Here is a 53,607-nt window from a genome sequence, read left to right on the forward strand (position 1 = left end):
CAAGAACATCGCGCTTCGTTGGAATGGGCGGCTGTTTAAGCAGACTGGAAATCTGGGCTTTCGGGTCGGTGTGCTGCATGGCGCGGTCCTTCCCAAGAAAGGGACCACACCTGATTTATCAGTCAATGGGCCAACCCCCCACTGGAGGCTTTGGGAGTTTGGGACTGTAAAAATGCAGGGCTCTCCTTTTATGCGTAAAGCCCTTGCCGACAATATCAGCGCAGCGACTGACACATTCGTAACCGAGTACGAGAAATCCATCGACCGCGCCCTGAAGCGTGCAGCCAAAAAGGCATCGCAATGAAGTATCCGCCAATCTTTCAAGTTGCTGCTGCTGACCCTGGCGTTACGGCGCTGCTGGGCACCAACCCGACGCGGCTCTATTTGTTCGGCATGGCGCCTGACACGCCTGCGGGAACGTATTGCGTATGGCAGGTGGTCAACGGCTCGCCGGAAAGCTTCTTGGCTGGGCGTCCTGATGCAGAGGCCTACGGCCTTCAGGTGGATGTTTACGGAGCCACCGCCGCCGCAGCTCGGGCCGCTGGGCACGCCATTGAATATGCGGTCGAACTGAGCGCAACGATTACCAGCTACAACGGTGAAACCAAGGACGCGGAGACAGGCCTGTATCGATACAGCTTCGACGTGGACTGGATTGTCCGCCGATAACCAAGCCCCAAACCCAAGCCCGCCATGAGCGGGTATTTTTTTGTCCGCAGGAGACACCTATGTCCATTCTCACCCAGGGCACGCAGGTCTTTGCCCTCGTTCCACCACTGTCCGGCACCGGCCCCTACACCGTCATGGAGGTGGAGTGTGCCACCAGCTTTGACCCAGGCGGTGCGCCGGCTGACCAGATTGAAGATACGTGCCTGAGCGCCAAGGAGCGTAGCTACAAGAAGGGCTTGCGCACCCCTGGCCAGGCTTCCCTGGGCTTGAATGCTGATCCCAACAACGCCAGCCATATTCGCCTGCATCAGCTTTCCGAGGCTGACGGCGATACCAGTATCAAGTGGGCGGTGGGCTGGTCTGATGGTACGGCGCTGCCAACGCTTGAAACTGACGGCGATGATTTCGAGCTGCCGGCCACGCGGACCTGGTTCGTGTTTGAAGGTTACGTGTCGGACTTCCCGTTCTCGTTCGCTGCAAACACCGTCGTGACCACCACTGCAACCATTCAGCGTTCGGGCGGTTCCGCCTGGATCAAGAAAACCACATAAGGGCGAAACATGAACCTGACTGAACTGAAAGCTGCCGGCGGTCTCGTCGGCGGCGCCATGGTAAAAAAAGCGGTTGTCTGGAAACACGAGGACACCAAGGGCAAACCCGTCACTGACAAGTTCTCAATTTTCGTAATGCCGCAATCATTCGGCATGATCGAAAAGCTCTTCTCTGCCAGCGATTCAGAGCAGAGCCGCAACGCTAAGTACATCTCAACTTGCGTAACGCTGGGCGAAAACGGCGAAGAGGCCATTTCTTACGAAGATGCTTACCGCCTAAACCCTGGCCTGGGCTGGGCAATTCTTGCCGCAGTGCATGAGGTCAACAGCACCGGGGCTGATCGCTCAAAAAACTAACGGCCGCCGATGAGTTCTGGCATGAGCTGGTGCTGAACGGAGTCGGCGGCAGAACAGTGGCGGAAGCAAAAACCAGCATCAGCTACGCCGAGGCCATGGCCTGGGCTGCGTACAGGAACAAACATGGTTCCTTCAATTTGGCGGCTCGATCCGAGCAGATGAGTGCGGTCATTGCGCTGCAGGTCAATCGGCTGGGTGGCGGCACCGCAGAGTTGATTGACTTCATGCCTCACCAAGAAAAAGCAGGGGTATCGCTCGAGACGGCCATGGCCGAATGGGCATGACCTGCGCATCCACAGGAAATAGCCCATGGCTACTCGTTCACTCGGCACGCTGACGCTGGACCTGATTGCGCGCATCGGTGGTTTCGAGCAAGGCATGGACAAGGCCGGCCGCGTCACCGAAAAACGCATGAAGGAAATGGAGGCCCGCGCCGAGGCCGCCGGCAAGAAGATCGGCGGCGCACTGGCAACCGTGGTGACTGCCACCTTGGGTGTGGGTACCGCCTCGCTGGTGATGCTGAAGAACACGGCGGCGGCGACCACTGAGACGGATCGGTGGGCCAAATCCCTGGGTATCGGCACCACTGTGCTGCAGCAGTGGCAATATGCTGCCGAGCGCGCCGGGCTCAGCGGCGACAAGATGGCCGATATCTTCAAGGATATCGGTGACAAGATCGGCGACGCCGTGATCACCGGTGGCGGGGAGGCCATTGAAGGACTCAACAAGCTCGGTTTATCTGCTGAAGAGCTGGCCCGCATGTCCCCGGACAAGCAGCTGCTCGCCATTGCTGACGGCCTGGGTAAGGTCGCAACGCAGTCCGAGAAAATCAACATTCTCGAAAGCCTCGGCAACGATCTTTCGCGAATGCTGCCCCTGCTCGATAAAGGGGGCGAGAGTCTGCGTAAGTACCTGGCCCAGGCTAAGGACTTCGGGATCGCAATGGATCCTGCCCAGATCGCTAACCTGGTGCGCGCAAACGAAATCATCCAAGACCTGCAGTTTCAGGTCGAAGGATTGCGCAATGAGTTTGTTTCCGGGCTCGCGAACGTCGATATGGGGCCGCTGCAAAACTCGCTCGACGGGTTGCGCGATATCGTCAAGGACCCAGCCTTTCAGCAGGGCATGGCAGACTTAGCAGCGCTGGTGGTGAAACTAACCGGTGCGGCGGCGAGCGGTTTGGCGCAGCTGCCGAATGACTTGCGCGCAATGGCCAATGACCTGAAGCAGGTCACTGCTTTCTTCTCTACTGACAGAAAGACCCGGCACCTCGCTGGTGTTTCTGATGAGGAAAAGACCAACCGTTCGCTGGACGCTTACAACAAGTCCCAGGGCGCGCTGAACAAATTCACCACCAACCCAACGCTGTTCATTGGTGATCTTTTCGGGCAGGACCTCGGGGCCGCCAAGAAAGCATCGGATGAGCGTCTGGCTAGCTACAAGGCTTATAGCGATCTACGTGGATGGGGCGACCAAAAGCTGGTCGAGGGAAACAAGCAGGTTGAGCAGCAAGAGCAAAAAGTTGCCGAGGCGTTCAAGGGAACCACGGCGGCATCGCTGAAGCTGCTCGACTCATACGATCGCTTGAACAAGTTGCAGCAGGATCGTGCCGCGCTTGTCGCGGCAATGGCTAAGGATCCCGATAATGCAGACCGCTACAGGAGAGCGATCGAGGCGATCGATAAGCAGGTAGCTCAACTCAACGGCACCACCAAAGCCGCCACGGAGGCCCAGAGCAAACTCAAGGCCCAGCTTAAAGAGGCCGCCACGGCTTTTGATCAGCTCCGTCAGACCTATGACCCGGTAAACGCCGCGGCGCACGAATTCAGCAAGCAGACCGGGCAGATCGCGCTGCTGGAGAAAAACGGAAAAATCTCCAAAGAGCAGTACGGCAAAGCCACCGCATGGTTAGCGAGCCAGTTCAACGAAGCAGTTAACGCCGCCACCGGGCTTTCCCAGGCGATGCAGTTCCAGGCTGACCTGGAGCGGCAGTTGAACAATCAGCGCGAGCAGTATGCGGCACAGGCTGCGGCCGTCGGCATGGGCAGCAAGGAGTCCGATCGCTATCTCGAGCGCCTGGAGCTTGAGCGTCAGACGAACGATAAGGTTCTTTCCCTTCGGACCGAGCTTGCAACTGCTACAACTGACACTCAGCGCAAAGCCCTTCAAGACCAGATTGACCTGACAAATGCGTACCTGCCGAAGCAAGTGGCTGCGATGCAGGAGGGATGGGCGCAGATGGACTCTGCGCAGAGCGACTGGTCGAACGGCGCGAAGAGCGCCTGGCAGGACTATTTGGATAGCGCCAAAGACGTCGCCGGCCAAACAAAAAGCATGTTCAGCAACGCTTTCAGCTCCATGGAAGATTCGCTGGTGAACTTTGCTATCACCGGTAAGGCGTCGTTTGCTGACTTCACCAAATCCATTCTGGCCGATATGGCCCGCATTGCCACAAGGCAGGCAAGTTCCGCGTTGTTGAGCAGCTTGGTGGGCGCCGGCATCAACTACTTTGCCGGCGGTGGTGGCGGTAACGGGCTAGCAGCAGGATCTGCTGGTGCTACGTCGTCCAATCTGGGTGCGTCCGCTGGTGGTTACTCCGGCAGCTACTTTCCGCAAGCCAAGGGTGGGGCCTGGTCGGGCGGTGTGCAGATGTTCGCAAACGGCGGAGCATTCACTAACTCTATCGCCACGGGCCCAACACTGGCACCTATGGCGCTGTTTGGCGAGGCTGGACCAGAGGCAATCATGCCGCTGACCAGAACATCGAGCGGTGCTCTTGGTGTTAGGGCTGTTGGTGGGGGCTCTGGCGCTATGGGCGCTCCTGCCCAGATAAGCGTGACTGTGACTGTTGCAAGTGATGGGACTACCAGCGCTACAGCGGACGACCCCGCTTATCAGCAGTTCGGGAAGGATCTCGGTGATTTTGTTGACCAGCGTTATCGACAGCTGATTCGCAAGGATCTGGGGCAGGGCGGCAGCATCAATAGAGCAATCAAGGGGTGACCAGCTATGGCGCTTGAAAGGTTCACCTGGTGCCCGAGGACTGACCCGCAGGGCCAGGCAAAATTCCGGGTCCGCACCAAAGGCTTTGGCGATGGTTACGCGCAATCGGTAAGCGATGGCATCAACAACAAATCGCAGTCCTGGCCGCTCACGTTTCTCGGTGATGGCGTTCGCACGAAGCAGATAATGGACTTCATCGATGCCCATAAGGGTGCCAGAGGGTTTTTGTGGACGCCGCCGCTTGGCGAACTGGGGCTGTACAAGTGTGATGGATATCAGCTCACACCCCACGGCGCGGAAAACTACACGCTCACCGCAACCTTCGAACAAAACTTCCAACCCTAAAGGTTATATATGGCACTGATCGCGGACATCCAAAAACTGGAGCCCGGCGGCGAGATTCGCCTGTTCGAAATCGACGGGACTGAATACGGCGCCGACTATCTGCGCTTTCACGGGCACGCCATACCGCACACGCCGGATGAGCTTCTGGCTTATGAGGGGTCGGAAGAGGAGCTCCCGGCCAAGTCGATCTGGTGGCAGGGGGCCGAGTACGCCGCCTGGCCTGTACAGATTGAAGGTATCGGCTCAAACAGCGATGGATCGGCTACCAGGCCAACGTTCGCCGCCGGCAACATCAACGGTCGCGTCACCGCGTTGTGCCTGGCCTTCGAGGACATGCTCAAGTTCAAGCTGACGATTCGCGAGACCCTGGCCCAGTACCTGGACCCGGTGAACTTTCCAGAAGGTAACCCAACTGCCGACCCTACCCAGGAGGCGCTGGAGATATGGTACATCGACCAAAAAACCAGCGAGGACGGGGAAGCCGTGGTCTGGGAGCTGTCCTCCCCGGGCGAGATCGATAACCACGGGCTGCCCGGGCGCCAGATGACGACGCTGTGCCACTGGGCCATGACCAACGGTTACCGCGGGCCGGACTGCGGCTATACCGGCGCGGCGATGTTCGATGACGAAGACAAACCGACGGATGACCCGGCCGAGGATCGGTGCAAGGGCTGCATTTCTTCCTGCAAGTTGCGCTTCGGCGAGAACAACGAGCTCAGCTTCGGTGGATTCCCCGCCGTCAGCTTGATTTCGAGGAGCTGAACATGCGTAAGCACATCATCGCGGCGATTCAGGCGCATGCTGCAGCGGAGTATCCACGCGAGTGCTGCGGCCTATTGCTTGCCGTGGGCCGCGCGCAGAAATACTTCCCGTGCAAGAACATCGCCACTGAGCCGAACGAAGAGTTCAGGCTTGATCCAGAGGACTATGCCGCAGCGGAAGATCTGGGCGAAGTTATCGGTATCGTGCACTCCCATCCGGACGCTACAAGCAGGCCGTCATCGCACGACCTGGCCATGTGCGAGGCCACTGCCTTGCCCTGGCACATCCTGTCGTGGCCAGAAGGGGACTTGAGGTCGATCACGCCGACCGGAAACACGCCGCTGCTCAAGCGCCCGTTCGTGCACGGCGCCTGGGACTGTTGGCAGGTCTGTGCTGACTGGTATCAGCGCGAGTGGGGGCTCGAGTTCGAGGCCTTCCAGCGCGTGGATGGTTGGTGGGAGCGTGCGGAGAACGCCAGCCTGTACGAGCAACACTATGAGGCTGCCGGCTTCGTTAGCGTAGACAGTCCTCAGCGCGGTGACATGATCGTTATGCAGGTTGGCCGTACGGTGCACCCGAACCACGCAGGCATATACCTCGGTACCGATCCGGCACTACCTGGTGAGGATTCCGCTACCTTCGGCCCCGGCCCGTTCCTGCTGCACCACCTATACGGCAGGCCATCCGAGATCATCATCTACGGCGGCCCGTGGCACGACCGGACACGCCTGATTCTTCGCCACCGTGACGCACGGTGATACAGTCGCCACTTTCAGGACGAGGAATGATCATGCGGATTTTGATAGCGGCGATGGCGGTGGCGATGCTGGTGGGGTGTTCATCTGTATCCTCTCTTGAGGATGCAAAGCCAGAGTTTTCTGCCTCAACATCTAAGACGCCAGCCAGATATGCGAAGTGCCTGATGCCAAAATGGCAAGAAATCAATGCGGCCACAACCTCAACCGAAACTGAGAGCGGCTATCGATTGTTGCTGAGTTTGGATTTTGTCGGTGCGGCAGCGCTAGCCAATATAGACCAGGACGGACCCGGATCTCGCGTGAGAGTCTATAAATCGAGCGCGATAATGGGGAGCGGGAAGTGGGCGGAAACTGCCAGATCCTGCCTGTAATAGATGCTACAAATACCGCCTACGGGCGGTTTTTTTGCCTGGAGAAATATAATGTCAGATTCCGCAATCAAATATCAGCCTATAACCACGGTTCGGCTATATGGCGCATTAAGGCGTTTCGGTCGTGAATTTAGGCTGTCTGTTAGGACCCCGGCGGAGGCTGTAAAAGCGCTCTGTGTTCAAATTCAAGGATTCGAGAGATTTATCTCAAACGCCAAAAGCCGAGGGCTCGAATTTGCGGTTTTTCGCGGATCAAAGAATCTTCAGGAAAAAGAGCTTGGCTTTGTTGGCGATGGAGATATTCGAATCGCGCCAATTGTGACAGGGAACAAGCGAGCGGGGATTATTCAGACAGTGGTCGGAGCAGTGTTGATCGCAGCAGGTTATTTGCTGTCCGCACCAACCGGTGGAGCGAGTTTAGCTCTTGTAGCCCCTGGCATTGCCTTGGTCGCTGGTGGCGTGATCCAGATGCTCAGCCCCCAGGCCGGTGGGCTTAAGACCAGCGCCGCACCGGAGAACACGCCCGGCTACGCATTCGGCAGCGCGAAGAACACCACTGCGTCGGGCAACCCGGTACCTCTCTGCTACGGCAAGCGGCGGGTGGGCGGTGCGATCATCAGCGCCGCTATCTACGCCGAAGACCAGATGTAACCGACATTCGCAGCAACGCAGCCGCCCACGAGGCGGTTTTTTATTGCTTGGAGAAAAAGATGGGCGACGACAGCAAGATCGACATCCACGGCGCAAAGGGCGGCGAAGAGAAGCCAAAAACGCCGACAGAAGCCCCAGACAGTCTGCGCTCGGTTGCCGTCGCCAAAATGCTGATCGCCGTGGGCGAGGGTGAATTCGAAGGGACGCCAACGGCCAGGGATATCTACCTCGATAACACTCCGCTGCAAGACCCACAGGGGAACATGAATTTCCCGAACGTGAAGTGGGAGTGGCGCACCGGGGCCGTGGACCAGACTTATATCCAGGGGATCCCATCGGTCGAGAACGAGACCACCATCAGCACTGAGCTGCGCAGCGGCACCCCATGGGTTAGGGCGATCAACAACACCCAGCTTTCCGCTGTGCGCGTACGCTTCGCCTGGCCGGCGCTCCAGTCCGTGGACGCCGGGGGCAACATCAATGGTTACCGGATTGAGTACAAGGTAGAGCTGGCCACCGACGGCGGCGCCTACCAGCAAGTGCTGAGCGAAGCTGTCGATGGCAAGATCACCAGCGTGTACGAGCGTACCCGGCGTATCGATCTGCCCAAGGCCACTACTGGCTGGTTGATGCGTATCACCAGGATTACGGTCAACCAGAACAACAACAAAATCTCCGACACCATGCAGATCGCCGGTTTCACTGAAGTGATCGACGCGAAGATCCGCTACCCAAACACGGCGCTGCTCTACATCGAGTTTTCCGCCGAGCAGTTCCGTAGCATCCCGGCCGTGACGGTCGAGACCAAGCTGAAAAAAATGCAGGTGCCGAGCAACTACGACCCTGTGTCGCGCTCGTACAGTGGCGTTTGGGACGGCACCTTCAAGCAGGCCTGGACCGACAACCCTGTCTGGATGACCTACGACATCACCACCGCCGATCGTTTCGGCCTGGGCCGTCGCATCAAGCCGTGGATGGTGGACAAGTGGGAGCTGTACCGAATCGCGCAATACTGCGACCAGCTTGTGCCGGACGGGAAGGGTGGCCAGGAGCCGCGCTTCATCTGCAACTTGAACCTGCAGAGCAAAGCTGATGCCTGGTCACTGCTGCGCGATATCTCGGCGATCTACCGAGGCATGACGTACTGGGCCCAGGGCCAGGTGTTCACTCTCTCGGATATGCCGCGCGCAACGGACTTCGACTTTGCCTACACCCGGGCAAACGTTATCGACGGCAAGTTCACCTATTCCAGCGCATCGGAGCGGACCCGCTACACCCGTGCACTGGTCAGCTACGACAACCCGCTGAACAACTACGACACTGACGTCACCGCCGTGACCGATCAGAAGCTGCAGCGGCGCTACGGCGACAATCCGCTGGAGATCAGCGCCATCGGTTGCACCCGCGAATCCGAGGCCCAGCGCCGCGGCAAGTGGGCGCTGCTGACCAACTCCAAGGATCGGGCCGTAACCTTCAAGGTTGGTTTGGATGGCCGTATCCCGCTGCCTGGCTACGTGATCCCGATTGCTGACGAACTGCTGGCCGGTCGGCCAGTGGGTGGGCGCATCTCGGCGGTGAACGGCAAGGTCATTATGTTGGACCGCGACACCCAGGCCAAGCCCGGTGACCGACTGATTCTCAACCTGCCAGACGGCAAGTGCGAGGGGCGCACGGTGCAACTGGTCAGCGGCCGGCAGGTAACCGTCACGGTGGCTTACTCGGTGACGCCTGAACCTGAACTGGTGTGGGCGCTCGATGCTGACGACTTGGCCATCCCGCTGTATCGGGTGGTGAGCGTGGCCCGGCCAGAGCCTGGGGTATTCGAGATATCGGCGGTTCAGTACGACCCGAGCAAGTTTGCGCACATCGATACCGGCGCCCGCCTGGAAGAGCGGCCGATCAGCGTTATCCCGATCACCGTGGTACCGGCGCCGGCCAGCATCACGCTGACCTCGAGCTATGCCATCAGCCAGGGCATTGCCATCAGCACCATGAACATTTCGTGGCCCGCTGTTGCGGGCGCCGTCGCTTATGACGTGGAGTGGCGCAAGGACAGCGGCAACTGGATCAAGGTGCAGCGTACGGGATCGACGAGCGTAGATGTCACCGGCATCTACTCGGGCGCCTACCTGGCCCGGGTGCGTGCGGTGAGTGCGTTTGAAATCTCTTCGATCTGGAAAAACTCGAGCCTGACCAACCTGGAAGGGAAGGTCGGCCTGCCGCCGGCGGTGTCGTCCCTCACCACTAAAGGCGAACTGTTCGGGATCAGCATCAAGTGGGGCTTCCCTGCTGGCGCCGAGGATACCCAGCGGACCGAGCTGTGGTATGGACCAGCGAACAACCTGGAGGCGGCGACGAAGCTGGCCGACCTTGCATACCCGCAGGCCGACTACCGTATGCAGTCGCTTCTGTCAGGGGCAACTCTGTTCTTCTGGGCGCGCCTGGTGGATCGCACCGGGAACATTGGCCCGTTCTATCCGACCGTAAACGGAGTGATGGGCCAGTCTGTTTCGGATGCTTGGCCGCTCCTTGAGCAGGTCAAGGGGCAGATTGATGAATCATCGCTGGCTCCAGCCCTCAATGGACGCATCAATCTGATCGACGGCGATGGGCCTGGGTCTGTGAACGCTCGAAATGAGCAGCTTAGAAAGGATCTAGAGGCGCAAATCAAGCCATATGTTGATGCGCTGTTGTGGGATGCAGCAAAGGCTTACGCCAAGGGTGACATCGTTCGCCAGGGAAACAAGCTGTACCAAGCCCTGGAGGCTAACAGTGGCTCGCAGCCTCCCAGCGAAAACTGGAAAGACGTCGGCGACATCCTCACTGAAACGAACGCTTTGGCAATACGGGTTGATAACCTTGACCAGGAAATCACCGCAGTCGATGGGAGGGTGGTTGCCACTCAGGAACAGCTTACCCAGCTCCAGACAAAGGTAAATGACCCGGTAACCGGCCTGGCGGCTACGGTAAATAACGTTACCCAAGTGAATCAGCGAGTAACCAACGTTGATAACAAGCTGACCGCGCAGACGCAGCGAATTGACGGTGTGTACGCAGAAATCAATGCGCCTATGGCTGGCTCTGAGAATGACCTGGCTGGCGGAACCCAGGGCTATGCGGGCGTTTGGTCGATCCAGTCTGCTATTACCGATGGTGACTACGCCCAAGGCAAGCTGACTCAAACTGTCGAAGCTCAAGTTATCAAAAACTACGCCACCTATGAGGAGACAACGACCGCGCTCGTCAACCAGCAGACCGCTACAACCAGCCAAATAACGGCGCTTCGCTCAGATTTTGACGGGAACAAGTCCACCGTACAGACGCAGATTAAGACGGTATCCGATCAGGCGTCAGCCACCGCAAGCCAGACTACTCAGCTGCAAACAACCGTCAACGGACACACGCAGCAGTTCCAGCAACAAGCAAGCATCAACCAAGACGTAAACGGAAAGATCACCGGCACCTACTCGTTCCGATTCAAGTTCGATGTGAATGGGGCGCCTTACTCTACCGGCGTAGGACTTGGCATTGAGACTGGGGCGAACGGTCAGGTTACTTCGCGCTTCGTCATCCAGGCGGATCAGTTTGCAATCTACAACGGCGAGGTAGGGGCGGCAGGGTCAAGCGTGCCATTCGCGGTGAACGGCACAGAAACCTATATCAAGTCGGCATTCATCCAGGACGGGACGATAACCAACGCGAAGATAGGTAGCTACATCCAGTCGAACAACTACGTCGCAGGGCAGACAGGCTGGAAATTGTTTTTCGACGGAACCTTCGAAATCAACGGTGTAGCTCCTGGGCAAGGGCGATCAATGATGACGAACAGATCTCTGCGCTTTTGGGACGCAAACAACGTCAAAAGACTGCAATTAGGAGACCAAACAGAATGAGTTCCGGCTTAAGAATTTGGTCTCCTAACGGCACCCTTGAGTTCGATACAAGCATATCCACTTATAGGATTGTTCTGTCGGTACTTGTGTCCTATTCCTCAGGACCGCTGGGCACTAGGACCTTTGCAGCGCCAGGGTGCACCACAAACAACGCGATATGCTTTTTGTTACCGATCAATAACGATAACTCGCAGGTCGTATCTAACAGGCAGTTGGAGTGCGAAATGGGCACGAACGAAGTTTATGTTAGGAATTTTCTCAAAGCTCGTCCTTCCGATTCATTCTCTTCGGCAACCATGCGTCTCATTGTTGCAAGGTGGGCGTGATGAGTTACGGACTGCAAGTGGTGAATGATTCTGGCGCTATATCCCTAGACTCTGAATATGCGAGGTTGTGTGTCTTTCATAAGGGCACCTATAACTCTGGCGCGTCCGTCGTCTTTCAGAATGTGGTTGACACGCAGGAGCCGCCCCTTGTTTTTATCAGGCCGCCAAATAATGGCTCGCTGATTCAGCTTGGCGTTCTTCTTGAAGGATCGGCGGGGGCGTGGACCGGCGCCACAGTGACCTCTGGGCAGGTTCACTCTGGAAACATATTCGTAGCTGCGTTTTCATCCAAGCCTTTGTCCACATATGGCCTAAGAATGTGGGGTGCGGATGGAAAACAGATATTTGACTCTGCTGTTCAGGCGGCAGTATTCACAAGGGTCGCGCAAAACTGGACATTTACGCACGCGGAGCAGAGCGGACAAGGGCTAATAACAAATTGGTATTCGGTTCCTCTCAACTATGCACTAGGTGATTACTTGATGATCAATAATGCAAGGATGCCCATGATGGCGGGAAACAATGAATCTAGAGGGACAGGTCTTCGATATGACTTCCCGGCCGGGCTTATCAGATTTAGCGTTACTACCGTGACGAATCCAACATACTTTTCGCTCTCTGCGGTATTTGGGAAGCTGGCTGTTTAATTTTCATTTCGTATAGGGGTTTAATTCAATGGCAAGACAAGGCATTAATCTTGGTACGGCGCCTACAGGCCAGGGCGGCGATACGTTCCGTACTGCCAGCCAGAAAAATAACGACAACTCGAGCGAGCTTTATACTGCCCTTGGTGCTCCGGCTAACGGACAGCTGCCCTCGGCGCTGCCCGTTGCGAAAGGAGGAACAGGCGGGACTACGCAGAGTGCTGCCCGGCAAGGCTTAGGGTTAGGCGCTGCATCAACTAAAAGCTTCGGGCTGCAAGAAGGCGAGCTTATCCCTGCGGGTACTTACAGTGGGTTTTATTCGAACAATGCGCCGACGACATATCAAGCAGATAGGCCTGGCGAACCCGGCCAAGGTGGTGCTTTTTCCAGGCTTGGCGCGCCGGGCTCATCTTCAGGCTTGTCGTACAGCACAGTTATCCGTATTCCCTACGCCCAGGACTTCGAAGCGCAGTTGTTCATCCCCGTTGCCCAAGGCACTGGTAACTTACATTTTCGAACCACGGAATCTAACAATGGCGGCGCATTCGGCCCCACATACAAGCTTTATCACACAGGCAACACCACCCGCGGTTCCGGCGGTGCGCTTTCGGCGGCATCGCCAATCCTGAGAATCGCGAGTGTGTCCGCCAGCGAGCGCCGCGACCTCCAAGAGGAATCGTTTCTCCACGCCGGCGAATGGGGTGTGGCCAACGATGAAGCACGCGGCGTTATTGTTGAGCGCCTCGGCGTTGGCGAGTATCGGGTGACCGGTAGCCTCGGCCTGGCACTGGAGGGCTGGCGGACCCACGACCCAAGCTCCCCAGACGGTGGCCGTATGCTTGGTATCACCGACAGTCATCAGGCAGAGGACGGCACTGTCATCATCCGCCTGTTCAAACAGCGCTGGACGCTCACCGATGACGGAGAGATGGTGCCTGGCTGGGGGGCGCCAATGGATGTCCCGCTGAATAGCTGGATCGATGTGCGTCTTGAAATGCCCAAGGTCGATACGCCGCCGCCACTCAGATCGACCGAAGAATAGCAGCCCGCCAACTGAGCGGGCTTTTTTACGCCTGGAGAAAAGCATGTCGAGCACCGAAACTCGCGGGGTACGCAACAACAACCCCGGCAACATCGATTACAACCCGGCCAACCAGTGGCAGGGCCAGTTGAAGCCAGACGCTGCGTTAGAGAAGCGCTTCGCCAGGTTCGATACGCCCGAGAATGGTATTCGCGCCCTGGGCAAGTTGCTGCTGACTTATCAGCGCAAACATGGCCTGAAGACTGTGAAGGCGATCATCAGCCGGTGGGCTCCGTCCGCAGAGAACGATACTGCGGCGTACGTGCGCGCGGTTGAAGCGAATACCGGTACTCGGCCTGGTGCGGAAATTGACCTGGCCCAAACAAAGGTCATGACGGGCTTCGTCAAGGCGATCATCCACCATGAGAACGCTGGGTACGTTTACCCCGACGAAGTGCTGGCGGAAGGCGTGCGGCGGGCACTGACATGACGCCAGTGCAGAAGATTGCCGGCCTGGCGGTGCTGGTTCTGTTGTTGATGGCCAGCGCCGGCGGCGTGACTTGGCAGGTTCAGGACTGGCGACTGGGCAAGCAACTGTCCGAACAGCTCTCGGCCCAAAGCGCCGCGCACCAGGGTCAGCTCGACGCCATAACCAACGAAGCCTGGCGGCAGCAGAAGGCCGAGCAGGATAAGCGCTTGGCCATCGAGCAGCAGATCGCAGTGCAGGACCAACAACACACTCAGGAATTATCCGATGCTCAACGCAACCAGGCTTCTCTTCGCGATCGCCTTGCCACTGCTGATGTCCGGCTGTCAGTCCTTCTCGACGGCACGGACACAGCCAGTCGCTGCGACGTGCCTGCCGCCCCCGGCGCCGCCGGCGTGGTTCATGCAGCCCGTCGAGCCCAACTTAACCCAGCGCATTCTCAAAGAATTATCCGCATCACCGATGACGGGGATAACGCCATAATCGCGCTGCGCGCTTGTCAAGCCTACGTCAGGGCTGTGGCTCCTTGAGGGCCCTGAGTTCTGCCAGCAGTCGTTGATTCTCGCGCATGAAGTGATCGCGCTGCCCGGCCACAAGCCTAATACTGAGCACTCCAGGCTCTGTGAGCGAGCCCTTAAGGTCGGCGAGCTCTGAGCTTGCCAGGCTTAACTGCTGCTCGGCCTGAGCCTTGCCTTTCATTAGAAGGTCATTCATCTGGACCAGTCCGGCGATATTCGCTCGTGCTCTGCGCAACATGCGCTCTGTCTCGACCAGTTCATCTACGAGGATTGAGCATTGGTGCTTGTACATCTCAAGGGGAGTGGGGCAGCCGAGCCAATCATCGGTGTCCATGTCTACGTTCATAGCGTGAATCTCATGTACTGTATGTGTGTACAGTAATCGAGGCGTTGCGGGTTTGGGGAGTGGTGTTCGTCGGCAGGACGCCGGGAAGGGAATCACTGTAGCAATATCCAACGCTAAGTTATTGATTCTTATAGAGCTATAAGCGCGTTTTTGGAGCGACCTAAATAGGCCTAATTTCCTTATATTTCAGTTGGTTACGAGCGTTCCGGGGTCACCTTGACATGGTGGGGGTCGTTGGTTCGAGTCCAATCGCGCCTACCAAACAAAATCCGCTCTGCTGGGCGGTCTAGAAGGGCCCACCGAAAGGTGGGCCCTTTTTTGTTGCTTGAAATTTGGGCAAAGGAAAGCCAAGACGCCGAGCGGCGTCCTTTCAGGGCTTGAATGTTCGATCAGGCGAACAGCGTCGCCACCGCCAGCAGGCAAATTACCTGGGCGAACAGCTGGCAGCGTATTTCGCCAAGCGTGGTCGCCATATTACTCATTTGTCCGGCATACATAGCGGGAACCCCTCATTGTCGGCACGACGCCGTGAATGAACTCCAAGTACACACAGCTGCACCGTGGAGTATAGGCGCTGATCAGGAATTTTCCCTGCCGACGCCATAGCGAGTTCATCCTCGCGATATTTCCAAAAAAACTGCGCTGAATCTCTGCATGGCACCGTACCGCCCGAAGCCATCCCCCCACAAAAATTATTGGTTTGCAGCAACAATTTTTCTTGTTGGACACCCCCGGCCCCAGGCAGCAAAGTTGCGCCACTGACGCTCGACCTTCCAGGTCAACAATAAAAAACCGAGCCGACTGCACGCCACTTTCACGCTGTGAGCCCTTTGCCCACATCCTGCTGTAATGGCGCCGCAGCGCGCACTAAAGGACCTCCCCGCCATGCAAACTGTTGTGAACTTATGGCCGTTGATCGGCGTACTTGTCATCGTGGTCGGCTTTGTATTGCGCTTCAATCCGCTGTTGGTGGTCACCGCGGCCGCCATCGCCACCGGGCTTGCCGCCCAGTTCCCGCTGGAAAAAATTCTTGCCACCATGGGTGATGGCTTCCTTCAGACCCGTGCCTTGCAACTGATTCTGTTATTACCGCTGGCGGTGATTGGCCTGCTGGAACGCCATGGCCTGCGCCTGCATGCGCAGAACTGGATTGCACGCTTCGAACGCGCCACGGTCGGGCGCTTGCTGATCATTTATCTGTTTGTGCGTGAGTCCACGGCTGCCATGGGGTTGACGAGCCTGGGTGGGCATCCGCAGATGGTGCGGCCGCTGCTGGCGCCGATGGCCGAGGGCGCCGCAGAAAAACGTTATGGCAAGCTGCCTGACAAGCTGCGCCACAAGGTACTGGCCATGTGCGCTGCCACCGACAACGTCGGGTTGTTCTTTGGTGAGGACATCTTCGTGGCCTTTGGTGCGATTGCGTTGATGCACACCTTCCTGCTTGGCTCGGGGATTGATGTGGAGCCGCTGCACATTGCGGTGTGGGGCATCCCGACGGCGATCTGTGCCTTCATCATTCACGCGATCCGGTTGCATCGTTTCGACCGGCGCTTGACCCACGAAATGAGCTCGGCCACCGCTCCGGTGGAGGCGGCTCAATGATTATTTCCATTCAATACCTGTACTGGCTGGCGGGCGTGCTGTTGCTGATCACCGCCGGCATGATCCTGCTCGACCGTTCCCACCCCAAGCGCTGGTCCAGTGCGCTGTTCTGGTTGTTGTTCGCCGTACCGTTCCTTATAGGCGAGCGCCTGCCTTCGGTGGTCATCGGAGTGGGTGTGGTGGTGATGGCATTGATTGCGGGCTTGGGCGGCGTTGGTCGTGGCCAGCATGCCGAATTGCACGACAAGGCGTCCCGCGCCAGTGCCGGGCGCCTGGGCCACAAACTGTTCATCCCGGCGTTGGCGATTCCGCTGACCACGGTGATTGGCTCAGTGTTGCTCAAACACACCGAAATCGGTGGTGTACCGCTGCTGGACCCGAAGAACACCACCTTTGTCTCCCTCGGCATCGGTTGCCTGATCGCCCTTGGCCTGGCCTGCTGGCTGACCCGGGATACGCCGGTACAAGCGTTACGCGAATCTCGTCGCCTGACCGAAGCCCTGGGCTGGGCCATGGTGCTTCCGCAAATGCTGGCGATGCTCGGGCTGTTGTTCAATGAGGCCGGGGTGGGCACGGCGGTCGCCCATGTCACCACCACCTACATCAACCTGGACTACAAGTTGGTGGCGGTGATGGTCTATGTGTTGGGCATGGCCTTGTTTACCGTGATCATGGGCAATGGTTTTGCGGCCTTTCCGGTGATGACCGGTGGCGTCGGCGTGCCGGTGCTGGTGGGGATTTACGGCGGCAACCCTGCGGTGATGGCGGCGATTGGTATGTTCTCTGGCTATTGCGGTACGTTGATGACGCCGATGGCGGCCAACTTCAATATCGTCCCGGCGGCGCTACTGGAGCTGCCGGATAAAAATGCGGTGATCAAAGCCCAACTACCCACGGCGCTGATGATGCTGGTGGTCAATATCGTGCTGCTCTATCTGTTGATGTGAGGCCATTGTGCAAAACGTATTGCTGACGGGCTTCGAGCCCTTTGATAAGGCGGCGGTAAACCCTTCTTGGGAGGCCGTGCGCCAGTTGGACGGTGTGCAGTTGTGCGAGGGGGTGCAAATGGTTTCGCGTTGCTTGCCCTGCGCATTTGCCACCGCTGCCGAAACCTTGCTGCAGTTGATCAACGAACTGCGGCCGGCAATGGTCATCGCCACGGGCCTGGGGCCTGGGCGCAGTGATATTTCCGTCGAGCGCGTTGCGATCAACGTTAACGATGCGCGTATTCCCGACAATCTGGGGGCGCAGCCGATTGATATTGCGGTAGTGGATGGCGGCCCGGCGGCGTACTTCTCGACGTTGCCGATCAAGGGCATGGTCAAGGCGGTGCGTGAGGCGGGCATTGCGGCCTCGGTATCGCAGACGGCGGGGACGTTTGTGTGTAATCAGGTGTTTTATCGTTTACAGCATGCCTTGGTGGGGACTGGGGTGCGCAGTGGGTTTATTCACGTACCTGGTTTGCCTGACGCGGGCGAGCATTCGATGTCGCTATCGACAATAGTCGAGGGGTTGCGTGTGGCGGCATTGGCAGCCTGGCAAACCCAGGTAGATATCGCCTTGAGTGGTGGTCAGGTGAGCTGACGGCAGGCGCTGTTGTTTGTGTACGCTGTGTTGCGATTTCAACTACAGTTCAAGCACATATTTGCCTTGGGAAGTCACCATGTTAAAGCGTACGAAGTTCGTGTCGGTTGCGTTGTCCCTTGCACTGTCCGTGACCAGTGGCCTTGCCTTTGCAGATCCAGGCAATGGCAAAGGCCAGGGTAACAATAAAGGTGATGTCTACGGTGGGCAGGGCAAAGGCCAAGGCAATAGCAAGGGTGATGCCTATGGTGGGCAGGACAAGGGTAAAGGCCAGGGTAATAACAAAGGTAATGCCCAGGGTGGGCAAGGTAGGGGCAAGGACAATGGTGGGCCCTCCAGGAATGACTTCAGCGTTGATCGCGGTCTTGTACTGAACGTGCTGGGCGGTCACCGCGATTATTGGAGCCCAGGGCCAGCCTTACCGCCTGGCATTCAGAAAAACCTGGCACGCGGCAAGCCCCTGCCGCCGGGTATTGCCAAGAAGCTGGACGGCCGCTTGCTGGGGCAGTTGCCTCGCTACGACGGTTACGAGTGGCAGCAAGCGGGGACCGACTTGATATTGGTGGCCATCGCGACCGGTATCATCTACGAAGTTCTGAACGGCGCGTTTGATTGAGTCGCAGCGCCCTCAGGCTTCACGGCCGGGGAAAAACAACTCAAAACAGGTCACGCCATCTTCACTGCTTACACGGTACCGCCCGTTATGCAGCTGCATGATGGTCGCCACGATCGAGAGTCCCAGGCCGTTGGACTGGGCTGACCGCTCGCGGGATTCATCCACCCGGTAGAACCGTTCGAACAGCCGCGGCAGGTGCTCGGCCGGGATCGTCTGGCCGTGGTTGCTGACCCTCAGGTTGATGCCCGCGCCATCCGGCACTGCCTGGATACTCAGTTCCGAGCCCGGCGCGCCATATTTGATGGCGTTGGCGCACAGGTTGGCCAAGGCACGGCGCAGCAACATCGGCTCAGCCCAGATCACCCCTTCGCCCAAGGCGGTGATGTGCATGTCCACATCACCGGCCAGCCCCTCGAAGTAATCCGCGATGCGTTCCACTTCATCCGCTGCGTCCAGCGCCTGGCGTTGGCGCAGTGCGCTGGCGGGGTCGGTGCGGGCCAGGAACAGCATGTTGTCGAGCATTCGCGCCAGGCGTTCCAGCTCTTCGACATTGGAGGCCAGCAGTTGCTGGTAGCTCTCGATGCTGCGCTGCTGCTGCAGGGCAACCTGGGTTTCGCCGAGCAGGTTGTTGATCGGGGTACGCAGTTCGTGGGCCATATCGGTGGATACTTGGCCCAGTTGTACAAAGCCTTTGGCCAGGCGCTCAAGCATGGTGTTGAACGAGTCGATCATGGGCAGCAATTCTTTCGGCGCGCCTTGGCTGTCGAGGCGTTCGGCCAGGTTGCTGACGCCGATCCCTTGGGCATGCCGGGCCAGGCGGCGCAACGGCAGCAAGCCGCGATGAACCAGCAGGTAACCCACCAGCGCCAGGATGATCGCGGCGATACTCGCCAGGATGTAGACGCTGAGTCGATAACTGGCGAGCACCGCGGTGCGCTCGGTCATCAGGCGGCCGCTGGTGATTTGCAAGCTGCCCAGGTCGCCGGAGTCGATGGCCACGGCCACCAGCGAGAAGGGAATGCCGTTCAGGCCTGGTAAATGTTGCACGTCGCTCAATATGAGCCGGTGATCCTTGGGCAGCGGCTGGATCGACGGCAACTCAATATTCCCCGGGTTTACCAGCAGCAGTGGCTGTTTGTCGGGGGCGGCAATGCTCAGCACGGATTCGCGGTTGCCCAACATGTTCTGGAACAGCTCTGGCTTGGTCTTGATCAGGTCCAGGGTATTGCTGTCGTTGAGCAGGTTGCGTAACTGGTCCACCCGGGATATCAGCGCGGCGTCATCGCGGCGGATCAGTTCGCGCTCCAGTTCCCGGTACAGCGCCACGCCCAGGGTGGCCAGCAAGGCGAAGGCGAGCAGGGCGAAGATCAACGCCAGGCGCAGGGTCAGGGAGTAAGGGTGTTGACGGTTCATGGCTGGGTATCGAAGCGGTAGCCAATGCCCCGCACGCTGTGGATCAGCTTGAGCTGGAACGGGTCGTCGATTTTCAGGCGCAGGCGGCGCACGGCGACATCCACCACATTAGTGTCGCTGTCGAAGTTCATGTCCCATACCCGCGAAGCAATCAGCGAGCGGGACAGCACTTGGTCCTGGTGCGTGGCAAACAGATGCAGTAGGGCGAACTCTTTGTTGGTCAGGGTAATGCGCGTGCCGGCGCGGGTGACCCGACGTTTGAGTACGTCAATGTGCAGGTCGGCGATGTGCAGTTGCTCTTCATCCCGGCTCGGGCCACGACGGTTGAGGGTACGCAGGCGCGCCACCAGTTCGGCGAACGAAAAGGGCTTGATCAGGTAGTCATCGGCACCCAGTTCAAGGCCTTTGATGCGGTCGGCGATGTCATCGCGGGCGGTGAGGAACAGCACCGGCGTATCGGCCTCTTTGCGCAGGCGACGCAGCACTTCCCAGCCATCCATTTTCGGCATCATCACGTCGAGTACGATTACGTCGAACGGCGTCTCCAGGGCCTGGTGCAAACCGTCCACGCCATCGCGGGCCAGGCTCACACAATGCCCCAGTTCCTGCAGGCCATTGAGCAGATAATTGCCGGCCTTGGGTTCGTCTTCGACTACAAGGATGTTCATGGGAAGTGCTCTGCTTCAATAAGTTGCGCCAGTGTAGCCCGATCAATTGTCATTGGCGCAACCGGTGCCCTGGACTTGGTAATCGAGAACATGTTCGCGGTCTTGGTGGTCCAGATAGCGCAGTTGCGCCGGCACAACCCCGCATTGGCCGTAGGTGTCGGTGCTCGACAGCACCCTGGCGACATCCAGGTGCACGAAGAAGCCGGTTTTGTCGTGGATCACGTTGGTAGCGGGGGCGGTGTCGGCAGCGAATACCGAGCCAGTGGCAAGCAAAGCGACGAAGCCCAGGGCAATCAGTTTCATGGTGGTGTCTCACGTTCCGGGTGGGTAGTGAGCTCACGGTAACCAGGCGACCCCAACAGCCAACCAACAGGATCATGACAAGTTCGTCATTTTTTACTTGGAGGTGACGGGCCAGGACTCGGCGTTTACAAGCGTCGAGGTGATCCGTAGATTGCAGGGCCCAGCCCATGAGGAAGCCGCGCAGTGTCCAGCCCAACTCCAAATGTATTTACCCGGCGTTACCGCGCCTTTCTGTTCGATATGGACGGGACCCTGCTCAACTCCATTGCCGCTGCGGAGCGCGTCTGGGGCATCTGGGCTGCACGGCATGGCTTGGATGTGGAAGCGTTTCTGCACACCATTCATGGTGCCCGTGCGATTGATACGATCACCCGCCAGGCATTGGCGGGCGTCGATCCACAGGTAGAAGCCCAATGGATCACCGAGGCTGAGCTGGACGATGTCGAAGGCATCGTGGCGATTCCCGGCGCGGTGGCGTTTTTGGCCAGCCTGCCCGTCGATCAATGGGCGTTGGTCACCTCAGCGCCAAAGGCATTGGCCGTGCGCCGGCTGCAAGCAGCGGGCATCCCCGTGCCGGCGGTACTGGTGACAGCCGAAGATGTGAAGACGGGCAAGCCCGATCCGGCCTGTTATGTGCTGGGTGCTCGGCGCCTGGGCGTGCCGATGCAGGACTGCCTGGTGTTCGAGGACGCCACAGTGGGTATTCAGGCTGGGGAAGCGGCGGGGGCGGATATCATGGTGGTGACCTCGACACACTTGACGCCGATGGTGACCGCCCATGCTTGCATCGAGCAATACGGTGCGTTGAAAGCCGAGCGTGGGGCTGATGGCTTGCTGTCCTTAAGTTCGTTGGCGCCATGATACGTGGAAGGCCGAGCCCGTTACCGGTCTCGGCCTTCCATGCAGTCGATGGGATCGGACAGTGCCTGCAGTCGGCTGTTTTTCATCCCCTGGCGCGACACCACCATTTCCCTGAGTATCTCGGTGGCGAGCCGGTTGATGGCTTCTGTACCGTGATAATGCGCGCGCACGATGCCGGTAATCGCGAAGTGATCGGTTCCCGGGCCGCTGAGAACGGCTGAGAGAGTACCGTCGGCATGCAGCGTGCACTCAACGGTATAGCTGGGCAGGCGCGCTGCCAGTGCTGACTCGATCTGGGCTTTACTGAGGGTATCCATCTGTATCTGCACCTTTGACTGACTGCGCAAGCCCAATGATAGGTGGTGCGGCGGCGCTGTAAATACCGGCGATCCGATAACAGGTAAACGCCCTCAGCGTGCGGTTTTTCCATGGGTGCGATGAGCGGCGCGCTGACGCAGCTTGCGCAAGATCACCTTCTGGATGGGCTTGAGGCAGAACGCAAGCAGGTAGCCACAGAGCAGAAGCGCAAGATCCAACCAGGAATGGGTGTCGGGATCGGCCCCTTCCACTTCCATTCTCAAGCAGCACCCGAGTGCCACGAAGACCAGCCCTATCAGCAGGGCGATCATCCAGGATCTTGAAACAAGCGGTTGCGACGCGGCTGGCCTCATCGACGTGTTCCCGAAATGCACTCGGACGGCAGGATAAAGTGTCAGAAGTTGGGCTGCCAATAGCGCGACAAGTTCCGGATGCCCTGACAGTTTCATCTTGCAGCGAAGGAAGGGCTCAACGTGCGCTGGTCACCCGGGAAGCGCGAACAGGCCAATTGGGTTTTCGCCAGCCGTTACAGTGAACGAAAAGGCTGGCTACTGGAGGCGTTTCAAGGCGTCTGGTTTTTGTCAGGTGCAGTCAGGCCGGCCTGGATACGCTGGTAAATCTCCTCGCGATGCACGGCAACATCCTTAGGTGCGTTGATGCCGATTCGTACTTGCTGGCCGCTAACGCCCAGGATGGTGATCGTAATGTCATCACCGATGTTTATGCTTTCACCGACTTTGCGGGTGAGTATAAGCATGGACTTCTCCTTGAATTACTTTTAAGGACACATGTTTCAGACAGGGTAGGTGTCGGATGTGTGTAGCTTACTGCGAAGCGCTTCCCTGTGACTGCCTCTTTCTAGGACGCATAGAGGCGACATTAATTCCCATGGCGGTATCATACAGGTCGCGATACATGATTCGCATTGTTTAAGCCAACGTTTATGACGGCCAGAATAGACAGTGAATGGTAAAGTTGCCTCTTTGATCCTCAAAGGAGCAGGGCAGTGCGTAAAGTAGCGATGGCAATTGTGGTGTTGGCGTTGGCCGGATGCGGTGAAGGTAAGTCGGTCGACGCCCCCAAGGCCAAGCCTGCCGTGACCGAAAGCCTGCCGCAAACCGGTGCGATTGCCGCTCAGGAATGGGATATACGGGTCGGCCCGCCGGACCATAAGCTGCAGGCGATCACCGACCTGACCGCCTGGTTGCTGGAGCACGGGTTCAATTTCTACATTGTGAAAGTCGACGGCAAGGATGAGGTGCTATTGGGGCCGTTCGCGACCAAAGCCGAGGCCGAAGCCAAGCAGGCGCTGCTAAACGAAAAAATGGCGCGGGCCAAGAAAAACGACACCGTGTCGGAGATTATCGAACACCAGGCTGCGCAGTAGCAGGTGAAGTGGGCGGGCACCCCGCCCACAGTCAGCCGCAGGCCTTGAGGTTGACCGGGCCGACGAATTCATTACCACGTCCCATCACGCACGCCACTGTCTGGTTGCGCTGGCGCTCCCAGGTTTGCACCGGATAGGTCTTGTTCCAGGCTTCATACAATTGCCGGTCCTGCTTCGACAGGCGCAGGCCATACTGCTTGCTCATATAAAAATACGTGCGTGCGATCATCCCGCGAATGGACGGGCGCGGCATGACTTTCTTCGCCTTGAAGTCCACCTGGGTCAGGCATGAGCCGTACTGCCCGCTTTGCACCGGCAGCCAGCCAAAACTGAAGTTGTTACGGTCACCATTCACTTCGCCGATGCTCGGCACCAGGTTGTGCAGGTCTGCCTCGGCGCGCTTGAACACCTCATCATGGCGCGTGCAGTTTTTTCGCCCGCCATTTTGCCAGCATTGGCGCTGATGTCCGATTTGCCAGGCCGGCACGATGTGTTCCCACTCAATGCGTGCAGCGCGGTTGGCGTTTTTGCGGGGGATGTAACCGCAGGCTTTCAGGTTCACCCGGTTACCGGTGTATTTGCAGCCGCAATAAAATTCGGTGGATTGCGGCGCGTAGAGCTTCCAGGCGATCTTCTTGGCTTCGCTAAAGGTGCGAGGGGCTTGGGCGTTGGCAGTGAAGGTTAAAAACAGACAGCACACAGCAATAAAACGGGCACTCACAATCAATCTTCCTTCGGTACAACCCAAAAAATCTGCACGCCACCGTCGTCCCGATAGGCGAGGGTGACGTTGTCATTCTCTGCAATCTCTTCCAGTAAACGTTGCCAATCGTTCTCTGGTTCCTCGGGTAAACGGAAGATCAACGCCGCCTTGGCTTTCTGCGCGTTGGTCGAATTGATGATTTTTTGCACGCGGATAGCCAGGCGCTGATAGGCGTCAGGCGCTGCAGGTGCTGCGGAAGAGGGCTTTGCCACAGAGCATTCCTTAATTGGCTGTACGCACATACAGTATTTAACTGTAGGCAATTTCGCAACTGCTTAAATTTCAAGAAGTTCGTCTGACAGCGAATCAGGGAGTTTGTTGAAGTTCGGGGGGAGAGGGGCTGAATGTGGCGAGGGAGCTTGCTCCCGCTCGGGTGCGTAGCGCCCGCAAGTATTTTGGGCGCTTCGCAGCCCAGCGGGAGCAAGCTCCCTCGCCACAAAAGCATCTTTCTACAGATGAATCAGCAGGGATTAGTATTCCCAGAAGATCCGTTGCAGTTCCTTGCTGTCCTGGGTCTTGGTCAGGGCGACCATGGCCAGGATGCGGGCTTTCTGCGGGTTCAGGTCAAGGGCGGCGACCCAGTCGTATTTGTCGTCTGGCTGTTCGGCGTTACGCAGAACCATGCCACCGGCGTTGACGTGGGAAGAGCGAATGATCTGCACGCCTTGTTTACGCAATTCCACCAGCGCTGGAACGACCTTGGACGATACTGACCCATTACCGGTACCGGCGTGAATGATCGCTTTGGCGCCCGCTTGGGCCAATGCCTTGTAGGCAGTGTCGCTCACGTTGCCATAGCCGTAGGCAATTTCAACGTCAGGCAGGCTTTTGATGGTCTTGATGTCGAACTCAGAATCCATGGTGTGACGCTTGGCCGGCAGGCGGAACCAGTAGGATTTACCCTCGACGACCATGCCCAGCGGGCCCCATGGGCTCTTGAACGCTTCGGTCTTGATGTTGATCATCTTGCTGACGTCGCGGCCAGATTGGATCTCGTCGTTCATTGTCACCAGCACGCCTTTGCCCCGTGCATCCTTGCTGCCCGCGACCGCAACGGCGTTGTACAGGTTGAGCATGCCGTCCGCCGACATCGCGGTGCCTGGGCGCATGGAACCGACCACCACGATAGGCTTGTCGGTTTTTTCCACCAGGTTCAGGAAGTAGGCGGTTTCTTCAAGGGTGTCGGTGCCGTGGGTGATCACGATGCCGTCGACGTCCTTGCTGTCGGCCAATTCGGCGACACGGCGACCCAGTTGCAGAAGGTTTTCGTTATTGATGCTTTCCGACGCAATTTGCATCACTTGTTCGCCGCGAACATTGGCGATCTGGCTAAGCTCAGGAACGCCGGCGATCAGTTGTTCGATGCCGACCTTGGCCGCCTGGTAGGTGGCACTGTTGGCAGCACTGGCGCCGGCGCCAGCGATGGTACCGCCGGTGGCGAGGATGACTACGTTGGACAGTTTGGTCTTGCTTTCGACTTCCTTTGCCTGGGCGGCAACGGGGAACAGCAGCAGAAGGGCCAGGGCGCCCGGAATGACGTTCTTCAATGCAGATTTCATTATTTTTCTCTCTGGTTTTTGATGAGTGCTGTAGCAGGTTCATCTAGAACACCCGGGCGGTTCTGAACGCCGCGAGGTGCTGAGAAAGAGCAGGATTTGTACCAGACTGAGCATGTTGGTTTTTATAAATTAACTTATTGATTTAAAACAACTTAACCTAAGATTTTAGTTTCATGGGGCTTGGCGCTGTCCGGCTTTCCGAACGCGAAGGGTTGTGGTGTTCGGTTGTCCGAAAGCGATCACGATATGTCCGAGCGCTGTGGTCGATCATTCGCAGTGCAGTCTGTCGTTTCAGCGAACGGCAGAAACGGCGAGCTGGCTTAAACGTATCAGCGGTCGGTGGCTCAAGGGAGAGCTTGGAGGGCGCCAATGAAAGGCTTGCTGCTACCGTTGACAAATCTCGACAAGGTTCTCATAGTTTGCTCAACGCAAACGTTTGCGAGATGTTTCACTGCGCCCTTGGCGCATCGTGACAGCTCGTATCAGCCGCCCAGGTGGGAGGGCTGCCGAAGGGCTCTTCGGTGCAGGCGTTGCTCACAATAATCATAAGATCGGAGTGAACCCATGAAGCTGCCATTTGCTGGACGTCTTCTTGCTGTTGCTGTGCTTGCTGCCGCATCCGCCGCTTTGCCTCTCTCTTCTGCATTTGCCGATGACGCTGCCAAAACGCCTACCGTGGGTTTGGTCATGAAGTCCCTTGCCAATGAGTTTTTCGTCACCATGACCGACGGTGCGAAGGATTACCAGAAAGCGCACCCAACAGAATTCAAGTTGATCTCCAACGGCATCAAGAACGAAACCGATACCAGCGCGCAGATCGCCATTGTCAACGAAATGATCAACGCCAAGGTTGATGCGCTTGTCATTGCTCCCGCCGACTCCAAGGCACTCGCCAGTGTGCTGAAAAAGGCTTCCGATGCCGGTATCAAGGTGGTCAACATCGACAATCGCCTGGACCCGGAAGTACTCAAAAGCAAAAACCTCGATATTCCGTTTGTAGGCCCGGATAACCGCAAAGGCTCCAAGCTGGTGGGCGACTACCTGGCCAAGCAACTGGCCGCCGGTGACAAGGTCGGCATCATCGAGGGCGTACCCACTACCACCAATGCCCAGCAGCGCACCGCAGGCTTCAAGGATGCGATGGACGCGGCAGGCATGAAGATTGTTTCCACCCAATCCGGTAACTGGGAAATCGACCAAGGCAACAAAATCGCGGCAGCGATGCTGAGCGAAACGCCGGATATCAAGGCGCTGTTGGCCGGTAACGACAACATGGCCCTGGGCGCTGTTTCCGCCGTGCGTGCGGCAGGCAAGGCCGGCAAGGTGTTGGTGGTAGGTTACGACAACATTGACGCGATCAAGCCAATGCTCAAGGACGGCCGCGTGTTGGCCACCGCTGACCAGGCCGCCGCCCAGCAAGCCGTGTTCGGTATCCAGAACGCGCTGAAGCTGGTCAAGGGTGAGAAAGTCGATGCCAAAGATGGCGTGATCGAAACCCCGGTCGAACTCGTCATCAAGCAGTAATCCTGGCAGTACCCAACAGCGCCCGCTCGTCCTGAGCGGGCGCCTGGAGATTTTCCTATGTCATCTTCCGCTCCGAACGCTGTCCTCTCGGCCAGCGGTATCGGTAAGACCTATGCCCAACCGGTTCTGTCCGACATCACCCTGACGCTCAATCGCGGGGAAGTGTTGGCGCTGACCGGTGAGAACGGCGCAGGCAAAAGTACCTTGTCGAAGATCATCGGCGGCCTGGTCACGCCCACCACCGGGCACATGCAATTCAACGGTCAGGATTATCGCCCCGCCAGCCGCACCCAGGCCGAAGCCTTGGGCGTGCGCATGGTCATGCAGGAACTCAACCTGCTGCCGACGCTGACCGTGGCTGAAAACCTGTTCCTGGATAACCTGCCGAGCCGCTGTGGCTGGATCAGCCGCAAACAATTGCGCAAAGCCGCGATCGAAGCCATGGCCCAAGTCGGCCTGGACGCGATCGACCCGGACACACTGGTAGGCAGCCTGGGCATTGGTCACCAGCAAATGGTCGAGATCGCTCGTAACCTGATCGGCGACTGCCATGTATTGATCCTCGACGAGCCCACGGCGATGCTTACTGCTCGTGAAGTCGAGATGCTGTTTGAACAAATCACGCGCCTGCAGGCTCGAGGCGTGGCGATCATTTATATTTCGCACCGGCTCGAAGAGTTGGCCCGTGTCGCCCAGCGCATTGCGGTATTGCGCGACGGCAAGCTGGTCTGCGTCGAGCCGATGGCCAATTACAACAGTGAGCAGTTGGTGACCTTGATGGTCGGTCGCGAACTGGGTGAACACATCGATTTGGGCCCGCGCACCATCGGAGGCCCGGCCTTGACCGTGACGGGCCTGACCCGTTCGGACAAGGTCCGCGATGTGTCCTTTGAAGTGCGCGCCGGTGAAATCTATGGCATTTCCGGCCTGATCGGCGCCGGTCGCACCGAATTGCTGCGCCTGATTTTCGGTGCCGACCCGGCCGATAGAGGCACCGTGGCCTTGGGTTCGCCGGCCAAGGTGGTGAGCATTCGCTCGCCGGTGGACGCGGTCGGTCATGGTATTGCCCTGATCACCGAAGACCGCAAGGGCGAAGGCCTGCTGCTGACCCAGTCCATCAGCGCCAACATCGCCCTGGGCAACATGCCGGAAATTTCCGGCGGGGGCGTCGTCAACAGCCGTAACGAAACCGCTCTGGCCAAGCGCCAGATCGACGCCATGCGAATCCGCAGTTCCAGCCCGACGCAACTGGTGTCCGAGCTGTCGGGTGGTAACCAGCAGAAGGTGGTGATTGGCCGCTGGCTGGAGCGCGACTGCGCAGTAATGCTGTTCGATGAGCCCACCCGCGGTATCGACGTCGGTGCCAAGTTCGATATCTATGCCTTGCTCGGTGAATTGACCCGCCAGGGCAAAGCGCTGGTGGTGGTGTCCAGTGACCTGCGTGAGCTGATGCTGATCTGTGACCGCATCGGTGTGCTGTCCGCCGGGCGCCTGATCGAGACCTTCGAGCGTGACAGCTGGACCCAGGACGAATTGCTCGCCGCCGCCTTTGCCGGCTATCAGAAACGTGATGCGCTGCTCAACGAAGCAGCGCCTAGGAATACCCCATGAAAACAAACATTTCCCCCGGTAAAACTGGCGGCAACTTCTATGGCCTGGGTACCTACCTCGGGCTGGCAGGTGCCTTGCTGGCGATGATTGCGCTGTTCTCGATGCTCAGCGATCACTTTCTGTCCTATGACACCTTCAGCACCCTGGCCAACCAGATTCCAGACCTGATGGTGCTGGCGGTGGGCATGACCTTCATCCTGATCATTGGCGGCATCGACCTGTCTGTGGGATCGGTACTGGCATTGGCGGCCTCGGCAGTCAGCGTGGCGATCCTGGGCTGGGGCTGGAGCGTGTTGCCTGCCGCTCTGTTGGGCATGGGTTGCGCGGCGTTGGCCGGCACCATCACCGGTTCCATCACGGTGGCCTGGCGCATTCCGTCATTTATCGTATCCCTCGGCGTGCTGGAGATGGCCCGCGGCGTGGCCTACCAGATGACGGGCTCGCGCACCGCTTATATCGGTGACTCGTTTGCCTGGCTGTCCAACCCGATTGCCTTCGGTATTTCTCCGTCGTTCATCATCGCCTTGCTGGTGATCATCGCGGCCCAGTTGGTACTGACCCGTACGGTCTTCGGTCGCTACCTGATCGGCATCGGCACCAACGAAGAAGCGGTGCGCCTGGCGGGTATCAATCCCAAGCCTTACAAGGTCCTGGTGTTCAGCCTGATGGGCCTGTTGGCCGGTGTGGCGGCGCTGTTCCAGATCTCGCGCCTGGAAGCGGCGGACCCGAATGCCGGTTCGGGCCTGGAGCTGCAAGTGATCGCCGCCGTGGTGATCGGTGGCACCAGCCTGATGGGCGGGCGTGGCTCGGTCATCAGTACGTTCTTCGGGGTGTTGATTATTTCGGTCCTGGCCGCCGGGCTGGCGCAGATCGGCGCGACGGAACCGACTAAACGCATCATTACCGGTGCCGTGATCGTGATTGCCGTGGTCCTCGATACTTATCGCAGCCAGCGCGCCAGTCGGCGGGGCTGAACCATGGCAACGATCAAGGATGTGGCAGCGCTTGCAGGTATTTCCTACACCACCGTGTCCCATGTGGTGAACAAGACGCGCCCAGTCAGCGAGCCGGTACGCATCAAGGTCGAGGCGGCGATCAAGCAGTTGGACTACGTGCCCAGTGCCGTGGCACGCTCGCTCAAGGCCAAGACCACGGCCACCATCGGGCTGCTGGTGCCCAACAGCCTCAACCCGTATTTTGCCGAGCTGGCTCGGGGTATCGAGGATTACTGCGAGCGTAATGGCTATTGCGTGATCCTCTGCAACTCGGATGACGACGCAGAGAAACAGCGCAGTTATTTGCGCGTGTTGCTGGAAAAACGCGTCGACGGCTTGATCGTGACATCCGTGGGCGGTGATGACAGTGGCCTTGCCGCAGGCTTGAGTGCAGTGCGCACGCCGATGGTGATTGTCGACCGGGCGCTGGATGGGATTGATGTGGACCTGGTGCGCATCGATCACGAAGAGGGCGCTTACCTGGCGACCCGGCACTTGCTGGAGTTGGGGCACCGGGACATCGCCTGTATCGGCGGCCCTGGGCATACCCGCGTGGCGCAGATGCGCCTGGCCGGGTACCAGCGTGCATTGCGCGAGGCGGGCATCGAGGTGTTGTCCAGTCGTACCCTGGAAAGCGATTTCACCAGCACGGGCGGGTATGCCGCAGCCGTACAGTTATTATCGCAACACCCGCCCAGCGCGATTTTCGCCAGCAACGATATGATTGGTTTTGGCGTGCTGCGCGCCGCCGCCGAGCGCAATGTGCGGGTGCCGGGCGAGCTGTCGGTCATCGGTTTCGATGACATCCAGATGGGGCGCTACGTCTACCCGGCGCTGACGACGGTTGGCCAGTCGATCCTGCAATTGGGCGAGACTGCGGCCGAATTATTACTGCAACGAATAGCAACCCCCCAACTGCCGATCGATCAACGTATCGTGACGCCCAGTATTGTTTTGCGTGAGTCGACCGCGCCATTGGCTGATGTGTTCGCCCAATACCGCTGAACCGAATTGATGAGTACTGATGTATGCCAGCAAAAGTAGTGGTAATAGGCAGCTTGAACATGGACCTGGTCACCCGCGCCAGTCGCTTGCCGCGTGCCGGTGAAACCCTGATCGGCCAGACATTTTCCACTGTGCCCGGTGGCAAGGGCGCCAACCAGGCCGTCGCCTCGGCACGCCTGGGGGCGAGTGTCGCCATGGTGGGGTGCATCGGTACCGACGCCTATGGCAGCCAATTGCGCGATGCGCTGCTGGTGGAAGGGATCGACTGCCAGGCCGTCAGCACGGTGGATGGCTCCAGCGGTGTGGCGTTGATCGTGGTCGATGACAGCAGCCAGAACGCCATTGTCATTGTGGCCGGCAGCAACGGTGAGCTGACGCCTGCGTCGCTGCGAACGTGCGACGCTGTGCTGCAGGCGGCAGACGTGATCATCTGCCAGCTTGAGGTGCCGATGGAGACCGTTGGGTATGCGCTCAAGCGGGGTCGCGAACTGGGCAAGACCGTCATCCTCAACCCGGCCCCGGCAAGCGGACCATTGCCCGCTGACTGGTATGCCTCGATCGATTATCTGATCCCCAATGAAAGCGAGGCCAGCGCTCTCAGCGGCGTAGCGGTCGACTCCCTCGACAGTGCCAAGGTCGCCGCGACCGCGCTGATCCAGGCGGGTGCTGGCAAGGTCATCATCACCCTGGGCGCCCAGGGCGCGCTGTTTGCCGACGGCAAGAGCTTTGAGCACCTGGTGGCGCCGAAGGTCAAGGCGGTGGATACCACCGCTGCTGGCGATACCTTTGTCGGTGGCTTTGCCGCCGCGCTGGCCGCGGGCCAGAGCGAAGCCGAGGCGATCCGTTTTGGCCAAGTGGCGGCGGCGTTGTCAGTGACCCGCGCCGGCGCTCAGCCTTCCATTCCTACGCTGCACGACGTACAAGGTTTTGTGCCCGCATGAAAAAGACACCTTTGCTGAATATCGCCCTGTCGCGCGTGATCGCGTCCCTGGGCCACGGTGACATTCTGGTCATCGGCGATGCCGGCCTGCCGGTACCTCCCGGCGTCGAATTGATCGACCTGGCACTGACCCAGGGCATCCCGGACTTCATCAGCACCTTGCGCATCGTGCTTAGCGAAATGCAGGTGGAAAGCCATGTTCTGGCAGAAGAGATCCTGCTGAAGCAACCGCCCGCGCTGACCGCGCTAAATACGCTCACAGAGCAGGCTGCACTGGGCGAGCGACGCCTGCTCAGCCATGACCAATTCAAGCAATTGAGCCGCAATGCCCGCGCTGTGGTGCGCACTGGCGAGTGCCAGCCGTACTGCAATATCGCGCTGGTGTCCGGCGTAACGTTCTAGCGTCCCCCCTATGACAAGGAGTGCTTCATGCAACGTGGTCTACCTACCCTGAAAAACCTGTTCCGGAGTGTTCTGCTTTTGTCCGCGCTCACTGCTGCAAGCGCCCAAGCGGCGGAAAAAATCGACCTGATCATCGATACCGACCCGGGTGCCGATGACGTGGTGGCCTTGCTGTTCGCCATGGCCTCGCCGGAGGAGTTGAGCATTCGTGCGCTGACCACCGTCGCCGGCAATGTGCGCCTGGACAAGACCTCCCGCAACGCGCGCCTGGCGCGCGAATGGGCAGGTCGCGAGGACATCCCGGTGTACGCAGGTGCGCCAGCGCCGTTGTTGCGCAAACCGATCTACGCCGAGAATATCCATGGCAAGGAAGGCATCTCGGGCGTCACGGTGCATGAACCGAAAACAGGCCTGGCCGAAGGCAATGCAGTCGACTACCTGATCAAGACCCTGAGCAGCGCCAAGCCGCACAGCATCACCATCGCCATGCTCGGCCCGCAGACCAACCTGGCACTGGCGCTGACTCAAGCGCCCGAAATCACCCAGGGCATCAAGGAAGTGGTCGTGATGGGCGGCGCCCACTTCAACGGCGGCAATATCACCCCAGTGGCCGAGTTCAACCTGTTCGCCGATCCGGTGGCGGCGGAGATCGTGCTCAAAAGCGGTGTGAAGTTGACCTACCTGCCGTTGGACGTGACCCATAAAGTCCTCACCAGCGACGCCCGCCTGAAGAAGATTGCGGACCTGAACAACAATGCGAGCAAGGTCGTCAGCAGTATTCTGAATGAGTACGTCAAAGGCGATATGGAGCACTACGGCATTCCGGGTGGCCCGGTCCATGACGCTACCGTGGTGGCGTACCTGCTCAAGCCTTCGCTGTTCAGCGGTCGTGAGGCCAATATGGTGGTCGACAGCCGCGAAGGCCCGACCTTCGGCCAGACCATTGTCGATTGGTATGACGGCCTCAAGCAGCCGAAGAATGTGTTCTGGGTTGAGAATAGCGACGCCCAGGGCTTCTTCGATCTGCTGACCGAGCGCCTGGCGCGTCTGAAGTAAGTTAGCGGGGCGGCGCTCGTCGCCCTGTTCTATTCGCGCTCTTGGGCGCCCATGTAGTCGGCCGGGTATTTCTCGAATATCTGGCCGATGAATGCTTGCGCCGCCTGGGTGCCCAGTTCCTTGACCAACAGGTCGATACCAATGATCGCCAGTTCTTCCGGGCTTCCGGGGCTGTAGGAACTTTGCCCTTGGGGCCACTTGGCTTTGATGTCGGCTTGAAGCGTTACGGTGGTCATGGAAATCTCACGGGCTAAAAATGCGGGGGCAATGCACTGGAACGCCGTTCCAGAGGGGCGCAGTTAAGCATTTTGTACGGCATTTGGCACTGCTACTTAGGCATGAAGCGGCGGCTGTGCGACACTGTTGGCCTGTTAAATGGCCGGGAAACACCGCGTGCAAATCGATTTGAGCAAGCCCGACAACCTGACGCTGGACGCCGTGCGCCAATTGCTTGGCAGCGCCAGTGACGACGAACATACCCAGTTGCGGGTAACCAAAGAAGGCATCGCCTACATTTCTTCCGGCGTAGTCGGTGGGGCTGATATCGCTGGCCTGGTGTTTCGCCTGGAGACCTGGGCCAAAGGTTCCGGCTATGTCGGCAACGTGGCGGCCAGCGATGAAGTCTGGGTCATGCAGATTTTCAACGCGCTGAAGCAGAATTGGCCTACTCCTTCGTCGGACTACATCGATATCTACTGAATACGTTCATATCTAGTCACGATTCACCAAGCGATTGCAGGCCGTGACTCAGGCAGACTTGCCCACAGGCGGTTAACGTCTTGAAACCAATCGCTTTGAATGCTGTCGCACGATCTCTGTCCACTTTTTATCATAGGAGGCTTCATGCCTTGGAAGCTCGCATCATTCGGTACTTTGTTGGCTGCGCTCGCGTTGGCGGGTTGCAGTACCCCGGGTGCCTCTGAGCCAGGCAAAGCTGCCACTGTGACCGATGCTGGTCATAGCCGCTGTGAGTCGAAGGCCGCAGAGTTCGCCATCGGCCAGAAAGCCTCGCCCCAGTTGCTGGAGCAAGCACGTACGCGTGCTGGCGCGCAGAATGCACGCATCCTCAAGCCCAACGACATGGTCACGCTGGAGTATCGCTCTGACCGCCTGAACCTGAACACCGACGACAATCTGGTGATCAACCGGGTTAACTGCGGCTGATACGGCTTTTGCATCGCCCATAAAAAACCCCGTCACATGGACGGGGTTTTTTTAGCTCAGCGGAGAATTACTCGCCGCGAACCTGTGCAGCTTGCATACCCTTTTGGCCTTTCTCAGCCACGAAGGAAACGGTTTGGCCTTCTTTCAGGCTTTTGAAACCGTCGCTTTCGATAGCTTTGAAGTGTACGAACAGGTCGTCACCGCCACCTTGAGGAGTGATGAAGCCGAAGCCTTTTTCATCGTTGAACCATTTAACGGTGCCGGTTTGGCGATTAGACATGGTGTATCTCCAAGAAACATATATTTTCAGTAGTGCTGTGCTGCTCAGGCCAACTGGGCACACAGGGCTATCATAGTCGAAATGTTCGGCTTGGGAGCCCCCCCAAGGCACTGTTTGCTAATCAATCGCTTTGCGTTTGATCCGTTGTTCGGCTGAAAGCCCCGATTTACGGGGCTTCGCGACGAAATATCAGCTGTTAAAAAAAGCCGTAAAACCTGCATAATTTGTGTGAAATGGCAGTTTTCAGGCTGTTTTTTCAGCGAAATGACCGTCGAATCGTCAGCCAATCTTACTTTTTCTTCACCACTTTGCAGGACGAAATAGCCGCGACTGCTTTGTTTTTAAGCTCCGGGCTGGCGTTCTGGTTGGTCATCAATTCCTTGATCTCGGCAGTGCTCAATTCGGCATTGATCTTGTCAGCGCCACATTCACAGTGGGCTTTGGCAGTTTTGACGTCCACGTTCTGGCTGGCTGCGGCACTGCAGTCGTTGACGAAGGCGTCACGGGCGCCAGCTGGCCAGTTGGAAGGGGCTGCAGCCTGCGCGCCGAGGGAAAGGAGGCTCAGGGTAGCGGCGACAGCGAGGGTAGAGGTAAAACGCATCATGGGATGCTCCTTTGGGTCGAGGACGAACGGCGATTCTCAGTGGCTTTGAGGCCCTGCGTACAGCTCAAGTTCACTTTTGCAGCTATAAAGCCATGAATTGCTCTTTACCCAGCGCTTGGCCGACGCGATGACCGTTCATCTGTGCTAGCATCCTTGCCTGGCTATTTCCGGGCGCGCCATTTGCCGCCTTGCCAGGTTCTTTTTGTTCACTCCAGTCACTCTGGTTCGATTATCGGTTGGCCGAAAGGCTCCTGCCGCTGTAAGGCAGGCGTTCATTATTGAGCGGCCTGGTGTTGGATCTTGTACTGGCTCATCCCAACCCACGTGACCTTTGGTAGGGGTCACCACTAGGAGAGGAGGCGCCATGCCAACTATTACTCTTCCCGACGGCAGTCAGCGTTCATTCGATCATCCGGTTTCCGTAGCCGAGGTCGCCGCATCCATTGGTGCTGGCCTGGCCAAGGCCACCGTGGCCGGCAAGGTCGACGGCAAGCTGGTTGACGCCAGCGACCTGATCACCAGCGACGCCAGCCTGCAAATCATCACGCCCAAGGATCAAGAGGGGCTGGAGATCATTCGCCACTCTTGCGCGCACTTGATTGGCCATGCGGTCAAGCAACTGTATCCAACCGCCAAGATGGTGATCGGCCCGGTCATTGAAGAAGGCTTCTATTACGACATCGCCTATGAGCGTCCTTTTACTCCGGACGACCTGGCGGCCATCGAGCAGCGCATGCACGCGCTGATCGAAAAAGATTATGACGTCATCAAGAAAGTCACCCCGCGTGCCGAAGTGATCGACGTGTTTACTGCACGTGGCGAGGACTACAAGCTGCGTCTGGTAGAAGACATGCCGGACGAGCAGGCCATGGGGCTGTACTACCACGAAGAATACGTGGATATGTGCCGTGGCCCGCACGTGCCGAACACGCGCTTTCTCAAATCGTTCAAGCTGACCAAGCTCTCCGGTGCCTACTGGCGCGGTGACGCCAAGAACGAACAGCTGCAACGGATCTACGGCACGGCCTGGGCTGACAAGAAGCAATTGGCCGCCTATATCCAGCGCATCGAAGAAGCTGAAAAACGCGACCACCGCAAGATCGGCAAGCGCCTGAACCTGTTCCACCTTCAGGAAGAAGCGCCGGGCATGGTGTTCTGGCACCCGAATGGCTGGACTCTGTACCAGGTGCTTGAGCAGTACATGCGCAAGGTGCAGCGCGAAAACGGTTACCTGGAGATCAAGACTCCCCAGGTGGTTGATCGCAGCCTGTGGGAGAAATCCGGGCACTGGGCCAACTACGCCGACAACATGTTCACCACCCAGTCGGAAAACCGCGACTACGCCATCAAGCCGATGAACTGCCCGTGCCACGTGCAGGTATTCAATCAGGGCCTGAAGAGCTACCGCGAGTTGCCGATGCGCCTGGCCGAGTTCGGTGCCTGCCACCGTAACGAACCATCGGGTGCGCTGCACGGCATCATGCGGGTGCGTGGCTTCACCCAGGACGACGCCCACATCTTCTGCACCGAAGAGCAGATGCAGGCCGAGTCCGCAGCGTTCATCAAGCTGACCATGGACGTTTATCGCGATTTCGGCTTTACCGAAGTCGAGATGAAGCTGTCCACTCGTCCGGAAAAACGCGTCGGTTCCGACGAGCTATGGGATCGCGCCGAAGCGGCACTGGCCGCTGCGCTCGACAGTGCGGGCCTTGCGTACGATCTGCAGCCGGGTGAGGGCGCGTTCTACGGTCCGAAGATCGAGTTCTCGCTCAAAGATTGCCTTGGCCGTGTCTGGCAGTGTGGTACCCTGCAGCTCGATTTTAACCTGCCGATCCGTCTGGGAGCCGAATACGTCTCCGAAGACAACAGCCGTAAACACCCGGTTATGCTGCACCGGGCGATCCTCGGTTCGTTCGAACGGTTCGTCGGTATCCTGATCGAGCACTACGAGGGCGCGTTCCCTGCGTGGCTGGCTCCGACCCAGGCAGTGATCATGAATATCACTGATAAACAGGCAGATTTTGCCGCTGAAGTTGAAAAAACTCTCAACGAAAGCGGATTTCGTGCCAAGTCCGACTTGAGAAATGAAAAGATCGGCTTTAAAATCCGCGAGCATACTTTGCTCAAGGTTCCCTATCTTTTGGTTATCGGAGATCGGGAAGTCGAGATGCAGACTGTCGCTGTGCGTACTCGTGAAGGTGCTGACCTGGGCTCGATGCCCGTCGCCCAGTTCGCTGAGTTCCTCGCGCAAGCGGTTTCCCGGCGTGGTCGCCCAGATTCGGAGTAATTATTATTAAGCGTGAAATGAGACAAGATAAACGAGCTGCACCGAAAGCCCCGATCAACGAGAATATCTCGGCACGCGAGGTTCGGTTAATTGGCGCTGATGGCGAGCAGATTGGCATCGTCTCGATTGATGAAGCGCTTCGTATTGCAGAAGAGTCCAAGCTGGACCTGGTGGAAATCTCCGCCGATGCAATCCCACCTGTTTGTCGGGTGATGGACTACGGCAAATCTATCTTCGAAAAGAAGAAGCAGGTTGCCGCAGCGAAGAAGAACCAGAAGCAGATTCAAGTAAAAGAAATCAAGTTTCGTCCAGGGACGGAGGAAGGGGATTACCAGGTAAAACTGCGCAACCTGGTACGTTTCCTGAGTGATGGGGACAGGGCCAAGGTATCCTTGCGATTCCGCGGCCGTGAGATGGCCCACCAGGAGCTGGGGATGGAACTCCTCAAGCGGGTTGAAGCTGACCTGCTGGAGTACGGTTCGGTCGAACAGCATCCTAAGATGGAAGGACGCCAGCTTATTATGGTCATCGCCCCGAAAAAGAAGAAGTAATCAACAGGGCACGGCAGGCCTTCTGATTATGTTTATCAACTGAATGCGGAGTACCGAACATGCCAAAGATGAAAACTAAAAGTGGTGCTGCTAAGCGGTTTCTGAAAACTGCTAACGGCATCAAGCACAAGCACGCTTTCAAGAGCCACATCCTGACCAAAATGTCGACCAAGCGTAAGCGTCAATTGCGCGGTAGCAGCTTGCTGCATCCGTCTGACGTGGCAAAAGTCGAGCGCATGCTGCGCCTTCGTTAATTTTGGTTCAAGAATAGAGGAAGTAACTCATGGCTCGTGTAAAGCGTGGCGTCATGGCCCGTAAGCGTCACAAAAAAATTCTGAAACTTGCTAAAGGCTACTACGGCGCGCGTTCACGCGTATTCCGTGTTGCCAAGCAAGCGGTAATCAAGGCAGGCCAATACGCCTACCGTGACCGTCGTCAGAAAAAACGTCAGTTCCGCGCTCTGTGGATCGCTCGTATCAACGCCGGTGCACGTGTTAACGGTCTGTCCTACAGCCGTTTCATCGCTGGCCTGAAAAAAGCGTCCATCGAAATCGACCGTAAGGTTCTGGCTGAACTGGCCGTGAACGAAAAAGCGGTGTTTGCTGCGATTGTCGAGAAAGCTAAAGCCTCCTTGGCTTAAGTACCCCCGACAGTCACCCTGGGCTACTCCTGTGGCCCAAGGTGGTAAACGTCATAAATAGGGGAAGAGCCTTCAAGCTCTTCCCCTATTTTGTATCTGGAGTCTGTACATGGAAAACCTGGACGCGCTCGTCGCCCAAGCCCTTGAGGCTGTGCAAAGCGCTGAAGATGTAAATGCCCTGGAGCAAATCCGGGTTCACTACCTTGGCAAGAAAGGTGAATTGACTCAGGTGATGAAGACCCTGGGAAATCTGCCCGCTGAAGAGCGTCCGCAAGTCGGTGCGCTGATCAACGTCGCCAAGGAGCGTGTCACAGAGGTTCTCAATGCGCGCAAGGCGTCGCTCGAGGAGGCCGATCTTGCGGCCAAGCTCGCCGCCGAGTCCATTGACGTGACCTTGCCTGGTCGTGGCCAGGCGTCGGGCGGTCTGCATCCGATCACCCGGACTCTGGAACGTATCGAACAGTTCTTCACCCACATCGGCTACGGCATTGCCGAAGGCCCTGAGGTCGAAGACGACTACCACAACTTCGAGGCGCTCAACATCCCAGGCCATCACCCGGCCCGGTCGATGCACGACACCTTCTATTTCAACGCCAACATGCTGCTGCGCACCCATACCTCGCCGGTACAGGTCCGCACCATGGAAGCGAACAAGCCGCCGATCCGCATTGTCTGCCCAGGCCGTGTGTACCGTAGCGACTCGGATATCACCCATTCGCCGATGTTCCACCAGGTCGAAGGCCTGCTGGTTGATCGCGATATCAATTTCGCCGACCTCAAAGGCACCATCGAAGAGTTCCTGCGGGTGTTCTTCGAAAAAGAGTTGGCGGTACGTTTCCGTCCTTCGTTCTTCCCGTTCACCGAGCCATCCGCTGAAGTCGACATGGAATGCGTGATGTGCAGCGGTAAAGGCTGCCGTGTGTGCAAGCAGACCGGCTGGCTGGAAGTGATGGGCTGCGGCATGGTTCACCCCAACGTGCTGCGCATGTCCGGGATCGATCCAGAAGAGTTCTCGGGCTTTGCCTTCGGCATGGGCGTTGAGCGTCTGGCCATGCTGCGTTACGGCGTGAACGACTTGCGTCTGTTCTTCGACAACGACTTGCGGTTCCTCGCGCAATTTCGCTAGTCGTAACGAATCTTTAGGAGAGCAGGATGAAATTCAGTGAACAATGGCTGCGTGGCTGGGTAAGCCCGCAGGTAGATCGCGACGAGCTGGTTGCTCGCCTGTCGATGGCCGGTCTTGAGGTCGATAGCGTTACGCCGGCCGCCGGTGTTTTCAGTGGTGTGGTGGTGGGCGAGGTGTTGAGCACCGAGCAGCACCCTGATGCCGACAAATTGCGTGTGTGCCAGGTCAGCAACGGCTCGGAAACCTTTCAGGTCGTGTGCGGAGCGCCTAATGTGCGCCCGGGCCTGAAGATCCCGTTCGCTATGATCGGTGCCCAGTTGCCGGGCGACTTCAAGATCAAGAAGGCCAAGCTGCGTGGCGTTGAATCCAACGGCATGCTGTGCTCCCAGGCCGAACTGCAAGTGGGTGAGGGCAATGATGGCCTGATGGAGCTGCCGGCCGACGCGCCAGTGGGTCAGGACATCCGTGTTTACCTGGAACTGGAAGACGCCAGCATTGAGGTCGACCTGACCCCCAACCGTGGCGACTGCCTGTCCCTGGCTGGCCTGGCCCGTGAAGTGGGCGCGCTCTACAACGCACCTGTCACTCGTCCAGTGGTCGCTGCCGTACCGGCGGTACACGACGAAGTACGCTCGATTGAGGTACTGGCACCAAACGCCTGCCCGCGTTACCTGGGACGTGTGATCCGCAACGTGGACCTGTCCAAGCCAACCCCGCTGTGGATGGTCGAGCGCCTGCGTCGTGCCGATGTACGCAGCATCGACGCTGCCGTCGACATCACCAACTACGTGATGCTGGAACTCGGCCAGCCGTTGCACGCGTTTGATCTTGCCGAAATCAATGGCGGCATCCGCGTGCGTATGGCCGAGGAAGGCGAGAAACTGGTGCTGCTCGATGGCCAGGAAGTCAGCCTGCGTGCCGACACTCTGGTCATCGCCGACCACACACGTGCCCTGGCAATTGCCGGCGTGATGGGTGGCGAGCACAGCGGTGTATCCGCGACCACCCGTGACGTATTCCTTGAAAGCGCGTTCTTCGACCAGATCGCGATCGCTGGCAAGGCTCGTTCCTACGGCCTGCACACCGATGCGTCGCACCGCTACGAGCGTGGCGTGGACTGGAAACTCGCCCGTGAAGCCATGGAGCGCGCTACCGGCCTGCTGCTGGAAATCACCGGTGGTGAAGCCGGCCCGATTACCGAAACTGTCAACGAACAGTACCTGCCGTCGATTGCACCGATTACCTTGCGTGCCAAAAGCGTTGAGCAAATGCTCGGCCTGGTCATCGAGCCGGCTGAAATCGAGCAACTGCTGTCTGCGCTCGGCCTGGGTATTTCTGCGGGTGGGGAAGGGCAGTGGCAGGTTGCAGTACCTAGCCATCGCTTCGACATCAGCCTGGAAGTCGACCTGATCGAAGAGCTGGCGCGCCTGTACGGCTACAACCGCCTGCCGGTTCGCTATCCGCAAGCACGCCTGGCACCGCAACCCAAGGCCGAAGCGCGTGCGCACCTGCCTGAACTGCGCCGCCTGCTGGTCGCCCGTGGTTATCAGGAAGCCGTGACCTATAGCTTCATTGATCCAAAGCAGTTCGAGTTGTTCAACCCTGGTGTTGAACCGCTGTTGTTGGCCAACCCGATCTCCAACGACATGGCCGCCATGCGTTCGTCGCTGTGGCCGGGCCTGGTGAAGGCTCTTTCTCACAACCTGAACCGCCAGCAAGACCGCGTGCGTCTGTTCGAAAGCGGCTTGCGTTTCGTCGGCCAGCTTGATGGCTTGAAGCAAGAGCCGATGCTGGCGGGCGTCGTCTGCGGCAGCCGTCTGCCGGAAGGCTGGGCGCAAGGCCGTGAGGTCGTGGACTTCTTCGACGTCAAGGCAGACGTGGAAGCGGTGCTCGGCTTTGCCGGTGCGTTGGACGCCTTTACGTTCGTGCCGGGTAGCCACCCAGCGTTGCATCCAGGCCAGACTGCACGTATAGAGCGTGAAGGTCGCCTGGTAGGCTTTGTGGGCGCCATTCACCCAGAACTGTCGAAAACCTTGGGGCTGGACCGTCCAGTCTTCGTGTTTGAGCTAGTCTTGGCTGAAGTTGCGTCGGGCAAGATGCCTAAATTCAGCGAGTTGTCGCGCTTCCCTGAAGTGCGTCGCGACCTGGCCCTGATTGCCGACCGTGAAGTCGCTGCCACTGCAGTTCTGGATGTAATCCGTGAAAATGCAGGGGAATGGCTGACAGACCTCAGGCTATTTGACGTCTATCAGGGTAAAGGCATTGATCCGCATAGAAAAAGCCTTGCAGTTGGCTTGACCTGGCAGCATCCATCGCGCACTCTTAATGACGATGAGGTGAATACCACGACGCAAAATATCCTCACCTCGCTCGAACAAAGGTTGAACGCCACGTTAAGGAAGTGACGTATGGGGGCTTTGACGAAAGCTGAGATGGCGGAACGTCTGTACGAAGAGTTGGGTCTGAACAAGCGCGAGGCCAAGGAATTGGTTGAGCTGTTTTTTGAAGAGATCAGACACGCTCTGGAAGACAACGAACAGGTCAAATTGTCCGGTTTCGGCAATTTTGACCTGCGAGACAAACGCCAGCGGCCTGGCCGCAATCCAAAAACGGGAGAAGAAATCCCGATCACGGCTCGCCGTGTGGTCACCTTTCGTCCAGGGCAGAAGTTGAAGGCCCGAGTTGAGGCTTATGCTGGAACCAAGTCATAACGACGAGCTACCCGTCATCCCAGGCAAGCGCTACTTCACCATCGGTGAAGTCAGCGAGCTGTGTGCGGTAAAACCACACGTGCTGCGCTATTGGGAGCAGGAGTTTCCTCAACTCAACCCCGTCAAACGCACCGGGAACCGTCGGTATTATCAGCGCCAGGACGTGCTGATGATCCGACAGATCCGCGCGTTGCTGTACGACCAGGGGTTCACCATCAGCGGCGCACGCCAGCGTATGTCCGGTGATGAAGCCAAAGACGACACCACCCAATACAAGCAACTGATCCGCCAGATGATCTCCGAATTGGAAGATGTACTGGTGGTGCTGAAAAAATGATTCAAGCTTTAAAAATACTTCCACATTTCAAAAGCTTGCGGTATATTCCGGTTCGCTTCGTTAAGAAGCGAACCCAGTAACACGCCTAGTCGGGGCGTAGCGCAGTCCGGTAGCGCACTAGCATGGGGTGCTAGGGGTCGAGTGTTCGAATCACTCCGTCCCGACCATATTATTCAATGACTTAGGCCAATGTTCACAGCATTGGCCTTTTTCATGTGCGTGACATTTGCGTGACTTCTCGTTTTTTCAAGCCTGCTTCCTCTTCAAGATTGTCAGTATCGGTCCGCGAGAATCGGTTGCTGATACCATGTTCGCAGCTTCAATCAGATGCCCGAGCTCAGCGCCCGAGTAGTGACTGGTGATACTGCCGTTCTTGTGCCCCAAAAGGGCCTTACGGTCTTCCTCGGTTACGCCTGCGGCGCGCAGCCGACGGCCAAACGTGTGTTTAAGGTCATGGATCCTGATGGATGCATACCCAGGGTGAGCGGGGCGAAGGTTTTCCTCCTGCCAGAGTTTCGCCGCTCTCACCCGCGCCTTCTTCCAGGCCGAGTCGTTCATGCGGTGCATCGCGGTGCCGTTGTAAGGGAAGACCCATTCCTTGCTGATACCGCGCTGCTTCTCGATGATCGACCTGGCCACGCTGTTCAGCACCACCAGCCTCTCGTCACCGTTCTTCACGCCAGAGCGCTCATGCCTGCCACCAAAGTCGGCCGGTATCAGAAAAACGCTGGTGCCCAGTTCCGGTACCGCGATCTCCCAATCCCATCTCAGCTTGCAGACCTCCTGCTCCCGCGTGCCGGTGTTCACTTTGAACAGCGCCATGGTTTGCAGGTGAGCCGGCAACTCTCCGAAAAGAATCGACTGCTCCGGCCATGACATCGGGTACGGCTTGCGGCTCGACTTCTTCTCTTCCAGCTTCGTGAGCATCGGCACGCTATCCAGCCACGGCCTGCGCTCATCGTCTCGCCACTTCCTAGCACACAACGACAAAACCCGAACCACACGCTCGATCGAGATATTCACCGTTCTGTTGCTGACTCCCTTCTTTACCTTCCCGCCTTCCAGCTTCTTCGTCGCCAGCCTGTCTTTGATGAACGGCACCAGGGCCTGGTCGTCAATGTGAGTCAGCGGCATATCGCCAATGAAGGCGTCCAGCTGCGAAAGGTGATGGGCCGACAGCTTGATTGAAGGCTGGTCCTTGAACTCCAGCAGAAAGCGAGTCGCCGCCTCCCGCCACGTTCTGACCTTCTTCACGCCGTACACCTTCTGCTGCCGGATTTGCTCAAGCCTGAAGATCAGGTAGCGTTCCGCTTCTTCCCGGTCACCAGTTCCAGTGCTTTCGTAAAGTCGTTCTCCGTTGATTTTCTTGTCGATATGCCAGATGCCTTTCCTTTGGGAGAGGCCTGTGATCGATTTTCGCGCCATGATTTATCTCCTTTCTGGCGCTCGCTGCGGGGCGATTGTTGCTCCGTTGCGCCTTTTTTATCAATCGCCTTTGCCTCGACGTATGCCGTGGCCCAGTCGTCCAACTCCTGTCGGTCAAACCCTACGCCGCGGCCGCCGATGGGAAACTCGCTGACGAAGGGCCGGACGGTCTCGTCGAAAATTGCCCGGCACATGCCCAGGTATCCAGGCGCTTCCTTTGCTCGTATAAATCGCGGCATCAGTTGTTGCGCGCCCATACCTACCTCCCGCCCACCGTGGGCCGCGCTGTCTTGATGATGTGGATTGCCAGACCGAAGCTGATCAGCAGCCAGGCGCATGTGCCGGCGAAGGCGTAGAGCAGTGCCTCGGTGGTGCCGGTGTCCAGCAGGTCGATAGCGAACCAGCCGAACCAGCCGAGTGTTCCTACCAGGTACAACAGGGCGCCCAGTACAGTCAGGGTGAGTTTCATAGCGAACATGGGGTGTCCTTGCCGCGCTGGGCGGCAGAAGGTGGTTAATCCCAGTCCCAGTCCTGGCTGAGCGCCGGACGGGCTGTGGGGATTGTTTCGAGGGTTTTCAGGTTGAGCAGCGTGAAATAGCCGCGATCAGGCATCCATCCGGCAGTGTCGATGTGGATGACGTTGCCGAGCGTGGCGGGAGATCGGATAGGGGTGTGTCCGACGACCAGGGCGCGGACGCCTTCGACGCCCTGTGTTTCCTGATGCTCGAACCGTCTGCGCGACCACATGCAGCTGTTCTGCACCTGCTTGAGCCGCTTGTTGCTTTCGGGCGATTCCAGTTCATCGCGAAGCTGCCCCCAGGATGGAAACGGGCAATCTGCGTGGACGATGCCAATCAGGCCTTGGGCCGTCTCAACCTCGATCGCAATCGGCAATTCCTGGAAAATAACCTGATAGTTCTGCTGCTCTGTCAGCGGTAGACCAACGAACCAAACGCCTCCGTTGTACATCCAGTTGCCGATGTCGCAGGTATCGAAACGGCACACGTAATCGTCATGGTTGCCACGTACTGGGTGAAACCATGGCTTGTTCAGCCACTTGATCACGTCTTCGCACTCGGGCCCGCGGTCGACTAGATCGCCAACACTGAAGAGTCGGTCAGCGGCGGGATCGAATCCGACGGCATCCAGAGCGGCTTGCAACCGGGTGAAGTGCCCGTGGATATCACCGACCGCGAAATCCCGTCCAGCCGTGTTTGCGGCGAAGCGCTTCACGCGCGACACCTCGATAGTTTCGAGCATGTGAAATACCTCGCCCGCCGCTCACCGGCAGGCATGTAGGGGGATTGGGTGATGGCTTTTTGCCTAGATTTCTACTGCGTCGAGTTTGGTGTACAAAAGGGTTCAACTTTGCTCGTGATGAGGCATGGACGTGTCACACAACTTCGATGCACCAATAGCGCACGCTTATCGCGGCCACGTAATGTTCCTCAAGTTCGACTGGCGACGTCCAAACGACGATGCGCCAATTTCCGCGAAGATCATTGAGCCGGCGCCCATTCATGGCTTTGGTGAAGTCGCTGCCGAACTAAAAGGCCCATGGCCTGACTACCCAGCCGCCCTTTACGAAGCAATGGCTAGCGCTGAGCGTTGGATTGACAGCCAATTACCCTAAGGCGTCTGCGGCAGGCATAAGGTGGGGAAGCTTTCCTTATGCCCGCGAAAAGTAGTGCTGGTTCACAAAACCGTATTTATGTCGCCCCAATTGGTCGGATTCCAAGCACTATCAATGAGTTAGATGGTCGATCAGTTACCAAAAAAAGATAGGCAGCTATGCGATCTCTAATTGTTGATATGCCCAATGGGCGCGAGCTCGTCCAAGAACTCGATCTTGCGACTGAGCTAATGATGTCCATTCCCATCGAGCTTGTCGGCGGTGAGCAATGGCAGGCAGCTTTTGATAGGCAGCAGTTAGCATTCAAGGCTTGGCGCTCATACCTTCTTTGCATAGCCAAGCATCCGAAGCGTGACGCTCCGTGTGAGATAAGTAAGATCGCCTGAGCCTCAATGTGGGCCGGTAGGCGAACCAGAGGGTGGCGATCATGGCGTCACCTTGATATCCACTTCGTCATGGATCCACTCGATATCGAGCAGATCATCGTCGTCAATCTGCGATTCACGGTGGTCATTGCTTGCCAGCAGCTCCTCCATCTCGTCGTCATCGACGTTCTCAATGACCTTTCGGAAGTTCACGACTGCCTTGCCGGTTAGCACGACTGTTCTTTTCATGGGCGAGTTCGTCCTTGCCGCTATAGCGGCTGACTTTGAATGGGGAGGGGTTACAGAGGTTTCAGCAAATCAGTTGTGCCAGTGCCAGCAGGCACCAGCAGTAGGTGGGGAGTTGGGATTTCATTGCTCAATCCTCGAGTAAGGCGACATGCTTGGGCACGGTAGATTGCCGGAGCCTTCGTGATACTCTCCGCATGCCAGGCACTTGAAGCGGGCCGGTGTGATGCGCTGGTTTTCAGGGCGAAGTGCGAGTCGTGCAACATCGCCACCACCCTCTGCTGGCTTGTACAGCTTGGCACTGCATCCCATGAAGTCCGGGTATCCACCTTCACGGCCCATTCTGTGTGTTCCGTTGATCAGTGGGATGCCGGCCTGACATCCGTCGCACTGGTTGCGCGGTGCCTCTGCTGGCTTGAGTGCGGCGCGCATACGGGCACGCAACCTCAGTACAGCGTCCAAGTCCAGGGGCTCACGCCCCACAGCGTCTAGCACTTCGCCAATCAACCCCTCCAGCACATCCGCCCGCTCATCCGCTGCGGTCAGGCGCTGTCCAATTTCAGCCATGCGCTTACGATGAAGTTCGTTCAGGCGGTCGATTGCCTTCTGCGCCTGATTGAAAAGTGACTGATAGCGCCCAAGCTCAGCCAGAGCCGCGTCACGCTCGGCGGTTACGCGGTCGAAGTCAGCCGCCAGCACAACACTGAGCCTCCCCAGTGATTCACCCTCTACAAGCCCTGTTTCGGTTAGGTGGTAACGCTTTACTTCGGACACAGCTGTTTCCTTGCCGGGCCATGCCCGGGCGGTGGAGTGTGGGAGTTCAGAGTTGTTGCAGAAGGCGCCGGCCGATCCAGCGAACCACGGTGACGGCCTTGCTGTTGCCGATCGCCTTGTAGCGCGGGCCATCCGGGCATTCGTCGGCGGGCTTGTTGCGCCAGGGGATTAGAGTGTGGTCGTCAGGGAATCCCTGAAGTCGCTCGCATTCGGTGGGAGTTAAGCGGCGAACTGCTGACCCAGACTGAACGGCCTGTACCTCGGCGCGAGCTTCCAACGTGTAGGCATGATCGGCCTGTACTCCCACACCATCCGGTCCGCTCGCAGGGTTTGTGCGAAGTGCGCCCGCCTGGATTGCGTGAGTCACAATTGGCTGACCCCGCCCCGTGCCGTCCTCGCTTCCGTCGAAGCCTTCGGCCTTGAGTGTGTGAGTGATTTCGCCGGTTACGCATACCGCGACTTGGCCACCTGCATTTGCATGGCTGCCGCTATGGTTCATGGCACGAAGGGTTGGCGCTATTGGCCCGGCGTCTGCGCCATAGTCCTTGCAGGTGAACGCTGTCACAGCCTGAACGCCTCCAGCTAGATCAAAGTCAGTCCCTAGCCCGCCACCGCCCGAAGTGCGAGCGCTAAGGGTTCCGGCAACATCTTCCCGCGATTCTCTGCTCGGCGCAGTATCCCGGCGCACGCCGTCGCGCTCAAAAAGTACTTCGAGGGGATCGAACCCTTCTCTAGCACTTGCGACAACGAACACACGGCGGCGTCGTTGGGCCAGGCCGAAATATTGGGCGTCCAAGATCCGCCACGCGATTGTTCTTTTGGGTCCATACACACAACCAGCGTCCTGCCACTTCTTCCCTGGAGGCTGCAGCTCGCAGTCTTCCCCAGCAAGCGCGCCAAGAAAGCATCCGAAGGCGTTCCCTTTGTCGCTGAGGACGCCGGGGACGTTCTCCCAGACGATGACGCTGGCGGGTTTGCCGTTGATGGCTCGAACATAGTCAACTGCATCTGCAAGCTCCACGTATTTGATGGTGAGGGCGCCGCGCGGGTCGGTGAGGCCTTCGCGCATACCGGCGACAGAAAAGGCTTGGCACGGGGTGCCGCCGACCAGCACGTCCGGCGCCGGGATCTTGCCGGCCAGCACCAGGGCTGCCAGCTTGGTCATGTCACCGTGGTTCGGCACATCGGGGTAGTGGTGAGTCAGTACCGCCGAAGGGAAAGGCTCAATCTCGGCGAACCAGGCGGCGCGCATGCCCAGCGGGTGCCACCCTTGCGTAGCCGCCTCGATGCCGGAGCAAACTGAGCCGTATGTGATTTCCACGGTGTATCTCCAGTCAGGCGCCGCCCTCCGGTTACCGGATGCAGCGAGTAGGGGGGGTTATGCGGGTTCGATGATCTCGTCGCCCGGGTCTTTCTGGATGGCGAGAAGGCTTTTGTTGCGGAATTCCCTCGCCACGTTTTGCGATATCTCGATTTCGTGGCGCGGCGGATTCAGTAGCGGCTGGCACTTCGCGGCGCCCATCGCGTGCAGGTGATGAATCATCAGCGTCATCGCCTCGCCCTGCTCAGTAATGCCTGACCACTCCATCAGGTCGGCCAGTGCCTGTCGGGTGCCGGGGCGAACCCTGAGCCTCAATTCCTCTTCGGCAAGTGCCACGCGCTTCCTGGCGGTTTTCGCCGAGCGCTCCTGCACAGTCTTGGCCATGGCCTACCTCTTCTATTCCGCTGGCGGGCAGTGCGAGCCAGGTTTGACGTTTGCGTTGCTGGGTGCGGGCTATGCGGCGCATGAGGTGCTTCCACGCCGGGCCTTTGGATAGTCGATGCCGTGGGCCGCGATGATCCGCTCAAAGGCCTTATTGTTGATGGCGAGCTTTCCGCAGCACTGGCGCCGTGTGATTCCAAGCTCCAGGAATGCACGGATGCGCTCGGCGTACTTCGCGTCGCGCTCGCCCATTTGGTCTCGGCGGTAGTTGTTGTTCGCACCGCCTCGTTCCGGCTTCTTGAACGTGATGTCGTTCATGGTGGCGTGCTTGTAGACGTTGCGGCGACTGATGCCAAGAGCGGCGGCGGCCTCTGTCTGGGTGTGCGTGGCGCTCAGTTGGCGCATGTGCTCCACCAGCTTTAGCCTGGCCTGCTCCCGAACATCTTCCCTGTCCAGGGGCAGGGGAGCTGCTTCAACCCTGCGCCGAACGAAAGGTTTTGGCGCGGGCGGCATCTGTGTTTTGTAGGTGATTGGCTTGGGGACGTACCCGCTGGCCGGGCCTTCTTCGATCCTTCCGCCCGTCGCCAGGAACAGTGCAGTCCTGGCAGCGATATCTTCGGATGCCGGCCGAAGGCGTTCTACTTCGTTCTGTAGGATGCTGATCATGCTGCTTTGCTCCGCAGTTTCTCCTCATATCCGTCCACCAACAGCTTGAACTCCCAAAGCTCCTCCTCAAGCTTGTCGATGTAGTTGTCGTCGCGCTTGAATTCCTGCCACCACAACTGTCGTCCGACCGATTCAAGGGCAGGGCAGTACATCCCGATGTGCCACCACTTGCGACCGGTGATCCACATGCACCCCTGTACCTGGTCCATGATCTCGCTGGCGTCATTGTCGATGTGGAACGATCGAAGTTTTTCAGGGGCGAGGAAGCACTTGTACTCCGAGCCGCCATCTTCGCCGATGAAGCCATCCGCACTGGCGCCAAATGCGCCGTCGTCGGTTTTGACCAGTCCGACCTGGGTGACAATCAAACCAGTTTGAGCTTCATGCTCCATGCGAGCCTGGGGCTCCAGCTCATGCCCCCGGCGCATTTGCCAGGTTTCAAAGCCACCATCCAACGGCTTGCCGCTGATTCGCTCTACAGCCAGCCGGAAGGCGTAATCCTGAGCCTTGGCGGTTGGCTCGCCCTTGTTCGGGCCTGACTTCAGTTTGGCTCGAGCATCGCCAAACATGCTGGCGGTGATAACTCCGGCTCGCTCCTGGTGCCACTCTTCCGACCCCTGCGCGCAATTCACGATGATCATTCTGGGACCTCCTCAAATTCAACTTCTTCGTCGGCTGGTGGTTCGGGCTGCTGGTCTGCGACGTCCTCGCTTTCCGGCTTGGCCTCTTCGGTGGCCTTGAGCTTCACTCCGCACGCCACCACCGCGGCCTTGAACAGGTCGTAGGCTGTTGTGTCCTTGGCGTCATTGATGACAGCCACCCCGGCCTTCCAAACTTCTGTCAGTGCGTCGGGCGTGATTGCAGCTTCGGCCTGGGTAATCCAGTAAGCGGACAGGGCAGGATCATGGGGGACTTGTGCGGCCTTCTGGCTTTGCGCCTGAGCCTGCTCCTGTGGCCGCAGCTCCTCGGGTAGATCTTCGATGTCCTGCGTGAAGATGTCCGATGCCGCAGTGACGTTGAGCGTCATGGCGATCATGGCCCGCTTGCAGGCCATCTTGAGGATGGTGTTGGCCAGGTCTGCTGGTTCGGTGCGGATCTGGTCGGCCGTATTGCCGTTTTTGTAGTATTTCTTCCGGCGCAGATTCTCCGGAGTGGCGTCCAATTCCGCTTTGCAGATGACGCCGCGCCACTTGTACTTCTCTTCGCTGGACGAGCATTCCCCTACGCCTTCGCCGAGGGCGACGCCAGTCATCTGATGGCGACCAACACAAGTGACCCGGTAGCGCGCTACACCTGGGCCGGACAGATCTTCAATTCGGTATTCCTGCGCAACCCGGAAGGTCACACAAAGCACTTCAGCACCCGGCTTGTATAGGGTTGGTTTCTGGGTTCCTGGGATGGTGCCGTAGTGCGTTTCCCGCTTCATGATGCCCTGCATCACTTCCTGCACCAGGTTAACGCGCTGGCGAATCTCTACGGCCGAGAAGCGGTGAACCTCGGCGGCAGTAAGGCCGGCGCTTTCGCGTGCCGGCATTTGAATGATCTCGTTCATGACGACCTCAGTAAGTGATGGCGATGGCTGGAATCTTGCGCTGAGCAATCAAGGTGACTGCCTGTTTCGCGCACTCCACGGGCATACCGCCGGCGATAAATGCGTCCAGCGCGGCGCGGTTGATCTTTGCTTTGTGCGCCTTGTCCGCTTCCCGCGCGGCGGCTTGGCGGTTGATCTCGTCGGCAGCGGCATTTGCCCGGGCGATCTCTGCGAGTCTCGCTCGCTCAGCGGCTTCAGCTTGGCGGCGCTCCGAGTCAATGCGCTCTTGTTCTGCACGCTGCTCAGCAGCTACTCGATCTGCTTCGGCCTGAGCCATCGCTTGCTTATGTCGCTGCTCGTCTTCGATCTTCTGTTGCGCGGCGCGCTGCTCCGATTCGATCTTGTCCCGCGCTGCCTGGGCGGCGGCTCGCTCCGATTGCTCAGCAGCCAACTTCAACTCCAGCTCGCGGCGATCAGCGGCGGCTTTTGCTTCGGCTTCACGCTTGGCTGCGGCATCACGCTCTGCCTGTGCACGCTGCTCGGCTTCGCGGCGGGCGCGCTCCTCAGCTTCCCGAGCGATTTGGGCGTCACGTTCGCGCTGGGCCTGCGCTTCTGTTTCGGCGCGCAGCCTGACCAGTTCCGCCTGTTCGGTTTCATATTTCTGGCGGGCGGCGAGGGTGGTGCGCAACTTGTCCAGAACCTGATCCTTGGTGCGGGCAGCATCAGCCTCGAACTCTTCCCAGTGCTCGCCCATCTTCACCGCCTCAACCGAGGCGATAGACTCAAGCAGTTCCGCGGCGGTGACGTCCGACAGATCCAAGGCAAAATCCGCAATTGCCTGTACGGCATCGACGTGCCGATCCTTGCGAGCCTGCTCGGCGACTTCCCAGTCAGTCAGCGGCTTGCGAACTTCCTCTTGCCACGTGCTCAGCAGCTCACGAACGCGCTTGCGCTCGGCGTCGATCTTTTTCGGTACATCCTTCAGTTCTGCGACGAGCTCTTTGCCCAGGCTGTCGAGTTTCGTTTTTGATCCCGCCAGGCTGTAAGCAATCGAGCGATACGCGTCTTGGCCCTTTTTGGTTTTCACGTCAGGTGCCGAGGCGTTGAACTTGTCGATTTCTTCACGGACGCTCTGAAGGTATGGGTCCAGGCCGTTAGGGGCGCTGAATACTGCCAGGGCTACTTCTTTGGCTGGCAGGATCGCCAGTTGTTGTTCTGCGGACATGGGGATTCCTTGCCGCGATGCTCGCAGCGATTGAAGGTGTTGGTTATTGAGTGATTCGGTCAGCGAGGGCGCTGAGCAACATCAGGAAGGTGAGGATGGAGAGTGCTATGGCAGACCCGCGCCAGAAGCAGTAGCGCTTGGCTCTTTGGTAGGAGGTCATGGCTGCGACTGCTTGCGGTAGCCAGAGTCGTAGAGCTGGCCCGCCATAATTCGGCGATCCCTCATGATGCCCGTGAGGATGTTGGTGTCGGCGATCATCTCCTCGATCGCTTTCTCGCGTTCTTCCACCGCGATCTGCTCGGGCGTTCGGACAGGTCGAAAGCATCCATATGCGCCTTGAGCGACCTGCAAATATTCGAACTCAGGAGGCGCATAAAAGGTGAATGCAGCCACCTCGAAAGACCCGCTCATAAAGTGGGCTATAACCGTTACTTGGTCGCCAACACGCGGGTCCGTCGGGATGGTTTCCTCGGGATTGAACCCGGCAAACTCGCAGAGCGTTCCAACAGGCGGCAGGCCTTCGCCGGTCCAGGGCCTTTCCTCATAAGCCCACACGTCAAGGTAAGCGCAAAGCGCTGAGCCATCACAAGACTCGCCACGTACCCGGTTTTGCTCATGAATCACGCTTTTAACAAAGGTAACTCTCGGGAAATGGATATTCCCAACACAGGCGACAAGCGCGCCTACGCAGTCTTCTGGTGCACCACTCCAATCAACAATCATGCTTTCACCTCATAAGCGACAGTCCACTCACCACACATGCAGGCCCGGCCGCTCCAGGCGTGAACGTTCGGGATTCCCGCGTCATGAGCCAGCGATAGGGCGCCCAGCCACTTGGTATGAGTGAAGGCCAGGATCATGCGGTCGGCGGGCAGCTCTTCGATTTGCTCGTCGATCAGCGATTTCAGGATTGGCGTGGTCATGCGACAGCCTCCTTGAGCTGCGTATTGCGCTCGACGAACTTGGCGTCAAGCGCATCGCGGTAACGGTTGGCGGTAGGGGAGTCGACCAGATCGGCGAACTCGGCCATT

Annotated in this window: 68 protein-coding genes and 1 tRNA gene (2 of these 69 running past the window's edge); 41 read left to right on the forward strand and 28 right to left on the reverse strand. The window is 58.3% G+C overall.

Features of this window, described 5'->3' with window-relative positions:
• From FXO12_RS00350 to FXO12_RS00425, 16 genes are all read left to right on the forward strand, one after another.
• Positions 1-304, forward strand: partial view of an HK97-gp10 family putative phage morphogenesis protein gene (locus FXO12_RS00350; RefSeq protein ID WP_160049412.1) — the 3' portion only. It extends 188 nt beyond the left edge of the window; only the last 304 of its 492 coding nucleotides appear in the window; the start codon falls outside the window, past its left edge; the stop codon is at positions 302-304.
• Complete coding sequence (locus FXO12_RS00355; protein ID WP_160049413.1) at positions 301-669, forward strand: DUF3168 domain-containing protein; 369 nt, start codon at positions 301-303, stop codon at positions 667-669. Before FXO12_RS00350 ends, FXO12_RS00355 begins: the two co-directional genes overlap by 4 nt.
• A 59-nt stretch (positions 670-728) precedes the next feature.
• Positions 729-1,220, forward strand: a complete 492-nt coding sequence (locus FXO12_RS00360; protein WP_034127816.1) for a phage tail tube protein — start codon at positions 729-731, stop codon at positions 1,218-1,220.
• Between the two features lie 9 nt (positions 1,221-1,229).
• Positions 1,230-1,577, forward strand: a complete 348-nt coding sequence (locus FXO12_RS00365) for a phage tail assembly chaperone family protein, TAC (RefSeq protein WP_160049415.1) — start codon at positions 1,230-1,232, stop codon at positions 1,575-1,577.
• Between the two features lie 29 nt (positions 1,578-1,606).
• Positions 1,607-1,861 (forward strand): hypothetical protein, encoded by a 255-nt coding sequence (locus FXO12_RS00370; protein ID WP_160049417.1) that lies wholly within the window; start codon positions 1,607-1,609, stop codon positions 1,859-1,861.
• Between the two features lie 25 nt (positions 1,862-1,886).
• Positions 1,887-4,580 (forward strand): phage tail tape measure protein, encoded by a 2,694-nt coding sequence (locus FXO12_RS00375; protein ID WP_160049419.1) that lies wholly within the window; start codon positions 1,887-1,889, stop codon positions 4,578-4,580.
• A 6-nt stretch (positions 4,581-4,586) separates the two neighbouring features.
• On the forward strand, positions 4,587-4,925 hold the full coding sequence (locus FXO12_RS00380; protein ID WP_069556774.1) for a phage tail protein: 339 nt from the start codon (positions 4,587-4,589) through the stop codon (positions 4,923-4,925).
• Between the two features lie 9 nt (positions 4,926-4,934).
• Positions 4,935-5,687 carry a phage minor tail protein L gene (locus FXO12_RS00385; protein ID WP_160049421.1) on the forward strand — a complete coding sequence of 251 codons (753 nt, stop codon included), beginning with the start codon at positions 4,935-4,937 and terminating at the stop codon, positions 5,685-5,687.
• A 2-nt stretch (positions 5,688-5,689) separates the two neighbouring features.
• Positions 5,690-6,445 carry a C40 family peptidase gene (locus FXO12_RS00390; protein WP_160049423.1) on the forward strand — a complete coding sequence of 252 codons (756 nt, stop codon included), beginning with the start codon at positions 5,690-5,692 and terminating at the stop codon, positions 6,443-6,445.
• Positions 6,446-6,471: 26 nt separating this feature from the next.
• On the forward strand, positions 6,472-6,816 hold the full coding sequence (locus FXO12_RS00395) for a hypothetical protein (RefSeq protein WP_256678910.1): 345 nt from the start codon (positions 6,472-6,474) through the stop codon (positions 6,814-6,816).
• A 51-nt stretch (positions 6,817-6,867) separates the two neighbouring features.
• The gene (locus tag FXO12_RS00400) at positions 6,868-7,467 is read left to right on the forward strand and encodes a tail assembly protein (RefSeq protein WP_160049425.1); all 600 of its coding nucleotides are present in this window, start codon (positions 6,868-6,870) and stop codon (positions 7,465-7,467) included.
• Positions 7,468-7,526: 59 nt separating this feature from the next.
• Positions 7,527-11,360: a phage tail protein gene (locus FXO12_RS00405; protein WP_160049427.1), complete on the forward strand. Its 3,834-nt coding sequence runs from the start codon at positions 7,527-7,529 to the stop codon at positions 11,358-11,360.
• Positions 11,361-11,685: 325 nt separating this feature from the next.
• Entirely contained in the window at positions 11,686-12,333 is a 648-nt protein-coding gene (locus FXO12_RS00410) for a hypothetical protein (RefSeq protein WP_054898339.1), read from the forward strand.
• A 28-nt stretch (positions 12,334-12,361) separates the two neighbouring features.
• Positions 12,362-13,372 (forward strand): hypothetical protein, encoded by a 1,011-nt coding sequence (locus tag FXO12_RS00415; RefSeq protein WP_160049428.1) that lies wholly within the window; start codon positions 12,362-12,364, stop codon positions 13,370-13,372.
• 43 nt (positions 13,373-13,415) lie between these two features.
• Positions 13,416-13,841 (forward strand): structural protein, encoded by a 426-nt coding sequence (locus tag FXO12_RS00420; RefSeq protein WP_160049430.1) that lies wholly within the window; start codon positions 13,416-13,418, stop codon positions 13,839-13,841.
• On the forward strand, positions 13,838-14,368 hold the full coding sequence (locus tag FXO12_RS00425) for a lysis system i-spanin subunit Rz (RefSeq protein WP_160049432.1): 531 nt from the start codon (positions 13,838-13,840) through the stop codon (positions 14,366-14,368). The genes FXO12_RS00420 and FXO12_RS00425 overlap by 4 nt, the downstream gene beginning before the upstream one ends.
• Here the strand turns inward: FXO12_RS00425 and FXO12_RS00430 are convergent.
• Positions 14,349-14,702: a hypothetical protein gene (locus FXO12_RS00430; protein ID WP_160049434.1), complete on the reverse strand. Its 354-nt coding sequence runs from the start codon at positions 14,700-14,702 to the stop codon at positions 14,349-14,351. The two genes, FXO12_RS00425 and FXO12_RS00430, sit on opposite strands and share 20 nt — an antisense overlap.
• Before the next feature lie 885 nt (positions 14,703-15,587).
• On the opposite strand from FXO12_RS00430, the gene FXO12_RS00440 reads away from it, so the two are divergent.
• From FXO12_RS00440 to FXO12_RS00455, 4 genes are all read left to right on the forward strand, one after another.
• Complete coding sequence (locus FXO12_RS00440; protein WP_054898332.1) at positions 15,588-16,304, forward strand: DUF969 domain-containing protein; 717 nt, start codon at positions 15,588-15,590, stop codon at positions 16,302-16,304.
• Positions 16,301-17,251, forward strand: a complete 951-nt coding sequence (locus FXO12_RS00445) for a DUF979 domain-containing protein (RefSeq protein ID WP_034128251.1) — start codon at positions 16,301-16,303, stop codon at positions 17,249-17,251. Before FXO12_RS00440 ends, FXO12_RS00445 begins: the two co-directional genes overlap by 4 nt.
• A 7-nt stretch (positions 17,252-17,258) precedes the next feature.
• Positions 17,259-17,888, forward strand: a complete 630-nt coding sequence (pcp, locus tag FXO12_RS00450) for a pyroglutamyl-peptidase I (RefSeq protein ID WP_054898331.1) — start codon at positions 17,259-17,261, stop codon at positions 17,886-17,888.
• A 79-nt stretch (positions 17,889-17,967) separates the two neighbouring features.
• The gene (locus FXO12_RS00455) at positions 17,968-18,504 is read left to right on the forward strand and encodes an anti-virulence regulator CigR family protein (protein ID WP_054898330.1); all 537 of its coding nucleotides are present in this window, start codon (positions 17,968-17,970) and stop codon (positions 18,502-18,504) included.
• 12 nt (positions 18,505-18,516) lie between these two features.
• On the opposite strand, the gene FXO12_RS00460 is transcribed toward FXO12_RS00455, so the two are convergent.
• From FXO12_RS00460 to FXO12_RS00470, 3 genes are read right to left on the reverse strand one after another with little or no spacing between them, the layout of a single operon-like run.
• On the reverse strand, positions 18,517-19,917 hold the full coding sequence (locus FXO12_RS00460; RefSeq protein ID WP_057978637.1) for a heavy metal sensor histidine kinase: 1,401 nt from the start codon (positions 19,915-19,917) through the stop codon (positions 18,517-18,519).
• Positions 19,914-20,585 (reverse strand): heavy metal response regulator transcription factor, encoded by a 672-nt coding sequence (locus FXO12_RS00465; RefSeq protein ID WP_003192516.1) that lies wholly within the window; start codon positions 20,583-20,585, stop codon positions 19,914-19,916. Before FXO12_RS00465 ends, FXO12_RS00460 begins: the two co-directional genes overlap by 4 nt.
• 42 nt (positions 20,586-20,627) lie before the next feature.
• Positions 20,628-20,888: a DUF2790 domain-containing protein gene (locus FXO12_RS00470; RefSeq protein ID WP_057978635.1), complete on the reverse strand. Its 261-nt coding sequence runs from the start codon at positions 20,886-20,888 to the stop codon at positions 20,628-20,630.
• A 183-nt stretch (positions 20,889-21,071) separates the two neighbouring features.
• Between FXO12_RS00470 and FXO12_RS00475 the strand changes: the two genes are divergently transcribed.
• The gene (locus tag FXO12_RS00475) at positions 21,072-21,749 is read left to right on the forward strand and encodes an HAD family hydrolase (protein ID WP_057978633.1); all 678 of its coding nucleotides are present in this window, start codon (positions 21,072-21,074) and stop codon (positions 21,747-21,749) included.
• Between the two features lie 20 nt (positions 21,750-21,769).
• On the opposite strand, the gene FXO12_RS00480 is transcribed toward FXO12_RS00475, so the two are convergent.
• From FXO12_RS00480 to csrA, 3 genes are all read right to left on the reverse strand, one after another.
• Positions 21,770-22,066 carry a hypothetical protein gene (locus FXO12_RS00480; RefSeq protein ID WP_054898326.1) on the reverse strand — a complete coding sequence of 99 codons (297 nt, stop codon included), beginning with the start codon at positions 22,064-22,066 and terminating at the stop codon, positions 21,770-21,772.
• A gap of 93 nt (positions 22,067-22,159) precedes the next feature.
• Entirely contained in the window at positions 22,160-22,420 is a 261-nt protein-coding gene (locus FXO12_RS00485) for a hypothetical protein (RefSeq protein ID WP_057978631.1), read from the reverse strand.
• A 209-nt stretch (positions 22,421-22,629) separates the two neighbouring features.
• A complete protein-coding gene (gene csrA, locus FXO12_RS00490) occupies positions 22,630-22,824 on the reverse strand; it encodes a carbon storage regulator CsrA (RefSeq protein ID WP_003192511.1) in 195 nt (64 codons plus the stop codon).
• A gap of 264 nt (positions 22,825-23,088) precedes the next feature.
• Here csrA and FXO12_RS00495 point away from each other — a divergent pair, with 264 nt between their 5' ends.
• The gene (locus tag FXO12_RS00495; RefSeq protein WP_034128243.1) at positions 23,089-23,454 is read left to right on the forward strand and encodes an SPOR domain-containing protein; all 366 of its coding nucleotides are present in this window, start codon (positions 23,089-23,091) and stop codon (positions 23,452-23,454) included.
• 31 nt (positions 23,455-23,485) lie between these two features.
• Here FXO12_RS00495 and FXO12_RS00500 read toward each other — a convergent pair whose 3' ends face one another.
• From FXO12_RS00500 to FXO12_RS00510, 3 genes are all read right to left on the reverse strand, one after another.
• Positions 23,486-24,175 (reverse strand): endonuclease, encoded by a 690-nt coding sequence (locus FXO12_RS00500; RefSeq protein WP_052199994.1) that lies wholly within the window; start codon positions 24,173-24,175, stop codon positions 23,486-23,488.
• A 2-nt stretch (positions 24,176-24,177) separates the two neighbouring features.
• A complete protein-coding gene (locus FXO12_RS00505; protein WP_034128242.1) occupies positions 24,178-24,429 on the reverse strand; it encodes a DUF1654 domain-containing protein in 252 nt (83 codons plus the stop codon).
• Positions 24,430-24,687: 258 nt separating this feature from the next.
• On the reverse strand, positions 24,688-25,776 hold the full coding sequence (locus FXO12_RS00510; RefSeq protein ID WP_034128241.1) for an asparaginase: 1,089 nt from the start codon (positions 25,774-25,776) through the stop codon (positions 24,688-24,690).
• 564 nt (positions 25,777-26,340) lie between these two features.
• Between FXO12_RS00510 and FXO12_RS00515 the strand changes: the two genes are divergently transcribed.
• Genes FXO12_RS00515 through FXO12_RS00545 form a run of 7 tightly spaced genes read left to right on the forward strand, consistent with a single transcriptional unit; the run spans position 26,341 to position 33,309 of the window.
• Complete coding sequence (locus FXO12_RS00515; RefSeq protein WP_003192504.1) at positions 26,341-27,300, forward strand: sugar ABC transporter substrate-binding protein; 960 nt, start codon at positions 26,341-26,343, stop codon at positions 27,298-27,300.
• A gap of 57 nt (positions 27,301-27,357) precedes the next feature.
• Positions 27,358-28,911 carry a sugar ABC transporter ATP-binding protein gene (locus FXO12_RS00520; RefSeq protein ID WP_160049435.1) on the forward strand — a complete coding sequence of 518 codons (1,554 nt, stop codon included), beginning with the start codon at positions 27,358-27,360 and terminating at the stop codon, positions 28,909-28,911.
• Complete coding sequence (locus FXO12_RS00525) at positions 28,908-29,885, forward strand: ABC transporter permease (protein ID WP_054898321.1); 978 nt, start codon at positions 28,908-28,910, stop codon at positions 29,883-29,885. The genes FXO12_RS00520 and FXO12_RS00525 overlap by 4 nt, the downstream gene beginning before the upstream one ends.
• A 3-nt stretch (positions 29,886-29,888) precedes the next feature.
• Positions 29,889-30,911, forward strand: a complete 1,023-nt coding sequence (locus tag FXO12_RS00530) for a LacI family DNA-binding transcriptional regulator (protein ID WP_054922657.1) — start codon at positions 29,889-29,891, stop codon at positions 30,909-30,911.
• Positions 30,912-30,934: 23 nt separating this feature from the next.
• Positions 30,935-31,852 carry a ribokinase gene (gene rbsK, locus FXO12_RS00535; RefSeq protein WP_054922656.1) on the forward strand — a complete coding sequence of 306 codons (918 nt, stop codon included), beginning with the start codon at positions 30,935-30,937 and terminating at the stop codon, positions 31,850-31,852.
• On the forward strand, positions 31,849-32,253 hold the full coding sequence (gene rbsD, locus FXO12_RS00540) for a D-ribose pyranase (protein WP_034128236.1): 405 nt from the start codon (positions 31,849-31,851) through the stop codon (positions 32,251-32,253). The genes rbsK and rbsD overlap by 4 nt, the downstream gene beginning before the upstream one ends.
• A 27-nt stretch (positions 32,254-32,280) precedes the next feature.
• Positions 32,281-33,309 carry a nucleoside hydrolase gene (locus tag FXO12_RS00545; RefSeq protein ID WP_057978625.1) on the forward strand — a complete coding sequence of 343 codons (1,029 nt, stop codon included), beginning with the start codon at positions 32,281-32,283 and terminating at the stop codon, positions 33,307-33,309.
• A gap of 29 nt (positions 33,310-33,338) precedes the next feature.
• Here FXO12_RS00545 and FXO12_RS00550 read toward each other — a convergent pair whose 3' ends face one another.
• Positions 33,339-33,545, reverse strand: coding sequence for a hypothetical protein (locus FXO12_RS00550; protein WP_003192496.1), 207 nt, complete (start codon positions 33,543-33,545; stop codon positions 33,339-33,341).
• 157 nt (positions 33,546-33,702) lie between these two features.
• On the opposite strand from FXO12_RS00550, the gene FXO12_RS00555 reads away from it, so the two are divergent.
• Together FXO12_RS00555 and FXO12_RS00560 are read left to right on the forward strand one after the other, a co-directional pair.
• Positions 33,703-34,008 carry a hypothetical protein gene (locus FXO12_RS00555; RefSeq protein WP_034128280.1) on the forward strand — a complete coding sequence of 102 codons (306 nt, stop codon included), beginning with the start codon at positions 33,703-33,705 and terminating at the stop codon, positions 34,006-34,008.
• A 144-nt stretch (positions 34,009-34,152) separates the two neighbouring features.
• Positions 34,153-34,473: an I78 family peptidase inhibitor gene (locus tag FXO12_RS00560; RefSeq protein WP_054898318.1), complete on the forward strand. Its 321-nt coding sequence runs from the start codon at positions 34,153-34,155 to the stop codon at positions 34,471-34,473.
• A 67-nt stretch (positions 34,474-34,540) separates the two neighbouring features.
• Here the strand turns inward: FXO12_RS00560 and FXO12_RS00565 are convergent, their stop codons facing one another.
• Complete coding sequence (locus FXO12_RS00565) at positions 34,541-34,753, reverse strand: cold-shock protein (protein ID WP_003234260.1); 213 nt, start codon at positions 34,751-34,753, stop codon at positions 34,541-34,543.
• A 289-nt stretch (positions 34,754-35,042) separates the two neighbouring features.
• Entirely contained in the window at positions 35,043-35,357 is a 315-nt protein-coding gene (locus FXO12_RS00570) for a hypothetical protein (RefSeq protein ID WP_019820908.1), read from the reverse strand.
• A 364-nt stretch (positions 35,358-35,721) separates the two neighbouring features.
• On the opposite strand from FXO12_RS00570, the gene thrS reads away from it, so the two are divergent.
• The 9 genes from thrS (at position 35,722) to FXO12_RS00615 (ending at position 43,176) form a co-directional block, all read left to right on the forward strand.
• Positions 35,722-37,644 carry a threonine--tRNA ligase gene (thrS, locus tag FXO12_RS00575; RefSeq protein ID WP_003192490.1) on the forward strand — a complete coding sequence of 641 codons (1,923 nt, stop codon included), beginning with the start codon at positions 35,722-35,724 and terminating at the stop codon, positions 37,642-37,644.
• The gene (infC, locus tag FXO12_RS00580; protein WP_015884933.1) at positions 37,644-38,195 is read left to right on the forward strand and encodes a translation initiation factor IF-3; all 552 of its coding nucleotides are present in this window, start codon (positions 37,644-37,646) and stop codon (positions 38,193-38,195) included. The genes thrS and infC overlap by 1 nt, the downstream gene beginning before the upstream one ends.
• 59 nt (positions 38,196-38,254) lie before the next feature.
• Positions 38,255-38,449, forward strand: a complete 195-nt coding sequence (gene rpmI, locus FXO12_RS00585; RefSeq protein ID WP_002553160.1) for a 50S ribosomal protein L35 — start codon at positions 38,255-38,257, stop codon at positions 38,447-38,449.
• 29 nt (positions 38,450-38,478) lie between these two features.
• Complete coding sequence (gene rplT, locus FXO12_RS00590; protein WP_003192488.1) at positions 38,479-38,835, forward strand: 50S ribosomal protein L20; 357 nt, start codon at positions 38,479-38,481, stop codon at positions 38,833-38,835.
• 109 nt (positions 38,836-38,944) lie between these two features.
• The gene (gene pheS, locus FXO12_RS00595) at positions 38,945-39,961 is read left to right on the forward strand and encodes a phenylalanine--tRNA ligase subunit alpha (protein WP_003192486.1); all 1,017 of its coding nucleotides are present in this window, start codon (positions 38,945-38,947) and stop codon (positions 39,959-39,961) included.
• 26 nt (positions 39,962-39,987) lie between these two features.
• On the forward strand, positions 39,988-42,366 hold the full coding sequence (gene pheT / locus FXO12_RS00600) for a phenylalanine--tRNA ligase subunit beta (RefSeq protein WP_054898315.1): 2,379 nt from the start codon (positions 39,988-39,990) through the stop codon (positions 42,364-42,366).
• Positions 42,367-42,369: 3 nt separating this feature from the next.
• Entirely contained in the window at positions 42,370-42,672 is a 303-nt protein-coding gene (gene ihfA / locus FXO12_RS00605; RefSeq protein WP_002553164.1) for an integration host factor subunit alpha, read from the forward strand.
• On the forward strand, positions 42,653-43,009 hold the full coding sequence (locus FXO12_RS00610) for a MerR family transcriptional regulator (protein ID WP_003174972.1): 357 nt from the start codon (positions 42,653-42,655) through the stop codon (positions 43,007-43,009). The genes ihfA and FXO12_RS00610 overlap by 20 nt, the downstream gene beginning before the upstream one ends.
• Positions 43,010-43,099: 90 nt before the next feature.
• A tRNA-Pro gene (locus FXO12_RS00615) sits at positions 43,100-43,176 on the forward strand.
• 79 nt (positions 43,177-43,255) lie between these two features.
• Here the strand turns inward: FXO12_RS00615 and FXO12_RS00620 are convergent.
• The 4 genes from FXO12_RS00620 to FXO12_RS00630 are packed head-to-tail and all read right to left on the reverse strand — an operon-like array spanning position 43,256 to position 45,694.
• Positions 43,256-44,419, reverse strand: coding sequence for a tyrosine-type recombinase/integrase (locus FXO12_RS00620; protein ID WP_240678621.1), 1,164 nt, complete (start codon positions 44,417-44,419; stop codon positions 43,256-43,258).
• Positions 44,305-44,691 carry a hypothetical protein gene (locus FXO12_RS28850; protein WP_240678617.1) on the reverse strand — a complete coding sequence of 129 codons (387 nt, stop codon included), beginning with the start codon at positions 44,689-44,691 and terminating at the stop codon, positions 44,305-44,307. Before FXO12_RS28850 ends, FXO12_RS00620 begins: the two co-directional genes overlap by 115 nt.
• A 2-nt stretch (positions 44,692-44,693) precedes the next feature.
• Positions 44,694-44,912, reverse strand: a complete 219-nt coding sequence (locus tag FXO12_RS00625) for a hypothetical protein (protein WP_054898949.1) — start codon at positions 44,910-44,912, stop codon at positions 44,694-44,696.
• Between the two features lie 35 nt (positions 44,913-44,947).
• Positions 44,948-45,694: a metallophosphoesterase gene (locus FXO12_RS00630; protein ID WP_054898950.1), complete on the reverse strand. Its 747-nt coding sequence runs from the start codon at positions 45,692-45,694 to the stop codon at positions 44,948-44,950.
• Between the two features lie 124 nt (positions 45,695-45,818).
• Here FXO12_RS00630 and FXO12_RS00635 point away from each other — a divergent pair, with 124 nt between their 5' ends.
• The gene (locus tag FXO12_RS00635; protein ID WP_222932975.1) at positions 45,819-46,067 is read left to right on the forward strand and encodes a hypothetical protein; all 249 of its coding nucleotides are present in this window, start codon (positions 45,819-45,821) and stop codon (positions 46,065-46,067) included.
• Positions 46,068-46,492: 425 nt separating this feature from the next.
• On the opposite strand, the gene FXO12_RS00640 is transcribed toward FXO12_RS00635, so the two are convergent.
• From FXO12_RS00640 to FXO12_RS00690, 11 genes are all read right to left on the reverse strand, one after another.
• Complete coding sequence (locus tag FXO12_RS00640; protein ID WP_125919917.1) at positions 46,493-46,681, reverse strand: hypothetical protein; 189 nt, start codon at positions 46,679-46,681, stop codon at positions 46,493-46,495.
• 120 nt (positions 46,682-46,801) lie between these two features.
• Positions 46,802-47,452, reverse strand: coding sequence for a hypothetical protein (locus FXO12_RS00645; protein WP_160049437.1), 651 nt, complete (start codon positions 47,450-47,452; stop codon positions 46,802-46,804).
• Between the two features lie 46 nt (positions 47,453-47,498).
• Positions 47,499-48,773 carry a DNA cytosine methyltransferase gene (locus FXO12_RS00650; RefSeq protein WP_160049439.1) on the reverse strand — a complete coding sequence of 425 codons (1,275 nt, stop codon included), beginning with the start codon at positions 48,771-48,773 and terminating at the stop codon, positions 47,499-47,501.
• 57 nt (positions 48,774-48,830) lie between these two features.
• Positions 48,831-49,157, reverse strand: coding sequence for a hypothetical protein (locus FXO12_RS00655; RefSeq protein WP_054898958.1), 327 nt, complete (start codon positions 49,155-49,157; stop codon positions 48,831-48,833).
• A 69-nt stretch (positions 49,158-49,226) separates the two neighbouring features.
• Positions 49,227-49,820: a hypothetical protein gene (locus tag FXO12_RS28685; RefSeq protein WP_057978610.1), complete on the reverse strand. Its 594-nt coding sequence runs from the start codon at positions 49,818-49,820 to the stop codon at positions 49,227-49,229.
• Entirely contained in the window at positions 49,817-50,461 is a 645-nt protein-coding gene (locus FXO12_RS00665; RefSeq protein ID WP_057712091.1) for a lambda exonuclease family protein, read from the reverse strand. The genes FXO12_RS28685 and FXO12_RS00665 overlap by 4 nt, the downstream gene beginning before the upstream one ends.
• Positions 50,458-51,372, reverse strand: a complete 915-nt coding sequence (locus tag FXO12_RS00670) for a hypothetical protein (protein ID WP_160049441.1) — start codon at positions 51,370-51,372, stop codon at positions 50,458-50,460. Before FXO12_RS00670 ends, FXO12_RS00665 begins: the two co-directional genes overlap by 4 nt.
• Before the next feature lie 7 nt (positions 51,373-51,379).
• Positions 51,380-52,576: a hypothetical protein gene (locus FXO12_RS00675; protein WP_160049442.1), complete on the reverse strand. Its 1,197-nt coding sequence runs from the start codon at positions 52,574-52,576 to the stop codon at positions 51,380-51,382.
• Between the two features lie 156 nt (positions 52,577-52,732).
• Complete coding sequence (locus FXO12_RS00680) at positions 52,733-53,299, reverse strand: hypothetical protein (RefSeq protein WP_057978962.1); 567 nt, start codon at positions 53,297-53,299, stop codon at positions 52,733-52,735.
• On the reverse strand, positions 53,296-53,499 hold the full coding sequence (locus tag FXO12_RS00685; RefSeq protein ID WP_057978960.1) for a hypothetical protein: 204 nt from the start codon (positions 53,497-53,499) through the stop codon (positions 53,296-53,298). Before FXO12_RS00685 ends, FXO12_RS00680 begins: the two co-directional genes overlap by 4 nt.
• On the reverse strand, positions 53,496-53,607 hold the 3' portion of the coding sequence (locus FXO12_RS00690; protein WP_014717880.1) for a hypothetical protein. It continues 104 nt past the right edge of the window; the window shows 112 of its 216 coding nt (coding positions 105-216); its start codon lies off the right edge, out of view; its stop codon occupies positions 53,496-53,498. The genes FXO12_RS00685 and FXO12_RS00690 overlap by 4 nt, the downstream gene beginning before the upstream one ends.

Origin of the sequence: Pseudomonas sp. J380 (assembly GCF_009827115.1) — a bacterium.
Taxonomy (GTDB): Bacteria; Pseudomonadota; Gammaproteobacteria; order Pseudomonadales; family Pseudomonadaceae; genus Aquipseudomonas; species Aquipseudomonas paracarnis.

Bases quoted from the DNA above. Each gene is read 5' to 3' on its own strand.
- FXO12_RS00430 (WP_160049434.1), bottom strand. From the start codon at position 14,702: ATGAACGTAGACATGGACACCGATGATTGGCTCGGCTGCCCCACTCCC.
- FXO12_RS00420 (WP_160049430.1), top strand. From the start codon at position 13,416: ATGTCGAGCACCGAAACTCGCGGGGTACGCAACAACAACCCCGGCAAC.
- FXO12_RS00520 (WP_160049435.1), top strand. From the start codon at position 27,358: ATGTCATCTTCCGCTCCGAACGCTGTCCTCTCGGCCAGCGGTATCGGT.
- rpmI (WP_002553160.1), top strand. From the start codon at position 38,255: ATGCCAAAGATGAAAACTAAAAGTGGTGCTGCTAAGCGGTTTCTGAAA.
- FXO12_RS28685 (WP_057978610.1), bottom strand. From the start codon at position 49,820: ATGATCAGCATCCTACAGAACGAAGTAGAACGCCTTCGGCCGGCATCC.
- FXO12_RS00545 (WP_057978625.1), top strand. From the start codon at position 32,281: ATGCAACGTGGTCTACCTACCCTGAAAAACCTGTTCCGGAGTGTTCTG.
- FXO12_RS00460 (WP_057978637.1), bottom strand. From the start codon at position 19,917: ATGAACCGTCAACACCCTTACTCCCTGACCCTGCGCCTGGCGTTGATC.
- FXO12_RS00360 (WP_034127816.1), top strand. From the start codon at position 729: ATGTCCATTCTCACCCAGGGCACGCAGGTCTTTGCCCTCGTTCCACCA.
- FXO12_RS00640 (WP_125919917.1), bottom strand. From the start codon at position 46,681: ATGAAAAGAACAGTCGTGCTAACCGGCAAGGCAGTCGTGAACTTCCGA.
- rplT (WP_003192488.1), top strand. From the start codon at position 38,479: ATGGCTCGTGTAAAGCGTGGCGTCATGGCCCGTAAGCGTCACAAAAAA.
- rbsK (WP_054922656.1), top strand. From the start codon at position 30,935: ATGCCAGCAAAAGTAGTGGTAATAGGCAGCTTGAACATGGACCTGGTC.
- FXO12_RS00685 (WP_057978960.1), bottom strand. From the start codon at position 53,499: ATGACCACGCCAATCCTGAAATCGCTGATCGACGAGCAAATCGAAGAG.
- FXO12_RS28850 (WP_240678617.1), bottom strand. From the start codon at position 44,691: ATGGGCGCGCAACAACTGATGCCGCGATTTATACGAGCAAAGGAAGCG.
- thrS (WP_003192490.1), top strand. From the start codon at position 35,722: ATGCCAACTATTACTCTTCCCGACGGCAGTCAGCGTTCATTCGATCAT.
- FXO12_RS00675 (WP_160049442.1), bottom strand. From the start codon at position 52,576: ATGTCCGCAGAACAACAACTGGCGATCCTGCCAGCCAAAGAAGTAGCC.
- FXO12_RS00630 (WP_054898950.1), bottom strand. From the start codon at position 45,694: ATGCTCGAAACTATCGAGGTGTCGCGCGTGAAGCGCTTCGCCGCAAAC.
- FXO12_RS00470 (WP_057978635.1), bottom strand. From the start codon at position 20,888: ATGAAACTGATTGCCCTGGGCTTCGTCGCTTTGCTTGCCACTGGCTCG.
- FXO12_RS00365 (WP_160049415.1), top strand. From the start codon at position 1,230: ATGAACCTGACTGAACTGAAAGCTGCCGGCGGTCTCGTCGGCGGCGCC.
- FXO12_RS00610 (WP_003174972.1), top strand. From the start codon at position 42,653: ATGCTGGAACCAAGTCATAACGACGAGCTACCCGTCATCCCAGGCAAG.
- csrA (WP_003192511.1), bottom strand. From the start codon at position 22,824: ATGCTTATACTCACCCGCAAAGTCGGTGAAAGCATAAACATCGGTGAT.
- FXO12_RS00635 (WP_222932975.1), top strand. From the start codon at position 45,819: ATGGACGTGTCACACAACTTCGATGCACCAATAGCGCACGCTTATCGC.
- rbsD (WP_034128236.1), top strand. From the start codon at position 31,849: ATGAAAAAGACACCTTTGCTGAATATCGCCCTGTCGCGCGTGATCGCG.
- FXO12_RS00395 (WP_256678910.1), top strand. From the start codon at position 6,472: ATGATCATGCGGATTTTGATAGCGGCGATGGCGGTGGCGATGCTGGTG.
- FXO12_RS00465 (WP_003192516.1), bottom strand. From the start codon at position 20,585: ATGAACATCCTTGTAGTCGAAGACGAACCCAAGGCCGGCAATTATCTG.
- FXO12_RS00480 (WP_054898326.1), bottom strand. From the start codon at position 22,066: ATGGATACCCTCAGTAAAGCCCAGATCGAGTCAGCACTGGCAGCGCGC.
- FXO12_RS00530 (WP_054922657.1), top strand. From the start codon at position 29,889: ATGGCAACGATCAAGGATGTGGCAGCGCTTGCAGGTATTTCCTACACC.
- FXO12_RS00380 (WP_069556774.1), top strand. From the start codon at position 4,587: ATGGCGCTTGAAAGGTTCACCTGGTGCCCGAGGACTGACCCGCAGGGC.
- FXO12_RS00405 (WP_160049427.1), top strand. From the start codon at position 7,527: ATGGGCGACGACAGCAAGATCGACATCCACGGCGCAAAGGGCGGCGAA.
- FXO12_RS00625 (WP_054898949.1), bottom strand. From the start codon at position 44,912: ATGTTCGCTATGAAACTCACCCTGACTGTACTGGGCGCCCTGTTGTAC.
- FXO12_RS00515 (WP_003192504.1), top strand. From the start codon at position 26,341: ATGAAGCTGCCATTTGCTGGACGTCTTCTTGCTGTTGCTGTGCTTGCT.
- FXO12_RS00400 (WP_160049425.1), top strand. From the start codon at position 6,868: ATGTCAGATTCCGCAATCAAATATCAGCCTATAACCACGGTTCGGCTA.
- FXO12_RS00440 (WP_054898332.1), top strand. From the start codon at position 15,588: ATGCAAACTGTTGTGAACTTATGGCCGTTGATCGGCGTACTTGTCATC.
- FXO12_RS00355 (WP_160049413.1), top strand. From the start codon at position 301: ATGAAGTATCCGCCAATCTTTCAAGTTGCTGCTGCTGACCCTGGCGTT.
- FXO12_RS00680 (WP_057978962.1), bottom strand. From the start codon at position 53,299: ATGATTGTTGATTGGAGTGGTGCACCAGAAGACTGCGTAGGCGCGCTT.
- FXO12_RS00570 (WP_019820908.1), bottom strand. From the start codon at position 35,357: ATGATGCGTTTTACCTCTACCCTCGCTGTCGCCGCTACCCTGAGCCTC.
- FXO12_RS00385 (WP_160049421.1), top strand. From the start codon at position 4,935: ATGGCACTGATCGCGGACATCCAAAAACTGGAGCCCGGCGGCGAGATT.
- FXO12_RS00550 (WP_003192496.1), bottom strand. From the start codon at position 33,545: ATGACCACCGTAACGCTTCAAGCCGACATCAAAGCCAAGTGGCCCCAA.
- FXO12_RS00525 (WP_054898321.1), top strand. From the start codon at position 28,908: ATGAAAACAAACATTTCCCCCGGTAAAACTGGCGGCAACTTCTATGGC.
- FXO12_RS00510 (WP_034128241.1), bottom strand. From the start codon at position 25,776: ATGAAATCTGCATTGAAGAACGTCATTCCGGGCGCCCTGGCCCTTCTG.
- FXO12_RS00665 (WP_057712091.1), bottom strand. From the start codon at position 50,461: ATGATCATCGTGAATTGCGCGCAGGGGTCGGAAGAGTGGCACCAGGAG.
- FXO12_RS00455 (WP_054898330.1), top strand. From the start codon at position 17,968: ATGTTAAAGCGTACGAAGTTCGTGTCGGTTGCGTTGTCCCTTGCACTG.
- FXO12_RS00495 (WP_034128243.1), top strand. From the start codon at position 23,089: ATGGCAATTGTGGTGTTGGCGTTGGCCGGATGCGGTGAAGGTAAGTCG.
- pheT (WP_054898315.1), top strand. From the start codon at position 39,988: ATGAAATTCAGTGAACAATGGCTGCGTGGCTGGGTAAGCCCGCAGGTA.
- FXO12_RS00425 (WP_160049432.1), top strand. From the start codon at position 13,838: ATGACGCCAGTGCAGAAGATTGCCGGCCTGGCGGTGCTGGTTCTGTTG.
- FXO12_RS00560 (WP_054898318.1), top strand. From the start codon at position 34,153: ATGCCTTGGAAGCTCGCATCATTCGGTACTTTGTTGGCTGCGCTCGCG.
- FXO12_RS00485 (WP_057978631.1), bottom strand. From the start codon at position 22,420: ATGAGGCCAGCCGCGTCGCAACCGCTTGTTTCAAGATCCTGGATGATC.
- FXO12_RS00565 (WP_003234260.1), bottom strand. From the start codon at position 34,753: ATGTCTAATCGCCAAACCGGCACCGTTAAATGGTTCAACGATGAAAAA.
- FXO12_RS00410 (WP_054898339.1), top strand. From the start codon at position 11,686: ATGAGTTACGGACTGCAAGTGGTGAATGATTCTGGCGCTATATCCCTA.
- pheS (WP_003192486.1), top strand. From the start codon at position 38,945: ATGGAAAACCTGGACGCGCTCGTCGCCCAAGCCCTTGAGGCTGTGCAA.
- FXO12_RS00655 (WP_054898958.1), bottom strand. From the start codon at position 49,157: ATGGCCAAGACTGTGCAGGAGCGCTCGGCGAAAACCGCCAGGAAGCGC.
- FXO12_RS00415 (WP_160049428.1), top strand. From the start codon at position 12,362: ATGGCAAGACAAGGCATTAATCTTGGTACGGCGCCTACAGGCCAGGGC.
- FXO12_RS00670 (WP_160049441.1), bottom strand. From the start codon at position 51,372: ATGAACGAGATCATTCAAATGCCGGCACGCGAAAGCGCCGGCCTTACT.
- ihfA (WP_002553164.1), top strand. From the start codon at position 42,370: ATGGGGGCTTTGACGAAAGCTGAGATGGCGGAACGTCTGTACGAAGAG.
- FXO12_RS00445 (WP_034128251.1), top strand. From the start codon at position 16,301: ATGATTATTTCCATTCAATACCTGTACTGGCTGGCGGGCGTGCTGTTG.
- FXO12_RS00390 (WP_160049423.1), top strand. From the start codon at position 5,690: ATGCGTAAGCACATCATCGCGGCGATTCAGGCGCATGCTGCAGCGGAG.
- FXO12_RS00375 (WP_160049419.1), top strand. From the start codon at position 1,887: ATGGCTACTCGTTCACTCGGCACGCTGACGCTGGACCTGATTGCGCGC.